Below are 57,671 nucleotides of genomic sequence, written 5' to 3' on the forward strand. Positions count from 1 at the left end.
CCGCTGCTGCTGTGTGTGTGTTTGTGTTGTGGAGGCCCACCCCCGCGGGGGGGGGGGGGGGCGTGTGGGGGGGGCCCCCCCCGGGGGGGGGCGCCCCCCCCCCCGGCCCCCCCCACCACCGGCGCATCCCCTTACGGTCGTGCCGCTGTCAGTCGACGCGCCGACGGAGGCCGTCCACAAGGGAGATCGGGGGTGCGCTCGTGCGGATCGGATTCCTCACCGATGCCGGTCGTCCATGCGCGGCCGGTGGATCCGGACTCTGGGGCGACCGCCTGGTGCGTGGCCTCGCCCCGCATGAGTTCGATCTCTTCGTGCTCGGCCGCTCGGCCGACCAGGAGGAGCGGGGCCCGGTCCCGCTCCCGGCGCATGTCCGCCGTGTGTGGACGGCCCCGCTCTGGACGGCCGACGAGGACCTGCTGGGCAGCCGCACCCCCGGCACGCTGCTCTCCCGGCTGACGGCGGGGCGGCGCGGACACGCGTACGGGAGGCGGGAACAGCAGTGCTTCACGGCGCACTTCACGGCGCTCGCCACCTCGATCTGCGCGGCGCGTGCACTGGCGGGCGAGGTGCGAGCCGCGCGCGCCGGGGCGGGGGCGCCGGGCGGAGTGCCGGACGCGCCGGGCGTGTGGGGCGTGGAGGGGGGCGCCAGGGGCGCGTTCGGCGGCGCGGATGCCCATGAGTGCGCACGTGAGTACGCCGGTGGCAGTGGACGGCGCGACGGCGGGCGCGCCGCCCCCGGTGCCGGTGACGACGGATTCGCCGAAGGGCTGTACGGACTCGCGGAGCTGGCCCGCGAACACGGTGGCCTGCCCGCGGCCCTCCGCTCCGAGACGGCCCTGCGCGTGCTCGAAGCCGCCTGCCGCGCCCCGGGCGGCGGGAGCCTCGCCCGGACCGTCACGGTCGTCGGCCTCCTCGACCTCGCCCGCGAGATCGAGGAGGTGCTCCGCCCCCTCTCGCTCGGCTGGTACGACGACCGGGGCCTCGGTGCGGTCGACCTCTGCCACGCCGCGTCCGGCGGTGCCACGGCACTTCCCGGGCTGCTGGCCAAGCGCTTCTTCGGGGTACCACTGCTGGTCACCGAACACGGAGAGCAGGGAGTGCGGCTGCGGGCGTACTACCTCGCCACGGCCGGCACGCCCCTGAGCGCGCCGGTGCGCGCCGTGCTCGCGGGCTTCCACCGACGGCTGGCCACCGAGGTGTACCGGCAGGCCGCGCTCATCACCCACGGCGACGCCCATGCCCGCCGCTGGCAGGAGCGGTGCGGCGCCGACCGCGAGAAGCTGCGTACCGTCCACCCCGGTCTGGACTCCGCCCGGTTCACGGCGCTCGGGGAGAGAGGGGACAGCGGACCCGACGACACGCTCGTCTGGATCGGTCGGGTCGGGCCCGCCAAGGACCTGATCACGCTGCTGCATGCCTTCGCGGAGGTGCGGAAGGCCATGCCGGCCGCCCGGCTGCGGATCATCGCCGAGCCGGGGCGAGCACCGGAGACGGGGGCCGGCCGGGAAGCGCCGGGTGCCGATGGGGGAGCGCCGGGCGCCGACCACCTCGCGCACTGTCGGGCGCTGGCCGCCCAGCTGTTCCCCGACGAAGCCGAGGATGCGCACACCCCGGGGGACAACCCGGTCTCCTTCGACGAGCTCGGCGGGGCCGAGGTGCCGGACCTCGTGGACGGCTACGCGGCGGGCGGGGTCGTCGTCCTGTCCAGCACCGCCGAGCACTTCCCCGACACCCTCGTCGAGGCGATGCTCTGCGGTCGGGCCACGGTGTCGACGGACGTGGGCGCGGTGGTCGAGGTCATCGGCGGTACGGGGCTGGTCGTGCCCCCGCGTAACCCCAAGGCGCTCGCCGACGCCTGCCTCGCGCTGCTGCGCGACCCCGCGCGCCGCGCACGGCTTGGTGCGGCGGCGCGTGCCCGAGCGCTCGAACTCTTCACCGTCGAACAGAGTCTCGCGGCGTTTCGGGGCATCTATCTGGAGCTGATCTCCCGCGTTCCGGTGCTCAGGGAGGACGAGGCGGTGGCCGCCGACGGCGGACCGCGCCCGTTCGCCACCCCGCCCGAGGCGCATGTTCCGGGCCCGTGGACGGCCCCGGGCGTCGTCCACGCCGAGCCCGCCGACCGTACACCCAGCTGGGCCCACGGGCCCCGGACCGTCTGCGTGGGAGCACGGGGGGCGGGTGACGGCGATGCGTGAACGAGCAATGGACCGGTGGGACCGGGGCGGGCCGGTGGGGGACGACGCAGTGCGCGACGATCACGGAGGAGAGGCGATGAGCCGCCCGATCGACCCGATCGAGGTGTCCGACGCACCCGTCACATCCGCCACGGGGTCCGCCGCCGGATCCGTCAGCGCGTCCGCCCCCGGATCCACGAACCCGTCCGCCGACGGTGGCCGGGAACCGCGCTCGTCGGCACCGGTCTTCGGGCCCGTGGCCGGGCCTGCGTCGGCGCCCGTGCCCGTGGCCGGTTCTGTGCCCGCGCCCGTGCCCGGTTCCGGTTCCGTGCTCGGATCCGCGGTCGAGCCCGTGTCCGGCTCTGTGCTCGGACCGTCCGCGCCCGGTTCCACGCGGGACGGTGCCGCCCCCTTACGAGCCGCCACCACGTCGCGGGCGAGGGGTCGGCACACCGCCGGCGCCGGGCCCGACGCCTCGCGCGCCCCGGAGATCGCCCACGCCCTCCCGACGCGCACGCGCGCCGGCGCGCGCCGTGGCCCGGCCGACCCCGTGAAGTCGCTGATGCACCGCCATCGCGCGCTGTGCCAGCGGGCCGTGGACCCGCTGGAGATCGCCGCGGGGCTCGAAGCCCACGGCATGACCGACCGCGTCGCCGCCCACTACCGGCACCGGGACGTCTTCTCGCTCGCCGAGGAACTCTTCGCCCGGGTGCCCGCGGTGACGGAGGAGCCCGTGACCGCGCACTGCGCGCCGGAGCGAGACAATGTGACGCGCGCCGCCCGGTCGTTCCCCGCGCTCGTGCCGGGCGCGGCCCGGTCGCTCCCCGCGCTTGTGCCGGGCGCCGTCTGCCTCGCCACCCTCGGCGTGCTGAGGGCGACCGAGGGGACACTCGACGGCCGGGCACGGCTCGCGATCGCCTTCGCCGGAACGCTCCTCGCGACCCTCGGCCTCGCTCTCGCCCTGCGGGGTGGCCCCTTGCGCGTGGCGGGCGGTTCCACGGTCGCCGCCCGTGCGTACGCGTGCTGGCTGCTCGGCTACGTCCTGTACGGCGAGGACCTGCTCCACCAGGTGCTCAGCGGCGGCCCCGAGGGGCCCTGGACACTCACCCCCGCACCTCTGGCGGGGCTGGCCCTCTGCGTCGCCCCCGCCGCCTGGTGTGCGCACCTCTTCTCCGTACGCGCGCACCGCGCGCTCGTCGGCAGCCGCACCCGGAAGCAGTTCGCGGCGGGCGTGCGCCCGCTGCTGTTCGGGGTCGTCGCGCTCCACCTCTGCGTGCTCGCCGTCGTGCTGCGTCTCGCGTACCTCGGGCTCGGCGACGGCGCGTTCGCCGGAGCGGCCGCGCTCGGGGTGCTGCTCCTGCTGGCCCGGCTGCTGGCCGTCCACGGTCTTCCCGGACCGGCCACCGCCGCCCTGGCCGCCGCCTGCGTCGTCGAGGCGCTGGCGCCCGCCCTGGTCATGGCCGGACGGCTGCCCGGTCTGCACGTCCTCGCCCGCCCCGTCGATGTCCTGGTCGCCACGGCCGGCACCGGAGCCGTACCCGCCCTCGCCTGTGGGGTGTCCGCGCTCGCCCTGCTGATCACGGCCGCCGTCGCCCTTCCCCGTGCCTCCGCCCACACAGCGGACCGGCCGAGTGGTGCCGCCCCTGCCGCGCGAGCCGCGGACCGGCCGGACGGCGCCGCCCGCACCGCCGCTCGCCCCGGCGGCGCGGCCCGGCTCACCGCGTAACCGAAGCTCCCGGCCCGCTCCCGCGGCGCCGGGTCACCGACCCACCCCCCACCTACGAATCACCGCATCACGCGCATGCCCCGCGGAGCCGACGCCGCGGGTCCTGCGGCCCACCCGTTCCACTTCCTGAAGGAGTAACCGGAGATGACCCCCCAATCCCCTGCACCGGCAGCCGGCCGTCGGCACCAAGGGGGTGCACGATGAGGGTGCTGTTGCTCGGAGCCAACGGATTCCTCGGCCGGTTCGTCGCCGACCGCCTGCTCGCCGACCCCGCCGTCCACCTCACGGCGCTCGGCCGCGGCGACGACGCCGACGTGCGGTTCGACCTCGCCACCGGCAGTCCCGGCGCGCTGACCCGCTTCCTGGACGCCGTCCACCCCGGTGTCGTCGTCAACTGTGCCGGGGCCACCCGCGGGGGAGCCCGCGACCTGATCCGGCACAACACCGTCGCCGTCGCCACCGTCTGCGAGGCGATGCGGCGCAGCAGCTGCTCGGCCCGGCTCGTCCAGCTCGGCTGCGCCTCGGAGTACGGGCCCTCGCAGCCGGGCTCGTCGACCGGGGAGGACGCTCTCCCACGCCCCGGCGGTCCGTACGGCGTCAGCAAGCTCGGCGCCACCGAACTCGTCCTCGGCTCCGGCCTCGACGCGGTCGTGCTGCGGGTCTTCTCCCCGGTCGGCCCCGGCACCCCGGCCGGTTCCCCGCTCGGCCGGCTCGCCGAGGCGATGCGCCGGGCTATGCAGTCCGGTGACGGCGAGCTGAAGCTCAGCGGCCTCGGTGTGCAGCGCGACTTCGTCGACGTGCGCGACGTCGCGCGCGCCGTGCACGCCGCGTCGCTCTCCGCCGCGCAGGGGGTCGTCAACATCGGTACCGGCCGTGCCGTGCGCCTCCGGGACGCCGCCGCCGTCCTCGCCCGGGTCGCCGGATACGCGGGCGCACTCCACGAACTCGACGCGCCCCCGCCCCGGCTGCCCATCGGTGCCCCGCGCACCTCGAACGAATCGCTCATCGAGCACCTCTCGGCGACCCCGTCCCCCTATCCGGACGGCTGCGGCGCCTGGCAGCAGGCCGATGTCCGCACCGCCAGGGACCGGCTCGGCTGGCGGCCCCGGATCAATCTGGAGGAGTCCCTCGCCGACATCTGGATGGAGGCGGCGTGCCGTATCTGACCTCGCCCGACACCACACGCCGGACCGGTGGTGCCGCTCAGCTCGGCTTCGGTGTCCCCGGGTATGCGCATCCGCTGCTCGCCCCGACCGAATGGGCCGAACTCACCCGCCCCGGCACCCCGCTGCACTGGGCGGTCCTCAACATCGACGGCGGACCGGGTGCCCGCCCCGACCCGCACTGTCTGGAGGCCGCGGGCCGCCTGCGCAACGCGCGGGAGCGGGCGCTGCACGGCGACGCGCCGCACGACTCCGTACGGGCGGCGGGCGGCCGGCTGCTCGGCCATCTCGACCTGGCCTTCGGCAGCCGCCCCTTCGGCGACCTGATGGCCGACGCACAGTCCTTCCTCGGTTGGTATCGCGTCGACGGCTTCTACCTCGGCCGGTGCCCTTCCGAACGGGGCGACCTCCCGGCCGTCCGCCGCCTCACCAGCACCCTCGCCACGCTCCTCGAACACGGCACGCACGGCGGGCACGGGGACGCGACGGGGCACGGCGGGGCCGGGACCGGCCCCGCCCGGCACGGCGGCGGTGCCGGGCCGCTGGTGCTGGGGGTGGGCACGCATCCGCACCCCGGGTATGCCGAGGCCGCCGACCAGTTGGTGACCTTCTCCGGGCCGTGGGCGGACTACCGCTGGTCCCAGGTGGCGGAGTGGACCGCCGACTATCCGCCGGAGCGGTTCGCGCACTTCGTCCACGGCGTCCCGCGCACCCACCTCGACGAGGCCATGCGCATCGCGCGCTGGCAGGGAGCGGGCACCATCTTTTTCACGGACCGAGACAGCCAACACGGACAAAACGATCCATATGCGACGCTGCCCAGTTACTGGGACGAAATCGTCTCGCGGATCGGACCGGGCGACTCGGAATGAGAACGGGCGTGGCAGTGTTACGAAAAGAACAACCGTACGCAATTGAAGTACGTAGAAACCGACCACCTGCATTGTTGAGGTTCCTGTGTCGCTGCCACCCCTGGTCGAGCCAGCTGCTGAGCTCACCGTCGACGAGGTCCGCAGGTACTCCCGCCATCTGATCATCCCGGATGTCGGGATGGACGGACAGAAGCGGCTGAAGAACGCGAAGGTGCTGTGTGTCGGCGCCGGCGGTCTCGGTTCCCCGGCTCTGATGTACATGGCCGCCGCCGGTGTCGGCACGCTCGGCATCGTGGAGTTCGACGAGGTCGACGAGTCGAACCTGCAGCGCCAGATCATCCACAGTCAGTCCGACATCGGTCGCCCCAAGGCCGAGTCCGCCAGGGACTCGGTCCTCGGCATCAACCCGTATGTGAACGTGGTCCTGCACGAGGGGCGGCTCGAGGCCGACAACGTGCTGGAGATCTTCGCGCAGTACGACCTGATCGTGGACGGCACGGACAACTTCGCCACCCGCTATCTGGTCAACGACGCGGCGGTGCTGCTGAACAAGCCGTACATCTGGGGCTCGATCTACCGGTTCGACGGCCAGGCGTCCATCTTCTGGTCCGAGCACGGCCCGTGCTACCGCTGCCTCTACCCGGAGCCGCCCCCGCCGGGCATGGTCCCCTCCTGCGCCGAGGGCGGTGTGCTCGGGGTGCTCTGCGCCTCGGTCGGCTCCATCCAGGTCACGGAGGCCATCAAGCTGATCGCCGGTATCGGCGACCCGCTGCTCGGCCGACTGATGATCTACGACGCCCTGGAGATGCAGTACCGCCAGGTCAAGGTCCGCAAGGACCCCGACTGCGCGGTCTGCGGCAAGAACCCCACCGTCACCGAGCTCATCGACTACGAGGCGTTCTGCGGCGTCGTGTCCGAGGAGGCCCAGGAGGCGGCGGCCGGTTCCACGATCACTCCCCGGCAGCTCAAGGAGTGGATCGACACGGACGAGAAGATCGACATCATCGACGTCCGTGAGCCCAACGAGTTCGAGATCGTCTCGATCCCGGGCGCCCGGCTGATCCCGAAGAACGAGTTCCTGATGGGCAACGCCCTCCAGGACCTCCCGCAGGACAAGCGCATCGTCCTGCACTGCAAGACGGGTGTCCGCAGCGCCGAGGTCCTCGCGGTCCTCAAATCGGCGGGCTTCTCCGACGCGGTGCACGTGGGCGGCGGCGTGATCGGCTGGGTCAACCAGATCGAGCCCGAGAAGCCGGTGTACTGAGCACGGAGCACGAACACCCCGGAGGGGCCGTCCGCATGTCGCGGATCGGCCCCTTCCGCGTACCCGGCGCCCACCCCGTATCCGGCCGTCGTGTCCCGTATCCGGCTGTCGCGTCATGAACAGGTCGTGCCGTCCTGCGGGACCTTGCCGTCCATCAGGTAGTCGCCGACGGCCTTCTGCACACAGGTGTTGTTGCTGTTGTACGCGCCGTGGCCCTGGCCCTCGTACGTCATCCGCACGCCGACGCCCTTGCCCAGAGCGTCGGCCATCGCCCTCGCCCCCGCGTACGGGGTGGCCGGGTCACCGGTGTTGCCGATGACGAGGATCGGCGGCGCACCCGGGGCGCTGACGTCCGGGGTCTTCCAGGCGCCCGCCACCGGCCAGCCGGTGCAGTTCAACAGGCCCCAGCCCAGGTAGTCGCCGAAGACGGGCGACGCGGCTCGGAAGGCCGGGAGCTTCGCCTTGATCTGGTCCGTGGTGAACCGCTGCTTGGAGTCGGCGCAGCTGATGGCGGTGTTGGCGGACATCGAGTTGTCGTAACGCCCGTCCTGGGAACGGCCGTTCAGCGAGTCGGCCAGGGCGAGGAGCAACCCGCCGTTCCCGCCGTCCGCCTCGTCCACGCCCTGTTCCAGCAGGGGCCAGGTGGCCTTGGAGTAGAGGGCCGCCGCGATGCCGGTGGTGGCCAGGGTCTGCGTCAGCTGCCGGGAGCCGAGGCCCTGGACGGGCTTCTTGTCCAGCCGGTCGAGCAGATCGCCGATCCCCCGCTCGATCTCCTTCGCGTTGGAACCGGGCAGCTTGCAGGCGTCCCCGCGGGCGGCGCAGTCCTTGGTGAAGTTGTCCAGCGCGAGCTGGAACCCCTTGGCCTGGCCGAGCGAGGCCTGCTCCGGGTCCAGGGTCGGGTTGACGACGGCGTCCAGCACCGCCCGGCCGACGTTCTCGGGGAACAGGTGGGCGTAGACACCGCCCAGTTCGGTGCCGTACGAGATGCCGAAGTAATGCAGCTTCTTGTCACCGAGGACCTGGCGCAGCAGGTCCATGTCGCGGGCGGCGTCGGTGGTGCCGAGGTAAGGGAGTTCCCTGCCCGAGTGCTTCTGGCAGGCTGCAGCGAACGACTTGGTGTGCTTGACGAGCGCGTTCACCTCGGCGGTGGTGTCCGGGGTGCCGTCGATCGCGTTGCGTGCGTCGAGCTGCTGGTCGGTCTCGCACGTCACCCCGGCACTCCGGCCGACCCCGCGGGGATCGAAGCTGACCAGGTCGTAGCGGGCGCGGAGCTTTTCGTAGGTGGTGCCGAAGGCGGGCAGGGTGGCGACGCCCGAGGCGCCGGGTCCGCCGAAGTTGAAGATGAGCGAGCCGATGCGCCGGCCCGGGGCCTTGGCCTTGGTCCTGGCCCGGATGAGCGCCAGGTCGATCGTCTCGGCACCCGGCTTCGCGTAGTCGAGCGGTACCTTCATGGAGGTGCACTCCCAGCGGGTGCCGTCGGGCAGCGGGTTCGGGGCCCTTCCGCCGCCCTGCGCCGTGGACGGTGCGCGGCAGGGCTTCCACGTCAGCTTCTGGGACGCGAGTCCGCCGGGGCTGCTGCTCGCCTCGGCGGCGTTCGCCGCGAGCGGGGTGCCGTTCCCGGGTTCGCCCGGGCCACTGCCGTCGCCGCCGGTCGAGCAGGCGGTGAGGGCGAGGGGCAGGAACACGGTGGCGGTGGCGGCGAGAGCGGCGGCACGCAGGGCGGGGGAGGTCCTCATGCCGCCCATCGTGCGGTGCGGACGCCACCCGTGCACGGGACACCGGTCCAAGCGGGTGGCGGGACTCTTCCCGGGGGCGACCACCGGAGAGCGGGGCCCGGGGAACCGCCGTGGGCCCGGGGCCGGATGCCGCCGGGGACCGGGGACCGGGGCCGGGGGTGCAGGGCCGTGAGGCTGGAGTCCGGGGCCGGGGCCGGGGGTGCAGGGCCGTGAGCCTGGGAGCCCGGTAGCGAGAGCCGGAGGAGCGCGGGACCGTGGTCCGTCAGTGCGCCGGAGCCCAGGGGTGGCCGGAGACCGGACGGCTCCGGCCACCCGTCAGAGCGCCTCTTTGCGGGTCAGGTGGTTGAAGCAGAGCCAGCCGGGAAGCACCGGCAGCCACAGCGTCAGCAACCGGTACAGCAGCACCGCGGGTGCCGCGACCTCCTTCGGCAGACCGACCGCGATCAGCCCCAGGGTCAGCGCGCCCTCGACCGCGCCCATGCCGCCGGGGGTGGGGGCGGCCGACCCCAGCGCGTTGCCGGCCAGGAAGACCACCGCGATGCTCGCGTAGCTGAGCGTCGGCACGTTCGGACCGCTGAACGCCCGGATCGACGCGTCCAGGCACATCACGAACGTACCGGTCAGCAGGAGCATCCCGCCGATGCCGGTCAGCAGCTTCTGCGGCCGCTGCACCACGTCGAGCATGCGCGGGACGACCCCGGCGAACAGCGACCGCAGCCGGGTCACGACGAACTTCCGCAGGAACGGAACCGCTGTCACCACCAGCACCAGCACGGCGACCGTCAGCAGACCGGCGATCACGGTCCTGGATGGCGTGAGCGACGACGGCGTCTTCTCCGTACCTGTCAGATAGCCGAAGGCGGCGAGCAGCAGGATGTGGCAGCCGAGACCGAACAGCTGCGAGGCGCCGACACTCGCCACCGCGAGCCCGGGGCGCACCCCGGCCCGTTGCAGGAACCGCGTGTTCAACGCCACACCGCCGACGGCGGCCGGGGCGACGAGCTTCACGAAGGACCCGGCGACCTGGGCCAGCACGGTCCTCGCGAACGGCACCCGCTCCGGAACGAAGCCCAGCAGGGCCATCGCCGCCGCGACGTAGCTCAGCGCCGAGAAGCCGACCGCCGCGGCCACCCAGCCCCATTCCGCCTGCTCGACCACCGCTCCGAAGTCGGCCTGGGTTACCTGCGAGATCAGGAAGTACGCGGCGATCGCGGCCGCGATGCAGCTGAAGAGGGTGCGCGGCTTGATGCGTTCCAGCCGGACCGGCTCGACCGGCGCCTGCGGCCGGATGAGCAGCACCTGCTGGCGCATCTGGGAGAGCAGATCCTCTTCGCGCGCGCCCTCCAGCGCCTCGTCCACGGCCCGCTTCTCGGCCTGCTTCTGCACGCGCAGCGACTTGCGCTCGGCCTTGCGCCCGGCCCTGGCGTCCGCCTTCTGGGCGGCGGTGAGGCCGGTCCCGGGTTCGGCCGTCTCGTCGACGGCCCCGACGGCGGTTCGGGCGTCCGCGCGAGCGGTCTCGTGGCCGGAGGCCGCACCGGCGGTCTGCTCCTCGCGCGCGCCCTGTTCCAAGGACCTGGCGTGCCTGGCCGCGTCCGACGCCTCCAGCACCGCCTCGCGCTCGCGCTGCGCGCGCTCCCGGGCGAGCCGCCGCAGCGTGGCCCGGGTGGAGCGGCTCAGTGCGAGCGGCTGGAGCAGCGGCAAGCAGTCCGCCACCGCGTCCGGCCCCAGCACCTCCAGCGCACCGGCGACGGCCCGTTCGGCACCCACCCGCAGCCCCAGGGTGGTCAGCAGCTGGGCGATGTCCATCCGCAGGACCAGATCACCGGCCGCGATCTCGCCGCCGCGCAGATCGGTGACGAACACCGTGCCGGAACGATCCACCAGGATGGCGTCGCCCGTGAGCCTGCGGTGCGCGATACGCCGCGACTGGAGCGCTCTCACCTGCCGCCAGGCGCCGCGCAGCAGCTCGTCGGTGATCTCCGAGTCCTCCAGGGCGTCCAGGGAGCGGCCGCCGATGTGCTCGTACACCAGCATCACGGCGTCGGGGCCCAGCTCGGAGGTGGCGATCAGCCGGGGAGCGTTGGCCCCGGCGGCGATCGCCGCGTACGCGAGCAGCGCCTCCTGCTCCAGTGCCTGACGCAGCGACTGGATCGAACGGTGCTGGGTGATGCCGCGCAGGGTGAGTCTGCGCCACACGCGGTAGTAGAACCCCTGGGCCTGCTGCTCGCGGTCGACGACCGTCACATCGAGCGGCGGGCCGTCCTCCAGGGTGACCACATAGCGGCGTCCCCGGTCGTTCTGGTCGCCGGAGTCGGGGGTGTCCTCGGCGCGCATCGCGGTGACGGGGCGGAAGCCGACCCGGCGCAGACCGGCCATCAGGTGCTGACCGGTCGGCCGTACGTTGGGCGAGCCGACCGCGTACAGCGTGCCGTACGCCACGGCCCAGCCGATCAGCACGGTGAGAATGATCGAGAACGGGGTGGTGTAGCCGCCCACCAGCATGGCGAACGCGTCGAGCAGCAGCACCACCCACAGCACGACGCGCCAGCGCGGCCGTCTCGCCATCCCGACCGCCGTCATATAGGCGATCACCGGAGCGAGATAGCCGTGCACGGGATCGGTGAGCGCGTCCCCGGGCTGCGGCTGGGTCAGGGCGTCCTTGATGGTGCCGGGGGCGGACTCGGCCACCCAGAGGTCGGCGGCGAGCGTGACGCCGTGCGCCAGTACGGCGGCGAGCACCCCGTCCGCGATCCGCAGCCCGTCGCGTTTGATCAGCCGCTCGATGGCGAAGACGACCGGAACGAGCAGGACGGCGATGCTGGAGACGAGCCCGGCGAGCTTGATCAGGACATCGGGCGCCTGGCCGGTGCCCTTGGTGATGTCCTGTTCGAGCCCGGCGGTGGTGCCGTGGGCGAACGCGGCGATGGCGAACAGGAGGGTGATCGCCAGCATGCCGCTGAGCAGCCGCATGAGGTCGGAGGGGCGGTGCACCCGGGCGGGGAGCAGCGGTTCGTCGCCCGAGACGCGCTCGGCCTGCTCCGCCACGGCGGTCGAGAGTGTCGAACCCGCCAGGTGCCCGGTGGAACCGGCGCTTCCGGTCGGCCCGCTCTCCCTGCTCTCCCCGGTGCTCCGACCCGGCCTGGTGGAGCGGGCCGGTTCGGTGTCCCCGGCCGCGCGGGTGCGACGGGACACCCGGGGACGCCGGGCCGGCTCCACGTGTTCGCTCGGCTCGATGTGCCCGGTCGGCCCGGCGGGCCCGTCCGACGCTTCCGGGTGCGGTTCGGCGTCAGGGGCGTCCGCCGCCTGCGGTGGCTGCACGCCCTGCTCCTTCATGGCCTCTGAGTGTTCTTCGTGTTCTCGTATCACCGGTCACCGCCCGCACGATGGTGGCACGGCCCGGCGACGGAGAAGGGCATCAGGGCGCACCGCGCGGACGCGCGAAGCGCAACATACGCTGCTTTGCCCGCGCACGCACGCCGTGTGAGCGGACGCACGTCGCTCGGGGCGGGCTGTCGGTGGTCTACGGCAGGATGGCTCGGATGAGCCAATACCGGACGGGTGCCGAGGGAACGGGCATGGAGAAAACCGGCGCCGGGGGAGCACGTGGCGATGGAGCGGGTGCCGGAGGAGCGCGTGGCGAGGGGGCGGGCGGTCCCCCGGCGGCCGACGCGATCCCGGAGTACGCGGAGCGGGTGCTCGATGTCGCCGACCTGATCCCGCCCGGTCGTGTCCTGACGTATGGAGACATCGCCGAGTGGCTGGGCGACGGCGGTCCACGCCAGGTCGGACGGGTCATGGCGCTGTACGGGGCGGCGGTGCCGTGGTGGCGCGTGGTGCGGGCCGACGGGGCGCTGCTGCCCGGACACGAACTGCGCGCACTGGACCACTACCGCGAGGAGAACACCCCGCTGCGCGAGGCCCCGCGCGGCGCGGAAGGCCATCTGCCGCGCCTCGACATGAAGCGGGCGCGGTGGGACGGCGTCATCGACGGTGCCGACGCGAACGGCGACGAGGGCGAAGGTGCTCACATCTGACAGCTTGGGCCATATGGGGGCGCAACGGGCGGCGCCGGGCCTGTGCGATCCGGCCGACGTCCGCCGGGAGATCCGTGCGGAGGCCCATCGTGATGCGGCGGACACGGGATGCGACGGGGCGCACGACGGCGCGCGTGATGTGCGACACGGTGCGGTGGCCGATGGCGCGCACGGCGGTGCCGATGCGTGGGGCGGCGTCGATCGCGGTGCGTGACGTGACGAGCCACGCACGGGACCGGCGCCGCGCCGCGCCCGCACTGGCGTAGCGTCGTCAGTTCGCGGCGCGAACCGCATCCCCATCACCCACCCATCACCCACCCGTACACCCACCAGGACCGGCGATCCACGTGAGCTCCTCCACCACCCGACACAGTCCGCACCGTCAGGCACGGCAGCGGACCACGGGCGCGTTCCGGCTGGTGCGCACCCCGCCGGGCTCCGTGGATCCCCCTCTTATGGACGCGGCGCAGCGCGCTGTGGTTGACCACCCCGGCGGACCGCTCCTGGTGCTCGCCGGCCCGGGGACCGGCAAGACGACCACGCTCGTGGAGGCGATCGCCGCCCGGGTGGCACGCGGTGGCGACCCCGCCCGCATCCTGGTCCTCACCTTCAGCCGCAAGGCCGCCGTGGAACTGCGCGACCGGATGGCGGTCCGGATGGGGGCCGTCCGCAGCCCGCAGGCCACCACGTTCCACTCCTTCTGCTACGCGCTGGTCCGCGCCCACCAGGACGCCGACCTCTTCGCCGAACCGACGCGGCTGCTGTCCGGCCCGGAGCAGGACGTCACCGTCCGCGAGCTGCTGGCCGGTCAGCTCGAACTGGAGAGGGACGGCTTCCCGCACATCCGCTGGCCCGACGAGCTGCGGGCCTGCCTGACCACGCGCGGTTTCGCCGACGAGGTGCGGGCGGTGCTCGCCCGCAGCCGTGAGCTGGGCCTGGGCCCGGACGCGCTGGCCGCCTTCGCCCGGCGTACCGGCCGGCCGGACTGGGGCGCGGCGGCCGGGTTCCTGGCCGAGTACCTGGACGTGCTGGATGCCCAGGGGGTGCTGGACTACGCGGAGCTGGTCCATCGGGCCGTGCTGCTCACGGAGCGCCCCGAAGTGGCGGCGCCGCTGTCGGAGCGGTACGACGCGGTCTTCGTCGACGAGTACCAGGACACGGACCCGTCGCAGGTACGGCTGCTGCACGCACTGGCCGGGAACCGGGGGAGCGGTCGGGGAACGCGGAACGGGCCGGGGGCCGGGAGCGGCCGGGGCGCGGGGAACGGGCCGGGGCCTGGAGACGGCCGAGGTGCCGGGGACGGCCGGGATCTGATTGCCTTCGGCGATCCCGACCAGTCCATCTACGCGTTCCGGGGCGCCGATGTGAACGGCATCCTCGACTTCCCGGAGACCTTCCGCCGGGCGGACGGCACACCGGCCCCCGTCGCCGTCCTCACCACCTCGCGCCGTTCCGGCGGGCGGCTGCTGGCTGCCACCCGGCTGCTCACCCGCCGCATGCCGATGCCCCGGCTGCCCTCGGAGCAGGTCCGTGCCCACCGGGAACTCGCCGCCGTCCACGAGGGCGGCAGCGTGGAGGCGTACGTCTATCCGACCGCCTCCGCCGAGCTGGACAACATCGCCGATCTGCTGCGCCGCGCGCATCTGGAGGACGGCGTTCCGTGGAGCGAGATGGCGGTGCTCGTACGAGCCGGGGGCCGCACGATCCCTTCGCTCCGCCGGGCCCTGACATCGGCCGGGGTCCCCCTGGAGGTGGACGGTGACGACCTCCCCCTGCGCCATGAGCCGGCGGTCGCGCCCCTTCTGACCGCCCTGCGCGCGGTCGCCACGGCCGCGGTGGGCCGGGGTGCGCCGGGCGCGGCTGCCGCGCGCGCGGATGTCCCGGACACGGGAGCGCCGGGCGTATCCGGCGTGGACGGGCCGGGCACGGCTGGAGCGGACGCGGAGTCTCCGGCGCCGGAGGGAGGGGCATCAGGGGCCGTAGAGACTGCCGAGGCCATAGAGATTGCAGAGACCGCACGGGCAACAAAAGAGACCGCAGGGGCAACAAAGACCACGGAGGCCGCAAAGGAAGCGGCGGCCGGGCAGAGGGCGCCCGCCGCCCCGGGCACCGGTTCCGGAACAGCGCCCTCTGAGCCGTCCTCCGAGCCGCTGTCCGCCGAAGCGCCGTTCCCGGGAGCGACGCCTTCCGAAGCACCGTCCCCCAAAGACACGTCCTCAGCGGCGCCCTTTGGAGGGTCATCCACCGGAGCGCCGTACTCCGGAGTGATGTCCTGGCTGGACACCGAGACCGCCCTGTCCCTGCTCACCTCCCCCCTCGGCTCCATGGACGCGGCCGATCTGCGCCGCCTCGGCCGGGCCCTGCGCGACGAGGAGAGGGACGCCGGGAACCGCGTACCGCCGCCCTCCGGCGATCTGTTGGCCCGCGCACTCGCCGAACCCGAACGCCTGGTCACACACGACCCGGCGTACGCCCGCGGGGCCCAGCGCCTGGGTGCGCTCCTGCGCAAGGCGCGCGAGCTGCTCGAAGGCGGTGGTACGGCGGAGGAAGCGTTGTGGGAGCTGTGGGCGGGCACCCCGTGGCCGGCGCGGCTGGAACGTGCCGCACTGCGCGGGGGAGCGGGCGGGCGCAACGCCGACCGCGACCTCGACGCCGTCTGCGCGCTCTTCGAGACCGCGGCCCGCGCCGAGGAACGCACCGGCGGTCGCGGCGCGCTCAACTTCCTGGAAGAGGTGGACGCCCAGGACATCGCCGCCGACACCCTCTCCCGGCGCGCGCTGCGCCCCGACGCCGTACGGCTGATGACCGCGCACCGCTCCAAGGGCCTGCAATGGCGCATGGTCGTCGTCGCGGGCGTGCAGGAGGGGCTCTGGCCGGACCTGCGACGCCGCGGCTCGCTGCTCGAAGCGGACCGGATCGGCCGCGACGGCCTGGCCGAACCGCTCGCCCCCGGCGCCCTGCTCGCCGAGGAACGCCGCCTCTTCTACGTCGCCGCGACCCGTGCCCGCGAACGCCTCGTCGTCACCGCGGTCAAGGCGCCTTCCGACGACGGGGACCAGCCCTCCCGCTTCCTCGCGGAACTCGGCGTCGAACCGCGCGACATCACCGGCCGCCCGCGCCGCCCGCTCTCCGTCGTCGCGCTCGTCGCCGAACTCCGCGCCGTCACCGTCGACCCGGACGCCTCCGAGGCCCTGCGCGAGGAAGCCGCCCGCCGGCTCGCCCGCCTCGCCGCGCTCGCCGACGACGAGGGCCGGCCGCTGGTGCCCGCCGCCCACCCGCACCGCTGGTGGGGGCTGGACGAGCCGACCCGTTCCGCCGTCCCGCTCCGTGACCGGGGCCGCCCCGTGGCCCTCTCCGGCAGCGCACTGGACCAGCTCGTCAACACGTGCTCACTCCAGTGGTTCCTCGGCCGCGAGGTCAAGGCGGACGCCCCGGCGACCGCCGCCCAGGGCTTCGGCAACGTCCTCCACGTACTCGCCGACGAGGTCGCCTCCGGCCGCACCTCCGCCGACCTGGCCGTCCTGATGGAACGGCTGGACTCGGTCTGGGACGGCCTCGCCTTCGACGCCCCCTGGAAGTCCCGGCAGGAGAAGGAACAGGCCCGGATCGCCCTCGAACGCTTCCTGCGCTGGCACGTCATGGACCGCAACGGGCGCACCCATGTCGCGAGCGAGCACGACTTCGACGTGACGCTGGAGGCGGGGGAGTACCAGGTGCGCATCCGCGGCTCCATGGACCGGGTCGAGCAGGACGCCACGGGCCGGGCGTACGTCGTCGACTTCAAGACCGGCAAGCAGTCGCCCACCAAGGACGAGGTCGCACACCACCCCCAGCTCGCCGTGTACCAGCTGGCCGTGCGGGAAGGGGCGGTCGACGAGGTCTTCGACGGCCGCCGCCCCGAACCGGGCGGCGCCGAACTCGTACAGCTGCGCCAGCCCGCCCCGAAGAAGGAGGGCGGCGAGGCCCTGCCCAAGGTGCAGGCCCAGGAGCCGCTTTCCGGCGCGCGGGTGTCCGAACTGCTGGCCACGGCCGCCGGCCGGGTCCTGGACGAACGCTTCACCCCCACGACGGGCCAGCACTGCACGCACTGCGCCTTCCGCGCCTCGTGCAGCGCCCGGCCGGAGGGCCGGCACGTCCTGGAGTGAGCCCGCGAGCCGCCGCCGTCGGCGCCCGCTGTCGGCGCGGGCGGTTAGCCTCGATCGGGTGTCCCCGCGAATCACCGATCCCGAGCAGCTGAAAGAACTCCTCGGGATCCCGTTCACCCCGGAGCAGACGGCCTGCATCACCGCGCCGCCCGCCCCGCAGGTGATCGTCGCGGGCGCCGGTTCCGGGAAGACCACGGTGATGGCCGCCCGCGTGGTGTGGCTGGTGGGCACGGGACAGGTCGCCCCCGAGCAGGTCCTCGGTCTCACCTTCACCAACAAGGCGGCGGGCGAACTGGCCGAACGCGTCCGCAAGGCACTGATCGCCGCCGGGGTCACCGATCCGGACGTCATCGACCCGGACGATCCGCCCGGCGAGCCGAGCATCTCCACGTACCACGCGTTCGCCGGCCGGCTTCTCACCGAGCACGGGCTGCGCATCGGGCTGGAACCCACCACACGCCTCCTCGCCGACGCCACCCGCTATCAGCTCGCCGCGCGCGTGCTGCGTGAGGCTCCCGGCCCGTATCCGGCCCTGACCAGGTCGTTCGCCACGTTGGTCAGCGATCTGCTGGCCCTCGACGCCGAACTGGCCGAGCACCTCGTGCGGCCCGAGGAGCTCATCGCGTACGACACCGACCTGCTCCACACACTCGAAACGGCCCGGCTCACCAACGCCGAGCTGCGCAAGATCCCCGAGACCGCGCGGGCCCGCCGCGAGCTGCTGGACCTGACCCGGCGCTACCGCGAGGCCAAGCGGAGCCGCGACCTCATCGACTTCGGCGACCAGATCGCGCTCTCCGCCGAACTGGCCCTCACCCGCCCCGAGGTCGGTGCGATCCTGCGCGACGAATTCCGGGTCGTGCTGCTCGACGAGTACCAGGACACCTCGGTCGCCCAGCGGCTCCTGCTCGCCGCCCTCTTCGGCCGCGGACCGGACGGGTCGGCAGGGGCCGGGGGGTCGGCAGGGACCGGGGCGACAGGGACCGGGGCGACAGGGGCCGGGGGGTCGGCAGGGACCGGGGCGACAGGGACCGGGGCGGCGGCGAGCACACCGGCAGAGGCACCCGGGCAGGCCCGCGGAGACGGGACGGTGGAAGGCCGCGGGTCCGGGACGGGGCAGGCCCGCGGGGACGGAACAGGACAGGACTTCGGAGGCGGGACGGGGGAGCGCCGAGCGGAGACGACGCGAACAAGCCGCGGGAAGGCGGCGGCGGAGGAGCCGTGGCTGGTGGCGACCGGCCACGCGGTCACCGCCGTGGGCGACCCCTGCCAGGCGATCTACGGCTGGCGAGGCGCCTCCGTCGCCAACCTCGACGACTTCCCGCACCACTTCCCGCACGCCGACGGCACTCCCGCCACCCGCTACTCCCTCAGCGAGAACCGCCGCAGCGGCGGCCGGCTCCTCCACCTCGCCAACGGCCTGGCCGCACCCCTGCGCGCCATGCACGAGGGTGTCGAGGCCCTGCGCCCCGCCCTGGGTGCCGAGCGCGACGGCACCGTACGCTGTGCCCTGTTCCGCACCCACGCCGAGGAGATCGACTGGATCGCCGACTCCATCGCCCACCTCGTGAGGACCGAGAAGGAGCCGGGCGAGATCGCCGTCCTGTGCCGCACCGCGGGCGACTTCCCGGAGATCCACGCCGCGCTGGTGGCCCGTGACGTCCCGGTCGAGGTCGTCGGCCTCTCCGGACTGCTCCACCTGCCCGAGGTCGCCGACCTCGTCGCGGTCTGTGAGGTCCTCCAGGACCCGGGGGCCAACGCCTCCCTGGTCCGGCTGCTCACCGGCCCGCGCTGGCGGATCGGCCCCCGGGACCTGGCCCTGCTCGGCCGCCGCGCCCGTCTCCTCGTGCACCGCGCGGGAGCGGGTGAGGAGGACGCCTCCGATCTCGACCGCCGCCTCGCCGAAGCCGTCGAGGGCACCGACCCGGCCGAGGTGATCTCGCTCGCCGACGCGCTCGACACCTTCCTCGAATCGGGGGGCGCGGCGGACGACGGGCTGCCGTTCTCCGCCGAGGCCCGCGTCCGTTTCGCCCGCCTGGCCGCCGAACTGCGTGACCTGCGCCGCTCCCTGGCCGACCCCCTCATGGACGTGCTGCACCGGGTCCTCGCCACCACCGGCCTGGAGGTCGAGCTCTCCGCCTCGCCGCACGCGCTGGCCGCCCGCCGTCGCGAGACCCTCGCCAACTTCCTCGATGTGGCCGCCCGCTTCGCCGCCGTCGACGGCGAGGCCACGCTCCTCGCCTTTCTGGGCTTCCTGCGCACCGCCGTCCAGTACGAGAAGGGCCTGGACAACGCGCTGCCCGGCGGCGAGAACACCGTCAAGGTCCTCACCGCGCACAAGTCCAAGGGCCTGGAGTGGGACGTCGTCGCGGTGCCGGGCCTGGTCGCCGGGCAGTTCCCGAGCGGCCAGTCGCGCGACGCCTGGACGTCCCAGCCCCAGGTCCTGCCGCACGCCCTGCGCGGGGACGCGGACACGCTCCCCGCCCTCGACTCCCCGGACGCCAAGGGGCTCAAGGGGTTCAAGCAGGCGATGAAGGAGCACCAGCACACCGAGGAACTGCGCCTGGGGTACGTGACCTTCACCAGGCCCCGCTCGCTGCTGCTCGGCTCCGGCCACTGGTGGGGCCCCGCCCAGAAGAAGCCGCGCGGCCCGTCCGCCTTCCTGCGGGCGCTGTACGAGCACTGCGCGGCCGGGTACGGCGAGATCGAGGCATGGGCCGATGATCCGGCCGAGGACGAGGAGAACCCGGCGCTGGCGGAGAGGCGGACCGACCGGGCATGGCCGCTGCCCCTCGACGCCACCGCACTGGCCCGCCGCCGGGCCGCCGCGCACACGGTCCTGGCCCATCTGGACGCCCTGACCGCGACGGAGGGGACCGAGGAGGAGCCGGACGAGCCGGACGCGTACGGGGGCCGGGCCCGGGCCCCGGGTCCGCACGACGGTCCCTACGGGAGCGACCTGCGCGACGCCCCGCGCGGGAGCGGTCCACGCGACACCTCGCACGAGGACGAGCCGTACGGCGACCCCTTCCCCAACGATGAGTCGTACCCGGACGAGGCCCACCCCGGTGAGCCCCACCCCGACGACGCGCGCCCGGACGGGGCCGACGACTGGGACGCCCTGTCGACGGAGCGCCCGTCGGCCCTGTCGGCCCCGGCCCCCGCCCCGCGCGCTCCCGCGCCCGAGGCCCCCACCGTCCCCACTGCCCCCGAGGTCCCCACCGTCCCCGTCCCGGCGGCCCGCGCCCCTGAACGCGCCCCCGAACACGCCGGGGAAGCCCATCCCGCCGCCGGGCCGCCCGGCTCCGCCGCCGGGCCGCACCGCCTCACTCCCGAGGAGGCCCGGGTGCTCGCCTCCTGGGACCGCGACCTCGACGCCCTCACCGGAGAACTGCGCCGCGCCCGCGCCACCGTGCGCGATGTCCTCGTACCCCCCGTGCTCTCCGCGACCCAGCTGCTGAGGCTCGCGGACGACCCCGACGGCTTCGCCCGGGAGCTGGCCCGCCCCATGCCGCGGCCGCCGCAGCCCGCGGCCCGCCGGGGCACCCGTTTCCACGCCTGGGTGGAGTCCCGTTTCGAGGAGCTCCCGTTGCCCCTGCTCGGTCCGGACGAGCTGCCCGGCGGCGACGAGAGCGACGCAGAGATCGCCGACGAACGGGACCTCGCCGCGCTCAAGGAGGCGTTCGAGCGCACCCCGTACGCCCGCCGCACCCCCTACAAGGTGGAGACGCCGTTCCAGATCACGCTCGCCGGCCGGGTGATCAGGGGCCGTATCGACGCCGTCTACCGCACCGAGGACGGCTACGAGATCGTCGACTGGAAGACCACCCGCACCCACACCGCAGACCCCCTCCAGCTCGCGGTCTACCGCCTGGCCTGGGCCGAACTGCACGATCTGCCCCTCACCGCCGTCACCGCCACGTTCCTGTACGTACGCAGCGGCGAGACCGTCCGTCCCGCCCGGCTCCCGGGCCGGGCGGAGCTGGAGCGGATCCTGCTGGACGAGCCACCTCCCGACGGCCGATAGGCTCAAGAGCATGAGCGACACCCCGGACAGCGCCGTCCGTACGTACACCGAGCAGCACCGCACAGCCTTCCTCGACGACCTCGCCGCCTGGCTGCGCATCCCGTCCGTGTCCGCCCAGCCGGAACACGACGGGGACGTACGGCGCAGCGCCGAGTGGTTGTCCGCCAAGCTGAAGGAGACCGGCTTCCCGGTCGCCGAGATCTGGGACACCCCCGGCGCTCCCGCGGTTTTCGCCGAGTGGCCGTCCGACGACCCGGACGCCCCGACCGTCCTGGTCTACGGGCACCACGACGTGCAGCCCGCCGCCCGCGAGGACGGCTGGGACACCGACCCGTTCGAGCCGGTGATCCGCGACGGCCGCCTGTACGGGCGGGGCGCCGCCGACGACAAGGGGCAGGTGTTCTTCCACACGCTCGGTGTCCGGGCCCATCTCGCCGCCACCGGCCGCACCGCTCCCGCCGTCCACCTCAAGCTGCTGATCGAGGGCGAGGAGGAGTCCGGCTCGCCGCACTTCCGCGCCCTGGTCGAGGAGCGGGCCGCCCGCCTCACCGCCGACGCCGTGATCGTCTCCGACACCGGCATGTGGGACGAGACGACGCCCACGGTCTGCACGGGCATGCGCGGCCTCGCCGAGTGCGAGATCGAGCTGCTCGGCCCCGAGCAGGACATCCACTCCGGTTCGTTCGGCGGCGCCGTCCCCAACCCCGCGACCGCCGTGGCCCGGCTCGTCGCCGCGCTGCACGACGCGGACGGCCGGATCACGGTCCCCGGCTTCTACGACGGAGTGACGGAACTCACCGAGGCCGAGCGCGCCCTTTTCGCCGAACTCCCCTTCGACGAGGCGAGCTGGCTGCGCACCGCCAAGTCCGGGGCGGTGTCCGGCGAGGCCGGCCACTCCACGCTGGAGCGCGTCTGGGCCCGCCCCACCGCCGAGGTCAACGGCATCGGCGGCGGCTACCAGGGCGCCGGCAGCAAGACGATCATCCCGTCCTCCGCGTTCGTGAAGCTCAGCTTCCGACTGGTCGCCGGTCAGGACCCCGACCACATCCAGCAGGTGGTCCGCGCCTGGGCCGAGGCCCGGATCCCGGCCGGCATCCGACACCGCATCACCTTCACCCCGGCCACCCGCCCCTGCCTCACGCCGCTGGACCACCCGGCCCTCCAGGCGGTCACCCGCGCCATGGGGCGTGCCTTCGGCCGGAAGATCCTCTTCACCCGCGAAGGAGGGTCGGGGCCCGCCGCCGATCTCCAGGACGTCCTCGGCGCCCCCGTCCTCTTCCTCGGCATCTCCATACCCTCGGACGGCTGGCACGCCCCCAACGAGAAGGTCGAACTGGACCTGCTCTTCAAGGGCGTGGAGACGGCCGCCCACCTCTGGGGCGAGCTGGCCGAGGCACTTCGTTGAGCTGGGCACCGAGTCCTCTGAACACCCGAACCGTCCCGGGGAGTGGGAAGCACCTGTGAGCACCTTCGACTACGCCGTCACGGACCGGCCCATCGGTCTCACGGCGCCCAGCGGCATCGACCGCGCGGCGCACCACCGCCTCGACGAGGCATGGCTGGCCGCCGCGTGGAGCCACCCGACCACGCGCGTGTTCGTCGTCTCCGGCGGACAGGTGCTGATCGACGACACCGCCGAAGGCGGTACGGAGATCGTCATGACGCCGGCCTTCGAGGCCCCGCCCACCGAGACCCACCGCTACTTCCTGGGCACCGACGCGGACGGTGTCAGCTACTTCGCGCTCCAGAAGGACTCGTTGCCCGGCCGGATGGACCAGCCGGCCCGCCCGGCGGGGCTGCGTGAGGCCGGGATGCTGCTCGGCCCCCGCGATGCCGCGCTGATGGTGCACGCGGTGGCCCTGGAGAACTGGCAGCGCCTGCACCGCTTCTGCTCGCGCTGCGGGGAACGCACGGTCATCGCGGCGGCCGGTCACATCCGCCGCTGTCCGGTCTGCGGTGCCGAGCACTACCCGCGCACCGACCCCGCGGTCATCATGCTGGTCACGGACGACCGGGACCGCGCCCTGCTGGGCCGTCAGGTGCACTGGCCCGAGGGCCGTTTCTCCACGCTCGCGGGCTTCGTCGAGCCGGGGGAGTCGATCGAGCAGTCCGTGGCCCGTGAGGTCTTCGAGGAAGCGGGCATCACCGTCGGCGAGGTCGAGTACGTGGCCAGCCAGCCCTGGCCGTTCCCGTCCAGTCTGATGCTCGGCTTCATGGCACGGGCGACCTCCGCCGAGATCGACGTGGACGGCGAGGAGATCGAGGAGGCCCGCTGGTTCTCTCGCGAGGAGCTGACCGAGGCCTTCGAATCGGGTGAGGTCCTGCCCCCGTACGGCATCTCGATCGCGTCCCACCTGATCGAGATGTGGTACGGAAAGCCGCTGCCCAAGCCGGGTGGCGTCGGCTGAGCACGCGTGACGGGCGCGAGGACGCCCCCCACCGCCGCCGGTGAGGGGCGTTCCTCCATGCTGCGGTCCACCTTCGTACCGCGGCCGCGCGGGCCGGGTCAGGCGGCGAGCGCCTGCTTCACCTGGGCCAGGGAGGGGTTCGTCATGACGGCCTCGGAGCCCGTCGCGCCGACCACCCGGACGGTGGGGACGGTCTGGTTGCCCCCGTTGGCCTTCTCGACGAACGCGGCGGACTCCGGGTCATGCTCGATGTTGATCTCGTTGTACGCGATGCCCTCGCGGTCCATCTGGCTCTTGAGCCTGCGGCAGTAGCCGCACCACGTGGTGCTGTACATCGTCACAGTGCCCGGCATCTCTTCCCGCTCCTCTGTTTTGTCCATCTTGTCCGTCTCAACGGTCCTGCACGGCCCGCTCGGTTGGGCAACGTACGCGGGCCGGCCGCCATTCCCGCCGCCGCCCGGCAGGGACGCATCTCACACCGGGTCACGACATGCCGCCGCATCGAAACGGCGGACGCGAGGGGCGAGGCTCTCGGCGCCACGCCCGTCCCTCGGCACCACGCCCGACCCTCGGCACAACGGCTGAGGCGAACGGGCCCCTGCCGCCGCGTCCCCGTCGAGTGCCATGCCTCCGGTCGAGGAGTGCCACGTTCCCTGTTAATACGACAGGCGGGATCCCCCTGTGGACAACCTCCGCACCGGCCCCGAGCGACCTGGCAGCATGGCGGGGTGACAGCAGCATCGCATTCCTCCCTCTTCCCACAGGTCCCGGAGTCGGCCGACGCCGTGCTCGACGGGCTGGACCCCGAGCAGCGCGAGGTCGCCACGACCCTGCACGGCCCGGTGTGTGTGCTGGCCGGAGCCGGTACGGGCAAGACGCGTGCGATCACCCACCGCATCGCCTACGGGGTGCGCGCGGGAATACTCCAGCCGACGAATGTGCTCGCCGTCACCTTCACCAACCGCGCCGCGGGCGAGATGCGCGGACGGCTGCGCCAGCTCGGCGCAGGCGGAGTGCAGGCGCGGACGTTCCACTCCGCCGCGCTGCGCCAGCTCCAGTACTTCTGGCCGAAGGCGGTCGGCGGAGAGCTGCCGCGGCTGCTGGAACGCAAGGTCCAACTGGTCGCGGAGGCGGCGGCCCGCTGCCGCATCCGGCTCGACCGCAACGAGCTGCGTGACGTCACGAGCGAGATCGAGTGGTCCAAGGTCACCCAGACCGTGCCCGCCGACTACCCGGCCGCGGCCGCCAGAGCCCATCGGGACGCCCCGCGCGATCCGGCCGAGATCTCCCAGATCTACGCCATGTACGAGCAGCTGAAGCGCGACCACGGTGTGATCGACTTCGAGGACGTGCTGCTGCTGACCGTCGCCATACTCCAGGACCGTCACGACATCGCCGAGCATGTCCGCCGTCAGTACCAGCACTTCGTGGTCGACGAGTACCAGGACGTCAGCCCCCTCCAGCAACGGCTGCTCGACCTCTGGCTCGGCGACCGGGACAGCCTGTGCGTCGTCGGCGACGCCGGCCAGACGATCTACTCCTTCACCGGAGCCAGCCCCGAACACCTGCTGAACTTCCGCAGCCGCCACCCCCGTGCGACCGTCGTCAAGCTGGTGCGGGACTACCGATCCACGCCCCAGGTCGTCCATCTGGCCAACGGACTGCTCGGCCAGGCCCGCGGTCGCGCCGCCGAGCACCGGCTGGAGCTGGTCTCGCAGCGCGACCCCGGCCCCGAGCCCGTCCGGACGGAGTACGCGGACGAACCCGCGGAGGCGGAGGGCACGGCCCGCCGCGTCCGCGAACTGATCGCCGCCGGCGTCCCGGCCGGCGAGATCGCCGTGCTCTACCGGGTCAACTCCCAGTCCGAGGTCTACGAGCAGGCCCTGGCCGACGCGGGCGTGTCCTACCAGCTGCGCGGGGCGGAGCGCTTCTTCGAACGCGCGGAGGTCCGCGAGGCCGGCACGGCCCTGCGCGGCGCCGCGCGCGCGGGAGGCAACGATCCCCTGCTGGACGACGCGGAGGACCTGCCGGCCCAGGTGCGAGCGGTGCTGTCCACCAAGGGCTGGACACCGCAGCCGCCCGCGGGCTCAGGGGCGGTGCGCGACCGCTGGGAGTCCCTCGCCGCGCTGGTCCGGCTCGCCGAGGACTTCGAACGCGCCAGGTCAGGGGCGACGCTCTCCGACCTGGTGGCGGAGCTCGACGAACGGGCCGCCGCCCAGCACGCCCCCACGGTCCAGGGGGTCACCCTCGCCTCGCTGCACTCCGCGAAGGGCCTGGAATGGGACGCCGTGTTCCTGGTCGGACTGACCGAGGGCATGCTGCCGATCGCCTACGCCAGGACCGACGAGCAGATCGAGGAGGAACGACGCCTTCTGTACGTCGGCATCACCCGGGCCCGTGTCCACCTCTCGCTTTCGTGGTCGCTCGCCCGTTCGCCGGGCGGACGCGCCGGCCGCCGCCCGAGCCGCTTCCTGACCGGACTGCGTGCCGGGACGGCGACCCGCGGCGTCCACGCCGAGGTGGTCGGGGGCGTCGGGGGCGAACGGCACCACGGCCCGACCGCCAGGCGCACCCGTCGCCGCCCCGCCCGGTGCCGGGTCTGCGGGAAGACCCTCACCGACGCGGGCGAGATGAAACTGATGCGGTGTGACGACTGCCCGTCCGACATGGACGAGGCACTGTACGAGCGGCTGCGCGACTGGCGAGCGGTCCGGGCCAAGGAGATTGGCCAGCCGCCCTATTGCGTGTTCACGGACAAGACCTTGATGGCGATCGCGGAAGCGGTGCCGGGCAGCGCGGGCGAACTGGCGGTGATCTCCGGTGTCGGCACGCGCAAACTGAACCGGTTCGGGACCGCGGTTCTCGCCATCTGCGCAGGTGGGATGGGGGAGGAAGCAGTCTCTGACGTCCCCGACGAGGCGTGAGCGAAACTCGTCGGAAAAATAGTTTGCGCCCGCACCAGTCATCACCATAGGTTCTTAACCACAGGGACAGCGGCTTCTCTGAAGCCCTGGCTCTGTGCTGTACTTATACGAATACGCAGGATCGGTCCGCCGGTCCCCCGAGACGCCGAGAGGAGGCGATTGAAGTGATCACCATGACCAAGACCAACAAAATGACCGATCTCTCGGTCGTCTCCGCCAGCTCGTTCGGCCTTGCCTGCCCCGCCGCCGCCTCGCTCCGTGGCACCGGTCTGTCCATCGTCAGCCCGCTGTCCTCCGCGAGCTTCCCGGTGCGGGAGCGCAATGAGCGACCGGCTCTGGCACCGGCAGCAGCAGTAGCGAAGGACAAGGCCCAGGCCTATGCCTTTGCGGCCGTCGGTGCGGGAGTGGAAGCCGACGCCAAGCAGCAGCAGACGACGCACCACACGATGTGGGCCTTCCGTGGGCCTGAACCCTGGAGAGAACCAGCCTGATTCAATGTCAGGCCGGCGCCTTCAGGGCCGCGGAACCCCACCCGGGATCCGCGGCCCTTTTGTTTGTCCACGCAGATGGACGGCCTGCCCGTCCACGCGGAGGACAGCGCGAAGGAGCCTCGGGACCAGCAGTACCCGGTACCAGCCGCCCCCCGGCCAACAGCCGGAACGACCAGACGAGGACACCACCCGCCGTGCAACTCGAAGCGCACGCCCCGTCCGTACCGCCTACCGACATGATCCCGCCGCCCGGTCTCACGGAGGACCCCGCCTTGACCCCCCTCACCGCGCTCACCGCGCTCGACGACGCCATCGAGAACCTCGGCGTACCCGTTCCCTGCCGCTCCTACGACCCGGAGGTCTTCTTCGCCGAGTCGCCGGCCGATGTCGAGTACGCCAAGTCCCTCTGCCGCACCTGCCCGCTCGTCGAGGCATGCCTCGCCGGTGCCAAGGAGCGCCGGGAGCCTTGGGGTGTCTGGGGCGGGGAGCTCTTCGTCCAGGGTGTCGTCGTCGCCCGCAAGCGGCCCAGGGGCCGCCCGCGCAAGAACCCGGTCGCGGCGTGACCGCCGGACTGGGGGGCATGGCCTCCAAACCCACGAAGCGCACCGGAACCATCGACCGTCCCCACACCCACGATCCCCGAAATCAGGCACCCATGTCCGTCCCCACCAATGAGCCCGCCGGCTCCGCAACACCGAACGCCACGCTCATCGGCGCGCACGGTTCGCGCCAGAACAGGACCCGCGAAATGCAACTCATCCCAGAAGCCCTGGCTCGTGCGCATATGCACGACCGCATGAGGGAGGCCGACATGCAACGCCAGGCCGTGCGCCTGGTGAACGCGCGTCGGATGCAGCGCAAGGCCGAGCGCGTTTCGATGCGCGCCCGCCGTGCGCTGGCCATGGCGGTCATGCACTGAGCCGTACGCGGGGCACAGTCGCCGCCGGGCAACCGCTCGGTCCGGCGGCGACTCACTCAGCCAGTAGGTCAGAACCCCTTCCGTGGGGCCGGTCCGTTCGGACCGGCCCCACGGTCGTTCGGTGCTTCGAAACACAACCGTCGCCCGGGTTGCACCGAGTGGTGCGGCGCACCACCGCGGCGGTCGAGTCCCCGTCGCGGGGTGGACGCGGAGACCCGTCCCCGTGACGAGCGGCCCGAGCGGCGGGAGACGGCGGCGGTCGCCTGTGCCCTGTGCGGTGTCAGCGCGGACGGCGTGATCGCACCGCCGACCTGGATCCGCTCCGTGGAGGACGGCGCCCGCCGGTACTTCTGCGATGAGTGCGCCCGCACGCACATCACGGCGATCGAGGGCCGCCTGGACTCCGCCTGGTGGTGACAGGACCGATGCGCTTGCCGGGCTCGGCCCCCCCCGCGTGCCCGCCGAGCGCACCGTCACCGCGTACCGGCAGAGCGCACCGTCATGGCCGGACTCATGCCGGCCGAAGCCGCCGCGGTGAGCCACTGTGGCGCGGGCTCGGCGCCCGGACTCAGTCCCCGGGCCCGAAGGCCGCCGCCTGTGCCCCGGCGACCGCGCCATCGGTCGGCTCCTCCTCTGCCAGGGGCTCCTGCTCGTGCTCCCACAGGAAACCCGGCAACCAGGACTCGAGTTCGTCGCGCAGTCGCACCGTCGCGCCCAACTGGCACAGCACCCCGATCGTGCTCAGGGTCACCCGGTGTATCAGCAGATAGGCGGGCGGCAGATTCAACTGCTTGCCCAACTGATAGGCGGGGGAGCGCGGATCACCGATCCGCGCGGCCTGATTGCGCATCCAGCTCCGGGTGAAAGTGAACTCCTCCACCTGCGCCGGTTCGATGATCGGGAGAAGGTAGTCCAGCACCGCGTCCGGGTCGAGATCGACCGACTCCTTGACGAAACCCTCCTCGGACAGCAGCTCGTACACCGCGCGCGCGTCACCCCCCAGCGCCAGCCGCAGGGAGTCCCCGATCGGCTGCGGCAGACCGCCCGGCAGCCGGTCCACCGTGCCGAAGTCCAGCACCCCGAGACGCCACTGCCCGCTCCCGCCGACCTCGTCCGCCTCGTCTGCCGGGGCCAGCAGCCGGAAGTTCCCCGGATGCGGGTCCGCGTGCAGCAGACCGGTACGCGCCGGACCCGAGAACAGGAAGCGCGCCAGCAACTGGCCGGCCCGGTCACGCTGCTCGGGCGTGCCCTCCGCGATCACATCGGCCAGCGGAACTCCGTCCATCCACTCCGTCACCAGCACCTGGTCGGACTGGTGCACCACATCGGGGATCACCACGTCCGGATCGGCCGCGAACTCCTCCGCATGGGCCTGCTGCGACCCTGCTTCCTGCTCGTAGTCCAACTCCTCCGAGACCCGGTCGCGCAACTCCGTGATGAGCGGTTTGATGTCGATGCCGGGAATCAGCGGACCGAGCAGCCGGGCGAATCGGGTGAGCTGGGTCAGATCCGAGAGCAGTGCCTCTCCGGCGCCCGGATACTGCACCTTCACCGCTACGTCCCGGCCGTCGTGCCACACTGCTCGGTGCACCTGGCCGATCGACGCGGCGGCCGACGGCTTGTCCTCGAACTCCAGGAACAGGTCCCGCCAGTCCTCCCCGAGCTGCTTCGCCAGTACCTCGTGCACCGTGCCGCTGGGCATGGGCGGCGCGGCGTCCTGCAGTTTGGTGAGCGCCGCACGGTACGGTCCGGCCACCTCCTCGGGGAGCGCGGACTCGAAGACGGACAGCGCCTGACCGAGCTTCATGGCACCGCCCTTCAACTCACCCAGCACCTTGAAGAGCTGATCAGCCGTCCGCTGCTGCACCTCCCGGGCGACCAGTTCCGCGGACTTCCCGCCGATCCGCTTGCCCAGGCCCCAGGTGGCGCGGCCGGCGAAGCCCAACGGCAGGGCCGCCAACTTGGCGGTACGCGTGACCGCTTTCCGGGGAAGATCAGACATGAGCCCCTCCATATCCCAGACTTCCGTGCCGCGTGCGGCGGTTACCCGGCCATTGTGTCGTGCGCCGTGCCGGCCCCGGAGGCCCGCTCCCTCACAGTGTGCCCAGCGGCTCCGCAGGGACAGTCGAGATGCGCCGTCATCCGCTCCGACCGCCAGTCCAACAGCGGCAGCGCGGTCTCCCAGCGGGTCCCCGTGCTCGCGGGCAGATCACCGTCCAGGAACGACAACGCGTGCGCGGCCGCCAGCCCGGCCACCGCTGTCGCCAGCCCCAGATCGCATGCCTGCACGGCGTTCCGCCGCCCGGAACGCCACTGCGACAGCATCCGGGGCCACTCCTCGTCCGCATCCGCGCGACTCAGCGCCAGACACCCCGCGCATGCCGTGCCCCCGGGCAGGACCAGGGGGCCGACCACCCCCGTGGCCTCCACCACTCCGGCATAGAGATGAGGGGTGCCGGAGGTGATCCACTGCTCCGCCGACCGAGGATCCGGGACGTACGCGCCGAAGCCGTCACGAGGAGCCATCACGATCAGCGAGAGTCCCGGTTCTCCGCTCTCCGGGGAACCGGCCGTCTCCGCGGCGCGGGGAGCCGAGCCCGCCGCGGACCGGCGGACCAACTGCCGGGCCGCGGTGTCCCTGCGCTCCCCGACCGCGGCCGACGGCAGCCCGGCGGGCGAGACGTCCCACGGCTCGGTGTGCCCGCCGTCCAGCACCTCCACCCGGCCCACTCCGGATCCGGACAGCACCGCCGCGATCGCGGCACCCACCCGGCCCGCACCTCGGACCTGGACCCGCATCGCCCGACGGGCCGCCAGCCGGCGCATCCCACCGCCCGGATCGGGATGGACGATCGACAGCGACGCCAGATCGGGGCGGTGCCTCTCCAGGGCGCCGGGCCGGTTTCTCAGCGCGTCGGCCTCGGGGCCGACGGACCGCACATCGTCGAGCAGTCCCGCATCGGTCAACCGACGGATCAGGACGTCGACTTGGTGATCGGAAAGGTCCAGCGCCCGTGCCTCCTCGCGGAGCAGCGGCAGGCCGCGCGTGCCGTCGAGCAGTTCCAGGAAACTGCTGGTCGCGATGTCCATCGGACCGAGCTTCACCGCATGGGCGGGCGTCACCCCGAACTGGACGGTCCCCCGGCCGCGCCAGGCGCGGCGCAGTGCGGGCTTCAACATCGGATACATGGCTTCCCCCGGTCCTCGTGCTGTGCGGTGTGCTCCGCGCTGTACGTTCTGGTTTCTCTGCGCTGCGTTCTTCGCGCCGCTCTCCGTTCCGTTCTCGGCGCGGTTACCGGCTGCCTTCCGGTGAGATCTCCGCCCGCGATCTCTGCTCGTGGACTCCGTCCGTGATCTCCGCTCGCGAACTCCGCTCAAGATCCCGACCCGTCATCCGGCTGTGATTCCGGGTCGTGATCCCGCACGAAAGCCATTGCGGGTCGGAGCCCGTGTACACGGGCATGCGCCGGGCCTTCGCCGGGACGCGTTGTTCAGAATGCAGGGCAGCGCCGAATAGCGCGGAAAGTTATCCACAGGTGTGGTGTATTTGTCGTTCAAATGGTGCAGGCTGCGGAGTGGATCAAGCGTGAACCGTCCGGAGGCGGCACCTGCTCCGCCGTGACCGGGTAACGTCGTGGCGTGCCCACCGACCCATCACCCGGAACCGCCGGAGAGTCCCCTGCGGGCAATGCCCGAACCCGTCGGCGCGGCGTGGCGGACCGTTCGCCCCGCGCCTCGGCGACGAGTGCGGTCGAGGTCCGCAGGAGCAACCGCCGCAGCAGGACGGTCTCCGCGTACCGCGAGGGGGACCGCACCATCGTGCTCATTCCGGCCCGGATGTCGAAGGCGGAGGAACAGCGGTGGGTGAGCGTGATGCTCGACAAGCTGGCCGCCCAGGAGAGCAGGAGCGTGCTCGGTGACGCCGAACTCGCCGAGCGTGCCGAGCGGTTGTCCGCCCAGTACTTCGAGGGCCGGGCCCGGCCCGCATCGGTGCGCTGGGTGACCAATCAGAACACCCGGTGGGGATCCTGCACCCCGGCGGAGGGCAGCATCCGGCTGTCGCACCGGTTGCAGGGCATGCCCGAGTACGTCGTCGACTACGTACTGGTGCACGAGCTGGCCCATCTGCTGGTGCCCGGTCATGGTCCGCGGTTCTGGCGGCTGCTGGAGGCGTATCCGCGCACCGAGCGTGCGCGCGGCTACCTGGAGGGCGTGGTGGCGGCGGACCGGCTGCCGCATCTGCCCGCCGCACGCGGTGAGTGACGTTCAGCGATTCTGTACCGGCTGTGTACCGGCTTGGCCCGGTGTCCGAGATTGCGGTTAGCCTGGCGCGACGTATTCACCTTCGGGACGGGGGACGGTCGTTACGCATGGTCAGGGAATTCCAGCGCGGTCACAAGGCCAGGATCGGCGATCTCACCCCGGGGACGGATCTGTACGTAGGTGTGCAGATCGGTGGCCCGGGACTGACCATCGACATCAGCTGCTTCGGCCTCGACGTCGACGAGCGGCTCTCCGACGACCGGTATTTCATCTTCTTCAATCAGCCCAAATCGCCCGAGGAGTCCATTCAGCTCCTTGGCTCGCAGGCCGGTGACACCGAGTCGTTCCGCGTCACCCTGGACCGCATTCCGGCACACGTCCAGAAGCTGTCGTTCACCGCGGCGATCGACGGCGCCGGCCAGATGTCCCAGGTGGGACCGGGGTACATCCGGATCGTCGCAGGTGGTGAAGAAGTCGCGCGGTACGCCTTCGACGGCTCGGAGTTCACCACCGAGCGCGCCGTGATGCTGGGCGACTTCTATCTGAAGGACGTCTGGCGGTTCGCCGCGGTCGGCCAGGGCTTCGACGGGGGACTCGAAGCGCTCCTGAAGAACTTCGGCGGCGAGGTGCTGGAGGAGGAACCCGCCGCCCAGCCTCCGACGGATCCACCGTCGTTCGCTCCGCCGTCGTTCGCCCCACCCGCGCAGGCGTCCGCTCCGGAGCCCGCTCCGTCGTTCGGAGTTCCCGCGGCTCCCCAGGCACCGCACGCTCCCCAGGCACCCAACGTTCCCCAGGCGCCGCACGCCCCCCAGGCACCGAACATTCCTCAGGCGCCCCACGCCCCCCAGCCCGCGCAGCCGGCCCCGTCCTTCGGTGCCCCGGCCGCCGCCACTCCGGCGCAGCAGATCCACAGCGCACCGACCATGGTGGCGCCGTTGGCTCCGGCAACACCGCCGGACGGCATCGTTCCGCCGCCCGCCCCCGCACCGCCTCTCTACGGACAGCCGCCGCAGCAGCCGCAGTTCGGGCAGATCCCCGGCCAGCCCGCGCCGGCGGCTCCCCCCGGCCAGCCGTACCCGGCGCCGTACGGCCAGCAGCCCCCCGCCCCCTTCGGGCAGCAGCCACCGGCCCCGTACGGCCAGCCCCCCGGGGTGCCGTACGGCGCACCGCAGTCCGGCGGCGGCCTTCAGGCGGCCGTCAACCTCTACAAGGAGGTGGCGACCGGTCAGCGGTGGACGGCGCAGAACCACCAACTGGTCCGGGTGGACCTCGGACAGGACAATGCGCCCGTCCTGGCCCGTCAGGGCAGCATGGTCATGTACCAGGGCAAGGTCGACTTCAGCTACAAGGGCGCGGGATTCGCGGGCCGGATCGTGGGCAACGCCACGGGCCAGGAGATGCAGCTGATGCGCTGCACCGGCCGCGGGCAGGTCTTCCTCGCGGAGAACAGCGCCCATCTGCACCCCATCGAGCTGCAGGGCGACAGCATCTGCGTCTCGGCCGAGCGCGTCCTCGCCTTCGACGAATCCCTCCACTACGAGGTGCGGCGCATCGAGGGGCACGGGATCCCCGGCGGGGCGCTGTTCACCATGCTCTTCCAGGGGACCGGCACCGTGGTGGTGATGACGCACGGCACCCCGGTGGTCCTGCCCGTCACGCCGACGACCTTCGCCGACAGCGACGCGATCGTCGCCTGGTCCGCCGCCTCCCAGGTGATCGTCTCCAGCCAGGTGCGGCTGCGCTACAACGCCTACCCCGGGCACAGCGGGGAGTCGGTGAACCTCCAGTTCCGGGGCGCACCGGGCAACTTCATCGTCGTCCAGCCGTACGAGGTCTGAGGAAGCCGAAGCATGAACCAGCAGCTCGCGGGGTATGCCCCCGCACCGGTCACCGCCCGTATGGAGAACCACGGCAGCGCCATGCTGAAGGTCGCGATGGCCACGGGCCAGGACCTTTTCGCCCGGGTGGGCTCGATGGTCGCGTACGAGGGGTTCATCCAGTACGAGCCGAACCCGCCCGCCGTACGCCAGATCGCGCGCGACTGGATCACTGGCGAAGGCGCCCCGCTCATGAAGTGCAGCGGGGACGGACTGCTCTACCTCGCCGACTACGGCGCGGACGTCGTCGTCGTCCACCTCGACAACGAGGCGCTGTCGGTCAACGGCACCAACGTCCTCGCGTTCGACGCGCAGCTCCAGTGGGGTGTCGAGCGGGTCAAGGGCCTCGCCAAGTTCGCCGGGCAGGGCCTGTGGAACGTGTCCATCTCCGGTTCCGGCTGGGTCGCCCTGACCTCGCGCGGGACCCCCGTCGTCGTCAACTGCGGCGGTGGCGAGGACGAGACGTACGTCGATCCCGACGCGCTCATCGCCTGGTCCCCGAACCTCAAGGTGAAGGGGAAGCGCAGCTTCAAGGCGGGATCCCTGATCGGTCGCGGCAGTGGCGAGGCCTTTCAGATGGCCTTCTCCGGCCAGGGCATCGTCGTCGTACAGCCGAGCGAGGACAGCACCGACCGCCTGCGGGCCCGGGGCTGAGGGGAGCGAGAGGACACCATGCAGAGCCCGCTTTTCCAGTACACCGAACGGCAGTCGGCGGACCGCTACACCCTGCAGAACTCGCAGATGCTCCGCGTGACGCTCAACGGCCACGACGACGTCCTCGCCCGCAAGGGGAGCATGGTCGCGTACCAGGGGCTGATCGAGTTCGACGGGGAGTACCAGTCGACGGGGCAGCAGTACTCCCGCTCGCACACCGGTGAGGGCCTCGACCTCATGCGCTGCTCCGGCCAGGGAACCGTGTTCCTCGCCAACCTCGCGCAGTATGTGCATGTGGTGGACGTCGACCGCGACGGCCTGACCGTGGACAGTTCCTATGTCCTCGCGCTGGACTCGGGGCTGCACCACGAGGTCGTCGCCGTGGACAGTCAGTACGGCATCTCCGGCTCGGGGAAATACCAGCTCAACATCACCGGCAGCGGCAAGGTCGCGCTGATGACCTCGGGCCAGCCGCTGATGATGCAGGTCACGCCCGACAAGTACGTCAGCGCCGACGCCGACGCGATCGTCGCGTGGTCCAGCTCCCTGCGGGTGCAGATGCAGGCCCAGACGCACTCCTCGGGCGTCTGGCGTCGCCGCGGCAACACCGGCGAGGGCTGGGAGCTCAGCTTCCTCGGCCAGGGTTACGCGCTGGTCCAGCCCAGCGAGGTGCTGCCGCCGCAGAGTGCGCAGATCGGCCAGGGGATCCGCGCGCAGTACGGAATGGGCCAGCAGGGCGCCCACGGTCAGAACCGGAACAACGCCTGGAACTGAGCCGCCGGGCTCCGGTACGAAGGGGGCGGTCCTCGGCGGTGCCGCCCCCTTCCGCGCGGATCGCGGCAGGGCCTGGGCGCGGCGCTGACCACGCCCAGGCCCTGCCGCGAGAGGCACTGGGCCGTGTCTTCACGCCGATGGCGTTCGGCCGGAGGCCGGGCTGTGCGGCGTCCGGCGCGTGCGATCGCACGGCGGAGGACCGCCCTCGTACCGGACGTACGAGGACGAGTCCGACAATGCGGCGAGCGTGCGGGGCAGGCGTCGCACGGCAGGCGCCCGTGTGAGGACGGCCTGGAGGCGGCCTAGTGCCGCGGCACTAGAGGCGCTGCTCCAGCGCGGCGCGCACACGTGTCAGCAGCCGTACGACCGAGTCGTCCGCCACCGACGGGACCTCGTCGTACGTGAACCAGCGCAGATCCAGCGACTCGTCGCTGATCTGTTCCGTCGCGTCCAACGGCGCCAGTGCCGCGTACTGCACGTCCAGGTGCCAGTGGCAGGGCGCGGGGATGCGATGGCGGTCCAGCGCCACCGGCCCGCCCGGAAGCAGCGTCAGCCCGCTGATCCCGGACTCCTCGGTGGCCTCGCGCAGCGCCGCCGCGGCCAGTGTGCCGTCCTGCGGTTCGCAGTGGCCGCCCATCTGGAGCCACATCCGCAGCTTGCGGTGGAGCGTGAGCAGGACGCGGCCGCGCGCCGGGTCGACGACCAGCGCGCTCGCCGTCAGATGCCCGGCGCCGCACGCCTTCCACACACCGTCCGGATGCTGGGCCAGGTGGTCCAGGTAGACGTGTCGTAGCCCTTCCTGGGCCGGGTCCTGTGCGTTCTCGTACTCCTTGAGCACGAGTACGGCGTCGTCGTGGAGGCTCACCGGTCGGTGTCGCCCTTGCCGTCGCTCCCGCGGCCGTCGGTTCCTTCGGAACCCGCCTCGTCCGTGTCGGTCCCGGGCTTCCCCGGCTCCTGCGCGGCCTCGCCGAGCATCTTGTCCAGTTCGGAGAAGTCCATCTGCTCGTGGTGGACGAAACCGTCCGGATCGTCCAGGTCCCGCGCCGTCGGCAGCATGTCGGGGTGCTCCCAGAGCGCGTCGCGTCCGTCCATGCCACGGGCGTCGGTGAGCGAGGCCCACAGACGCGAGGCGTCGCGCAGCCGCCGCGGACGCAGCTGGAGGCCGATGAGCGTGGCGAACGTCTGCTCGGCCGGACCACCGGAGGCGCGGCGGCGGCGCATGGTCTCGCGCAGCGCGTCCGCGGACGTCAGACGGGACCTGGCGGCCTCGTGTACCACCGCGTCCACCCAGCCCTCGACCAGTGCCAGCGCCGTCTCCAGCCTGGCCAGGGCGGCCTTCTGCTCCGGAGTGTCCTCCGGCTGGAACATGCCCTGCTGAAGGGCGTCCCGCAGCTGTTCGGGCTGTGACGGGTCGAACTGGCCGACCACGTCCTCCAGCTTGCCGGTGTCGACCTTGATGCCGCGCGCGTACCCCTCGACGGCACCGAACAGATGCGAGCGCAGCCACGGGACGTGGGCGAAGAGCCGCTGATGGGCGGCCTCGCGCAGGGCGAGGTACAGCCGGACCTCATCCTGCGGGACGCCCAGGTCCTTGCCGAACCGCTCGATGTTCAGCGGAAGGAGCGCGGCTTTGCCCGCCGGGCCCAGCGGCAGTCCGATGTCGGTCGACCCGACCACCTCGCCCGCCAGCACACCGACGGCCTGCCCGATCTGCTGGCCGAACATCGCCCCGCCCATCGACCGCATCATGCCGATCAGCGGGCCCGCCATCGCCTGCATCTCCTCGGGCAGCACATCGCCCATGGCCGCACCCACGCGCTCGGCCACCGGGTCGACCAGCTTCTGCCAGGCCGGAAGGGACGCCTCGACCCACTCCGCACGGCTCCACGCCACCGTCGAGACCGAACCGGAGGGCAGCGATGTCACCCCGTCCAGCCACAGGTCGGCCAGGCGCAGGGCCTCGTCGACCGCGGACCGCTCGGACGGGCCGACGCTGGCGTCCTTGGAACCGTCGGGCGTGCCCTGCGAGACCGTCTGGCGGGCGATCTGCTTGGCCATGTCCCAGTTCACGGGACCGCCCTCATAGCTCAGCATCTGGCCGAGCTGCTGGAAGGCAGCGCCCAGATCGTTGGGGTTCAGCGTGCCGAACATCGCCGCGAACGGGTTCTCCCCGCCCGCGCCGAGCCCGAAGCCGAACGGGCTCGCCGGCCCGCCCGAACCCTCCCCACCTCCGGTGGGGTCCTTCTTCTTGCCCTCGTCGCCGTTCTCCGGCTCCTCCGGCGGAAGGCCGAATCCGAATGGGGTGTCACTCACGGGTTTCCTCGGCTCTTAGGGCCGCCGGCGCGAACCGACGGCGACTGCCCGACATCACCATCCAGCGTAGACACCAAAAGTCCGTGCGGGGCCTCTGTGCTCCCCGGTCCCCGGCCTGCGGCAGGATGGACGCCACCTGGTACGTACGCGTCATTCGGGTACGTACTGAAGACAACCGCTGGAGACGCCCGGTGAGTTCCCCAGATCCTCAGGTTCGCGCAGCGCGAAACCCGTCCGCCCCCACGACCGAGAGCAAACCCGCACGATGCCGTTCCGGGAGCCGTGGCCCCGTCGTCGCGGTCACCGGTGCCGCGCGCGGCGTCGGTGAGCTGCTCGTCGCCCGCCTTGCGGCGTCCGAGGAGATCAAGCAGGTCATCGCGATCGACGAGCGCCGCGGAGAGGTCTTTGAGGCGACCTGGCACCTCCTCGATGTGCGGGACCCGGTCATCGCGGAGAAGCTGCGCGGCGCGGACGTCGTGGTGCACCTCGCGCTCGACCTCGACCTGGAGACGGACCCCGCCGCCCGCACCGCCTACAACGTGCGCGGTACCCAGACGGTGCTCACGGCCGCCGCGGCCGCGGGGGTCCACCGGGTCGTGCTGTGCACCTCGGCGATGGTCTACGGGGCGCTGCCCGACAACGACATCCCGCTCGCCGAGGACGCCGAGCTGCGCGCCACGGCCGAGGCCACCGGCGTCGGCGACCTCCTGGAGATCGAACGGCTCGGCCGCCGCGCGCCCCGCGCCCATCCCGGACTCAACGTGACCGTGGTCCGGCCCACCGTCCTGGTCGGAGGCACGGACACCGCGCTGACCCGCTACTTCGAGTCGCCACGCCTCCTGGTCGTCGCCGGATCCCGTCCCGCCTGGCAGTTCTGCCATGTCGAGGACCTGGTCACGGCCCTGGAGTACGCCGCGCTGGAGAAGATCGACGGCGAGTTCGCGGTCGGCTGCGACGGCTGGCTGGAGCAGGAGGAGGTCGAGGAGCTCAGCGGCATCCGCCGGATGGAGCTGCCCTCCGCCGTCGCCCTCGGCGCCGCCGCCCGGCTGCACCGGATCGGTCTCACCCCGTCCCCGGCGGGGGACCTGGCGTACACGATGCACCCCTGGGTGGTCAGCGTGAGCCGGCTGCACGACGCGGGCTGGCGGCCGCGCTGGACCAATGAGGAGGTGCTGGCCGCGCTCCTCGAAGAGGCGACGGGGCGGCACACCGTCGCCGGACGACGTCTCGGCCGCAAGGACGCGACCGCGGCGGGCGCCGCCGGTGCGACCGTGGCGCTGCTCGGCACCGCCGCCCTGGTCCGCAGGGCCCGCAAGGCCCGACGCCGCATCTGACGCCGGCCCCGGCCGCGCGGCGGTGCGTCACCGGCTCCGGGCCCCGGCTTCGCCACCGGCCTCGGGTCCAGGCTCCGGGACCGGCTTCGGGCCCAGGCTCCGCGGCCGGGTGTCCACCGGGGGAGGCACACTCCCTCTCCGCGGGTGCGGTACGGCACCATGGGCCCCATGGTTCCCATGTACGACCACCCCGGCGAATGGGCGGCGACCGACCCCGTCCGGTTGCTGGCGATCCGCGACACGCCGCTGTCGGTCGACGAGGTCTTCCGGGCCGTCGGGGACGACGCCGCGGGAGGCACCGCGCTCTTCGTCGGCACGGTGCGTGACCACGACGGAGGGCAGGGGGTCAGCGCGCTCGGATACTCCTGCCATCCGTCGGCGCAGGACGAGCTACGCCGGGTGGCGGAGAAGGTCGCGGCGGAATTCCCGGTGCGGGCGCTCGCCGCCGTCCACCGTGTGGGTGACCTCCATGTGGGCGATCTCGCGGTGGTCGTCGCCGTCTCCTGTCCGCACCGAGCGGAGGCGTTCGCGGCCTGCCGCACGCTCATCGACGACCTCAAGCGCGAGGTTCCGATCTGGAAGCACCAGCGGTTCTCGGACGGCACCGAGGAATGGGTCGGAGCCTGCTGAACGCAAGCCGATCGAGTGGTTGTCCACCCCGATTTGCGTAATCGTCTTCCTGCCGTGAGCGTTGGTCATGCAAACGGTTAATCTGCTGATCGGTCAGTTGCGGTCGCTCATGGGCAGGGAGGTCGTAATGGCAGCGCTTGCCTGGCTTTTGATTCCGCTTTTCGCCGCGCTCGGTGCGGCGATATGGGGAAGCTGGGTCGCCCGTAATCACACATCCGGCGATGTCTCGGAACTGGCCGGATATGCGCGGTTCCGTGAGGCGATGGAGAAAACGCATTCCGGTTCCGACGTCGTCTGAGTCGTCCGAGCTCTTGTCCACCTACGCAGTCGCCCGTCGCGCGGGTCGCCGCGCCGCCGACTGCTCTTCGGGGCCGTACCGCACCGGGCTTCCGGCCCAGCGCGGAACGGCCCCGACGGTGCACTGACAGGCTGTTCCCGTACTGTCGTTCCATGCCACGCCGCACCGCGACGATGCTCGCCGCCACTCTGATCCTCATCGCGCTGCTCTGCGCGGGCCTGCTGATCAAGGTGCCGTACTCCGAGATGTCTCCGGGGCCGACCGTGAACACCCTCGGCAAGGTCAAGGGCGAGCCGGTCCTCCAGATCTCCGGGCGTCGGACGTACCCGACGTCGGGCCACCTGAACATGACCACCGTCAGGGTCACCGGCGCCGACTACCGCATGAACCTCGTCGGGGCCGTGTACGGCTGGCTGTCCCGGGACAGCGTGGTGGTGCCGCACGACACCCTCTACCCCGACGGCAAGACGGAGCAGCAGTCCACGCAGGAGAACGCCGAGGAGTTCAGCCAGTCACAGCAGAGCGCCAAGGTCGCCGCTCTGAACGAACTGGGCATCCCGGTGACATCGCGGGTCGTGGTCTCCGTGGTCGTCAAGGACAGCCCCGCCCAGGGCAGGCTGCACGCCGGGGACGTGATCAAGCAGGTCGACGGTACGGACGTCAAGCGGCCCGAGGACGTCGCGAAGCTCGTCACCCGGCACAAACCCGGCGAGGACGTCACCTTCACGATCGTCCCGGCGAAGACGGCGCAGGCGGCCGAGAAAGCGGGCAAGGAGCCGGAGGACGGCCGGAAGGTCGTCATCACCACCGCGAAGGCCCCGGGGGACAAGCGCGCGATCGTCGGCATCCAGGCCGGCACGGGCCACACGTTCCCGTTCCGGATCGACATCGAGCTCGCCGATGTCGGCGGGCCCAGTGCCGGCCTGATGTTCTCGCTCGGCCTCATCGACAAGCTGACGCCGACCGATCTGACCGGCGGCAGGTTCATCGCGGGCACCGGCACCATCGACGACCGGGGCACGGTGGGCCCGATCGGCGGCATCACGATGAAACTGGTCGGCGCGCGCGACGCGGGCGCGCGCTACTTCCTGACCCCGGCCGAGAACTGCAAGGCCGCCGCTTCCGACATCCCGAGCGGGCTCACGCTGGTCAAGGTGAAGACGCTCCGCGACGCGAGGAAGTCGCTGGACAAGATCCGCACGGGGGACACGGCCGGTCTGCCGAGCTGCTCGGCGGGCTGACCACGCCCCGGGTGCGTCCGGCCGCGCCCCCGACCGGGCACGACGGGCCCACGGAAGTCGGGTGACCCCGGACCGGGCGGCCATGCCCTGGCGCGACCGCGTCCGCTGTCCGAGCACGGGTCACCCGACAGCCGCTCAGTCCTCGAAGGTCGCGGCCAGCGCCTCGGCCAGCCCGGGTACCAGGCCGGCGCCCGTGCGCACCTCGCTCGGCGCGTCCTTCTCGCGCAGGCGCACGGCGCACTCGTGCGATCCGTCCCGGAGGGCGGCCACGGTCATCCGCACCTCCTGGCGCTCCGGGTGCTTCGCGACCCACGCGGCCAGCTGGGCCTCGTCGAGCCCCTCGGGCACGGACGCCTCGGCGGACGGCGGCAGCATCAGCCGCTCCACCGTCAGCGCACAGCCGGCCACGGCGTCGGGCCAGGCGATCGTGGCGAGGAAGTCGTCCAGGGCGGTGCCCGCCGGGAGCTCCTCCTGCTCGATGGGGGTGAGAGAGGAGGCGGGGGCGTCGGAGTCCAGGCCGAGCTGGGCGGCGAGACCGGGCTCCTGGGCCCGCAGCCGATCGGTGTCGACGAGGGCGAAGAGCCGGGCGGGCTGGTCCCAGCCGAGGCCGGAGACGTATGCGTCGATCTCCAGCACGGCGACGGTGAGGGGGCTCGCGGCCATCGGGGGGCCGGATGGGGAAACGTTGGACATGAGCAATATCCTGCCTCCTTCCGCCCCGAGGTCGGGAACTAGGTAAAGCCTCAGTAAGTTGCATAGGTGGGACCTACGATCGCTGGGCCCCTTCCTACGACCCGCGAACTACGAGGTGCGCACGTTGGCTTTCCAGATGCCGGACCGCGGCGGAGGCCCGACCGGGCCACGGATCAGAGTGGGCCGCCCGTCCCGGCGCGCACGTACCCTGCTCACGACATTGGGCGTCCTGGCGGTTCTCGCCATGGCGTTCGTCATGTTCGCCGGGTTCTGGACGGATTGGCTCTGGTACAGGTCGGTCTCGTACTCGTCCGTCTTCACCACCACTCTGTGGACCAAGATCGGGCTGTTCCTCGTCTTCGGACTGCTGATGGCGGTCGTCGTCGGTCTGAACATCTGGCTCGCGCACCGGCTCCGGCCGCCGCTGAGCGCGATGTCGCTGGAGCAGCAGAGCCTGGACCGCTACCGGATGAGCCTCGCCCCCTTCAAGAAGTGGGCTCTGCTCGCGATCGCCGTGCTCGTCGGACTGATCGCCGGAGCGTCCGCCTCCGCGCAGTGGCGCACCTGGCTCATGTATGTGAACGGCGTGGCCTTCGGACAGAAGGACCCGCAGTTCCACCTGGACGTCTCCTTCTACGCCTTCGATCTGCCCTGGTACCGCTTCCTGCTGGGCTTCGGCTTCGCGGCCACGGTGCTCTCGCTGATCGCCGCCGTGCTGACCCACTACCTGTACGGCGGGCTCCGCATCACCAGCCCCGGCGCGCGGGCGACCGGTGCGGCCACCGGGCACCTGTCGGTGCTGCTCGGCGTCTTCGTCTCGCTGAAGGCCGTGGCGTACTGGCTCGACCGGTACGGACTGGCCGTGAAGTCCAGCGACTTCAAGGCCACGGACAACTGGACGGGTCTCAGGTACGTCGACGCCAACGCCTACCTTCCGGCGAAGACCATCCTGTTCTGCATCGCCGCGATCTGCGCCCTGCTCTTCTTCGCGACGCTCTGGCGCCGCACCTGGCAGCTTCCGGTGATCGGCTTCGGCCTGATGGTGCTCTCGGCGATCCTGATCGGCGGGCTGTACCCGGCGATCGTGCAGAAGTTCCAGGTCCAGCCGAACGAGCAGGCCAAGGAAGCCCCGTTCATCCGGAAGAACATCGAGGCGACGCGTGACGCCTACGACATCGACCGGGCGCAGGTCCAGGACTACTCGGGCAAGAACACGACGGACGACGGCGCCGTGCTGCGCGCGGGCGCGGACTCCGCGGCCAGCTACCGGGTGATGGACCCCAACGTCGTCTCCCCGGCCTTCCAGCAGCTCCAGCAGAAGAGGAACTACTACCAGTTCCCCAAGACGCTGGACGTGGACCGCTACAAGGGCCAGGACACGGTCATCGGTCTGCGCGAGCTGAACATCGACGGCATCCCGAAGCGCAACTGGATCAACGACCACTTCACCTACACCCACGGTTACGGCGCCATCGCGGCCCGGGGCACGACGACGGGCAAGAACCCGAAGGGTTCGCCGGACTTCATCGAGTCGGGCCTGCCGACCTCGGGCGATGACCTGGGCTCGTACGAGCAGCGGATCTACTACGGCGAGAAGACCGAGCAGTACTCCATCGTCGGCGGGCCCCAGAAGGAGCTCGACTACGAGGAGGACGGTGAGAAGACCACCAGCTACCAGGGCGGCAGTGGGGTCAGCCTCTCCAACACCTTCAACCGCGCCGCGTACGCGGTGGCCTTCAGCGAGCCGCAGATCCTCTACTCCGGAGCCATCGGCGACGGCTCGCGGATCCTCTACAACCGCACGCCCAAGGAGCGCGTCGAGGCGGTCGCCCCGTGGCTGACCATCGACGGCGACGCCTACCCGGCCGTGGTAAATGGGCGCATCCAGTGGATCGTCGACGCGTACACCACCACCAACGGCTACCCGTACGCCTCCCGGACGACGCTCGGCGACACCACGGCCGACTCGCTGACCACCAACCAGCGCGCGGTCGTCGCCCAGCAGAACCAGGTCAACTACATCCGCAACTCGGTGAAGGCCACCGTCGACGCGTACGACGGCACGGTGAGGCTCTACGAGTGGGACACCAAGGACCCGGTCCTGAAGACCTGGCGCAAGGCGTTCCCCGGAACGGTGAAGTCCAGGACGGACATCCCGCAGGAGCTCATGGACCACCTGCGCTACCCGCAGGACCTGTTCAAGGTGCAGCGCGAGCTGCTCACCCGCTACCACGTCACGGATCCCGCGCAGTTCTACAGCGGCAGTGACGCGTGGCAGGTCCCGGACGACCCGACCAAGAAGGACTCCGGGGCCGTTCCGCCGTACTACCTGAGCATGAAGATGCCGGGTCAGTCGGGCCAGAAGTTCTCGCTGACCACCACGTTCACGCCGAAGGGACGTCCCGACCTCGGGGCCTTCATGGCGGTGGACGCGGACGCGGCCAGCAAGGACTACGGCACGATCAGGCTGTTGCGGGTCACCACCACGGTGAAGGGCCCCGGCCAGGTGCAGAGTGAGCTCAACGGCAACGACGACGTCGCCGAGTTCGTGAGGAACCTCAAGGGCACCGACTCCGACATCGAGTACGGCAACCTGCTGACCGTTCCGCTTGAGGGAGGGTTCCTCTACATCGAGCCGGTGTACACCCGCGGTGGCACGCAGAACTACCCGCTGCTGCGCAAGGTCGCCGCCTCGTACGGGTCGAAGACCGTCTTCAAGAACAGCCTCGGGGAGGCGCTCAACGAGGTCTTCGGGGTGACGGGCGAGACCCCGCCGGCCGAGGAGGCCACGCGTCCGCCGAGCGAGAACACCGAGCCGCCGGCCACCGGTGAGGCGGCGCTGAAGAAGGCGATCGCCGACGCGCAGAAGGCCTACACGGAGGGCGAGGAGGCCCTGAAGAAGCAGGACTGGACCGCCTACGGGAAGGCCCAGACCGAGCTCCAGAGGGCGCTGGAGCGCGCGGCGGCGGCCCAGCCCAAGGCGGGCGGCGCCAGCGAGGCGAACCCTTCGGGCGGCTCCGGCGACCAGGGGGCGAAGTCCGGCGCAGGCAGCGGCTGACCGCGGGGCCCGGCGTCGGCAGTGGTTGACGGCGGCGGGCCCGGCTGGGTGACCGACTAGGGCCCGCCCCGCGTCGTGGTACGGTTTCTTCACAACGACGCGGGGTGGAGCAGCTCGGTAGCTCGCTGGGCTCATAACCCAGAGGTCGCAGGTTCAAATCCTGTCCCCGCTACTGGAAGGCGAAGGCCCGGATCCTTTCGAGGATCCGGGCCTTCGCCATGCCGTGTGACCTTCTCGCACCCTGGTGGCCTTCTCGGATGGTGTGCGCCAAGAGCGGTTCCCGAGAGGCGAGTTGGGCCCGAACGTGTTTGACTTGTCTCTCTGTGGGCATGTCGACAAAACGCTGAAGTGATCTCACTGGCCGCCTATACCAGTGTGCACGGGGTGCGGGTGGTGCGACGATGATATTTATGGGGGACAGGGCAACTCTGTTGGAGACAGGGCGGTTTGTACGACACCGCGTTCATCGGGCGGATAGCGTGATGAACACGGCATTTGGTGTCGCCGCCGCGGAGGACAGCGAAACCACCGAGACCACTGGGACTGCCGAGACTGCGGGGTGCGCCGCGACGGACGAGAGCACGCAGACGGAGAGCGCGGCGGGTGCGGAGAGCACGGAAGGTCCGGCCGCCGCGGAGTACTCCGGGGCCCACCGGACCCCGGAGCGCCTTGAGGGGACCGGGACCCGGGGGAGTTCCGAGGACGCCGGGTCTCCGGAGCACCTTGAGGACACCGGGGCCGGAGAGGCCCTCGGGGACGCGGGAGCCGGGAAGAGCCCCAAAGCCACCGCGCCAGGACAGGGCCGTGAGGCCGCCGGAGCGCAGGATGCCGAGGACGTCCTCGGAGTCCCGGTGGACCAGGACCCGGCGGAGAGCCCGGGGAGCGACGAGGACGAGGCACGCCACCGCCGCGCCGCCGACGCCGGTGACACCACGTCGATGAGCATCCTCGGCGCCCTGCTGCTGCGCCGCGGCGACCTGGACGGGGCCGAGTCCTATCTGCGGGCCGCCACGGCCGACGGCGACCGGGCCGCCGCGAACAACCTGGGCGTTCTCCTCCACCAGCGCGGGTACACCGACGAGGCCGCGGGCTGGTGGCGCGTCGCGGCCGTCGCGGGGTCCGCCGCCGCGGCGCACTCCCTCGGCCGCCACTACCGCGAGCGCGGGGACGAGCCCGGCGCCGAGTACTGGCTGCGGCAGTCCGCCGAGCAGGGCCACGCGCTGGGCGCGTACGCCCTCGCCGACCTCCTGGAGCACCGGGGCGACGTGGGGGCCGAGCGCTGGCTGCGCGCCGCCGCCGAGCAGGGGCACCGGGAGGCCGCGTACCGCCTCGCGCGGATGCTGGACCCCGACCTCGAAGACGACCCGTACGACCGGTTCGGCCGCCAGGGCCCGCGCCACACGACTCCGGGGCGTCCGAGCGCGGGCGGTTCCGCGCCACGCAGGGGCGGCGCGCCGGCGGGGCACGCGGCAGGCCGGGCGGGCGAGGCGGAGCAGTGGTACCGGCAGGCCGCCGCGCGCGGCCACCTGCGCGCCGCCCTGCGTCTCGGCGCCATCCTGGAGCAGCGGGGCGAGCCCAAGGAGGCGGGCCGCTGGTACCTGATCTCGGCGAAGGCCGGTGAGCCGCGCGCCGCCTGCGCCCTCGGCTTCCTGCTGCGCGACGCGGGGGACGTGGAGAGCGCCGCCGTGTGGTGGCTGCGCGCCGCCCAGGACGGCGACGGGAACGCGGCCAACGCCCTGGGGGCCCTTCACGCCGCCCGCGGAGAGCAGCAGACCGCCGAGCGCTGGTACCGCGCCGCCATGACCGCGGGCGACGTCAACGGCGCCTACAACCTGGGGCTGCTCTGCGCGGCCCAGGACCGTACGGCGCAGGCCGAGCAGTGGTACCGCCGCGCCGCGTACGCGGGCCACCGCGAGGCCGCCAACGCGCTGGCCGTACTCCTGCTCCAGGCGGGCGACGCGACCGGCGCCGAACCCTGGTTCTCCAAGGCGGCCGAGGCGGGCAGCGTCGACGCGGCCTTCAACCTCGGCATCCTGTACTCCGGCCGCGGCGAGGAGCGTGCGGCACTGGTCTGGTACGAGCGCGCCGCGGCGGCCGGTCACACGGAGGCCGCGCTCCAGGTCGGCATGGCCCTGCTGCACCGGGGCGAGGAGCAGGAGGCCGAACGCCATCTGCGCTGCGCCGCGGGCGGCGGCAGTGCGGAGGCCGCCTTCCGGCTGGCCGGGGTGCTGGACTCGCGGCGGCCGCCCGGCCCGCCCGCGCTCGGCGAGCCGATGCCGGTGAAGACCGAGTGCGAGGAGTGGTACGAGCGGGCCGCCGAGCAGGGGCACCGCCGCGCCCAGGTGCGGGTCGGGATGCTCGCGGCGGCGCGCGGCGACGTGGACAGCGCGGCCCACTGGTACCGCGAGGCCGCCGAGGCGGGCAGCCGCAACGGCGCCTTCAACCTCGGACTGCTGCTCGCCCGTGAGGGCAGCGAGCGGGAGGCGGCGCTGTGGTGGACCCGGGCGGCGAACGACGGGCACGGGCGGGCGGCCCTGCGTCTCGCCCTGCTGGCCGCGCGCCGCGGCGAACTCACGGAGGGGCAGCGCTGGTGCGCGCGGGCGGTCGAACTGGGGCCCGCCGAGGTCGCCGAGCGGGCCGCCCGGCTGCAGGAGGCGCTGCACCAGGAACTCACCGCGTGAGGCGGGCGGCCCCGGGACCGGAGCCGGGGCCGCGGCGGGGTGTGCGCGGGCCGCTGCACGCCGTATCCGATTTGCAGCGGTCCCGAGCGGTGACGTACTGTTGTACCCACAACGACGCGGGGTGGAGCAGCTCGGTAGCTCGCTGGGCTCATAACCCAGAGGTCGCAGGTTCAAATCCTGTCCCCGCTACTGAACGCGTGAGGCCGGATCCTTCCAAGGATCCGGCCTCACGCGTTTTCGTCCTTCCCGGCCACGGCTCCGGCGCTGTGCCGGACCGTCGGTCGGCGTGCGTCCGGTGCCGACCGTGATGCGCCCGTGCCCGGTGACGGTTCCCGCGCATCGCGCGGAGGGCCCCGGCGCACACGCTCTCGCGTGCGCCGGGGCCCTCCGGCAAGGCAGGGGAACGGCGGCGTCAGACCCCGGCCGCGCAGCCCGGACAGATGCCGCGGTACGTCACCTCGACATCGGACACCGTGAAGCCGAAGCGCTCGTCGTTCGGCAGGTCCGCCAGCGGGTCGCCCGACGGGTGCACGTCGCGGATGGTGCCGCAGTCCGCACAGACCAGGTGGTGGTGGGGGCGATGCGCGTTCGGGTCGTAGCGCTTGGCGCGGCGGTCGGTGGAGACCTCGATGACCTCGCCGAGCGCCACCATCTCACCCAGGGTGTTGTAGACGGTGGCGCGGGAGATCTCGGGCAGCCTGGCGACGGCCCGCGCGTGGACCTCGTCGGCCGTCAGGTGCACATGGTCTCCGTCGAGGACCTCGGCCACGACGCGCCGCTGGGCGGTCATGCGCCAGCCGCGTCCGCGAAGTCGTTCCAGCAGGTCGCTCATAAGCACAAGCCTAACAGTGGGGGGACCAGGTCCCGAACGAGTGTGACTTTGGATGTTCCCTTGACTTGGACTAAGTCCATTGTAGGATCGACCTCGGCATACGCCAAGGGACAGGCTGTGCACCACATGACGAATGTGCAGGAACGACGCAGGAGGCGCACGTGACGCAGGGACCGCTCACCACGGAGGCCGGAGCGCCGGTCGCCGACAACCAGAACAGCCAGACCGCGGGTGTCGGTGGTCCGGTACTGGTCCAGGACCAGTCGCTGCTGGAGAAGCTCGCGCACTTCAACCGTGAGCGCATTCCGGAGCGCGTCGTGCACGCGCGCGGCGCCGGCGCCTATGGCACGTTCACGGTGACCCGCGACGTCTCGCAGTGGACGCGGGCGAAGTTCCTCTCCGAGGTCGGCAAGCAGACGGAGGTGTTCCTGCGCTTCTCGACCGTGGCGGGCAACCTCGGCGCGGCCGACGCGGTGCGCGACCCCCGCGGCTTCGCGCTGAAGTTCTACACCGAGGACGGCAACTACGACCTCGTCGGCAACAACACCCCGGTGTTCTTCGTCAAGGACGCCATCAAGTTCCCCGATTTCATCCACACCCAGAAGCGCGACCCGTACACCGGCTCGCAGGAGGCGGACAACGTCTGGGACTTCTGGGGCCTGTCGCCCGAGTCGACGCACCAGGTGACCTGGCTCTTCGGCGACCGCGGCATCCCGGCCTCGTACCGTCACATGAACGGTTACGGCTCGCACACGTTCCAGTGGAGCAACGAGGCGGGCGAGGTCTTCTGGGTCAAGTACCACTTCAAGACCGACCAGGGCATCAAGAGCCTCACCCAGGCCGAGGCGAACGAGCTCGCCGGTGAGGACCCCGACAGCCACCAGCGCGACCTGCGCGAGGCGATCGAACGCGGCGACTTCCCGTCCTGGACGGTGCAGGTCCAGATCATGCCGGCGGCCGAGGCGGCCGCGTACCGCTTCAACCCGTTCGACCTCACCAAGGTCTGGCCGCACGCGGACTACCCGCCGATCGAGATCGGGAAGCTGGAGCTCAACCGCAACCCGGAGAACATCTTCGCCGAGGTCGAGCAGTCGATCTTCAGCCCCGCGCACTTCGTGCCCGGCATCGGCCCGTCCCCCGACAAGATGCTCCAGGGGCGCCTCTTCGCCTACGGCGACGCGCACCGCTACCGCGTCGGCATCAACGCCGACCACCTGCCGGTGAACCGCCCGCACGCCGCCGAGGCGCGTACGTACAGCCGCGACGGCTTCCTGTACGACGGCCGTCACAAGGGTGCGAAGAACTACGAGCCGAACAGCTTCGGCGGGCCGGTCCAGACCGACCGGCCGCTGTGGGAGTCCACGCCGGTCACGGGCGAGATCGGCACGCACGTGGCGCCGAGCCACGCCGAGGACGATGACTTCGTGCAGGCCGGGAACCTCTACCGGCTTCTCTCGGAGGAGGAGAAGGGCAGGCTGGTCGACAACCTCGCCGGGTTCATCTCCAAGGTGTCGCGCGACGACATCGCCGAGCGCGCGATCAACAACTTCCGTCAGGCGGACGGTGACTTCGGCAAGCGTCTGGAGGCCGCGGTCCAGGCCCTGCGCGGCTGATCCGGACGTCTGCCGTCGACGGTGGGCCGGTCTCCTCCTCGGAGGGGCCGGCCCGCCGGTCTTCGGAGAAAGGCCGCTTTGCCGGTTCCCGGCCCTCCGGTCGTCCTGGGGGCTGTCCGGCGGGCCCTCGCGGGTCCGTGAAGGTCCGCTGGGCGGCCCCCAGGGTTTCAGCCGGCGAGTTTCACGCGCTGGCGGCGTCTGGTGGGCGTCCAGCAGCGCAGGATGTCGCGGACCGACACGATGCCCACGGGGCCGCGGTCGTCGAGCACGATCAGATGACGGAACCCGCCATGCGTCATGGCCTCCGCGGCCTCCTCGAGGGTCCAGGTGGGGGCCGCGAAGACCACGTCCGTGGTGGTGTGGGCGGCGGCGGTCTCGACGTCGGGATTCCGTCCCGAGCCGACCGCGTCGAGGATGTCGCGCTCGGTGAGGATGCCGAGACCGCTGTGGTCCTGGTCGAGGACGACGGCGGCCCCGACGCGGCGGACCGACATCAGCCGGGCGGCCTGGCGGAGCGTATGGGTGGGGCCGATGGTGAGGACCAGTGTGCTCATTGCGTCACGGACGAGCATGAGGGAAGCCACCTCCTTCGTGAAGCGGCCGCACAAGCCGATTCACAAGTTCACAAACTGGGCGGGTTCTCAGACTCGCATCGATGCGGGAACGCAACAAGAGGGGGACGGGGCCGTCCGAGGGGCGCGCGGTGGTGCGCGACGCCCCTCGGGGGGCGCGGCCGGGAAACGGGCGCCCCTCGGGGGCGCGCCCCGGGTCAGGGGCGCGGGGCGCCGGAGCTCAGGGGCGTCGGCCGAGGTAACCGAGCAACGTGTCGTGGAGCAGCCCGTTCGAGGCCGCCGCGTTGCCGCCCCCGGGACCGGGCACCCCGTCGAGGCTGGTGAACACACCGCCCGCCTCCTGGACGACGATCGCGATCGCGGCCATGTCCCAGAGCGAGAGCTCCGGCTCCGCGCAGATGTCGACCGCCCCCTCGGCGACCATCATGTACGGCCAGAAGTCCCCGTAGCCGCGGGTGCGCCAGCAAGCCCTGGTCAGTTCCAGGAAGCCGTCGAGCCGGCCCCGCTCCTCCCAGCCGTCCAGCGAGGAGTACGCGAACGAGGCGTCCGCGATCCGCTCCACCTTCGACACCTGGAGCCGGGTGGCGGAGGTCAGACTGCGCCCGGTGTACGCCCCGGCGCCCTTCGCCGCCCACCAGCGCCGGTTCAGCGCCGGCGCGGAGACCACACCGACCACCGGCTGGAAGTCGCCCTCGTCGTCGGCCTCCATCAGGGAGATCAGCGTCGCCCACACCGGCACGCCGCGCACATAGTTCTTGGTGCCGTCGATCGGGTCGACGACCCAGCGCCGCGGACCGCTGCCCTCGACCCCGAACTCCTCGCCCAGGATCGCGTCGCGCGGGCGCGCCCTCTGGAGGTGACCGCGGACCACCTCCTCGGCGGCCTTGTCGGCCTCGCTCACCGGCGTCATGTCCGGCTTGGTCTCGACCTTGAGATCCAGGGCCTTGAACCGGTCCATGGTCGCGGCGTCGGCGGCGTCCGCCAGCACATGGGCGAGGCGCAGGTCATCGTGGTAATCGGGCATGTCGTCACAGTATCGACCGGGGAGTGCACGGGGCCACACGATCTCGCGCCCGCCCGCATCCTGGACGGTTCCGGGGCGCGCCGCCGGCGCGGGGGCCGCACGTGGTCAGTGGGCCGAGCCCGAGAGTTGGAGCCCGATGACCCCGATGATCACCAGGGAGATCGAGACCAGCTTGAGGGTGGAGACCACGTCGTTCAGGAAGATCATGCCGTAGATCGCGGTGCCCGCCGCGCCGATGCCGGTCCACACCGCGTACGCGGGGCCCACGTCGAGCTTCTTGAGCGACAGCGTCAGCAGTCCGAAGCTGCCCAGGGCGAAGGCGGCGAACGCGATGGTCGGCCAGAGCCGGGTGAAACCGTGCGACAGCTTCAGGCAGACGGCGAAGCCGGTCTCCAGAAGTCCGGCGACCACGACCAGCAGCCACGCCATCGTCAGGGCCCTCCCACGTCGGTGACCGCCTTGCCGCATTGGATGTGATTATGCACTTACCGGTCTCGGCAGATCGCAAACGTACCCGAGCGATCTCGAACCAGCGGGCCGCCGGGCCGGTCGCGCACATACCCGGCCGATCGCACGAGCGTGGAGCCGACCGGGTACGCACCGTGCCGATCGCGTACGCATCCGGCCGAACACCGAGGTGTCCCGATCAGTCGCCCTCGCGCCGCTCCCGGGTGGACATCAGCCGCCGCAGCGAGTCCAGCCGCGCCGGGTCCGCGTGCCCCTCCGCCACCCAGGCGTCCAGGGCGCATTCCGGCTCGTTGCCGTCGTGGGTGCAGCCTCGGGGACAGCCCTCGGTGCCCGGCTCCAGGTCCGGGAACGCGTGGATCACCCGGGAGGGGTCGATGTGGTTGAGCCCGAAGGAACGCACACCGGGAGTGTCGATCACCCAGCCCCGGTCGTCGGACAGCGGCAGCGCCAACGCCGAGGTGGTGGTGTGCCGGCCGCGGCCGGTGACCGCGTTGACGATCCCCGTCGTACGCCGCCGGTCCGCCGCCACCAGCGCGTTGACCAGCGTCGTCTTTCCGACGCCGGAGTGGCCGACGAAGGCCGTGACCCGGCCGGTCAACTGCTCGCGCACCCGCTCGGCGGCGTCGCCGTTCTCCAGTTCCTCGCGGCTGGTGACGATGAACGGGACCCCCAGCGGCGTGTACGCCTCCAGCAGTGTGTCCGGGGAGGCCAGATCCGACTTGGTGAGGACGAGGAGCGGCGACAGCCCGCCGTCGTACGCGGCGACCAGGCAGCGGTCGATCAGGCGCGGCCGGGGCTCCGGATCGGCCAGCGCCGTGACGACCGCCAACTGGTCTGCGTTGGCCACCACCACCCGCTCGTAGGGGTCGTCGTCGTCCGCCGTGCGACGCAGCACCGAGCGGCGCTCACCGATGCGGACGATACGGGCCAGCGTGTCCTTGTCACCGGACAGATCGCCGACGAGGGAGACCCGGTCACCCACCACGGCCGCCTTCCGGCCCAGCTCGCGGGCCTTCATCGCCACGACCGTACGGTCGTCGACGAGGCAGGTGAGGCGGCCCCGGTCGACGGTGAGGACCATGCCCTCCTCGGCGTCCTCGTGCTTGGGCCGGATGTTGGTCCGGGGCCGGTTGCCCTTGCGGTTGGGGCGGATCCGGACGTCGTCCTCGTCGGCGTTCTTGCCGTAGCGGCGCATTTCTCAGACCCCGAGCATTCCGGTCCACATCTGCGGGAAGTCCGGCAGGGTCTTGGCGGTCGTCGCCACGTTCTCGATCTCCACTCCGGGGACGGCGAGGCCGATGACCGCGCCCGCCGTGGCCATCCGGTGGTCGTCGTAGGTGTGGAAGACGCCGCCGCGCAGCGGGCGCGGGCGGATGTGGAGCCCGTCGGCGGTCTCGGTGACGTCGCCGCCGAGTTCGTTGATCTCCTTGGTGAGCGCGGCCAGCCGGTCCGTCTCGTGCAGGCGCAGATGGGCGACGCCGCTCAGCGTGGACGGGCCGTCGGCCAGGGCGGCGACCGCCGCGATGCCCGGGGTCAGCTCACCGACCTCGCCGAGGTCGACGTCGATGCCGTGGATGCGGCCCGAGCCGGTGAACGTGAGGCCGCGCTCGGTCAGCTCGCAGCTCCCGCCCATCGCGGTGAAGATCTCGCGCAGCGCGTCGCCCGGCTGGGTGGTGTGCTCGGGCCAGTCGGGGATGGTGACCCGGCCGCCGGTGATCAGCGCGGCGGCGAGGAACGGCTGCGCGTTGGAGAGGTCGGGCTCGATGGTCAGATCGCGGCCGAGCAGCGCGGAGTGGGAGACCCGCCAGACGTTCGGCTCGCCGCCCGTCTCCGGCTCGTCGACCTGGGCGCCGACGGCGCGCAGCATGTCGACCGTCATCCGGATGTGCGGCATGGAGGGCAGCCGGGCACCGGTGTGCCGCACCTCCACGCCCTGGTTGAAGCGCGGCGCCGACAGCAGCAGCGCCGAGACGAACTGCGAGGACGAGGAGGCGTCGATCTCCACCGCCCCGCCGTCCAGGGCGCCGCCGCCGTGCACGGTCATCGGCAGCGAGCCGCGCCCTTCGTCGTCGATCCGGGCGCCGAGCACGCGCAGCGCGTCGATCACGCCGTTCAGCGGACGCTCGTACGAGCGGGGGTCGCCGTCGAAGCGGATCGGGCCGTCGGCCAGGGCGGCCACCGGCGGCAGGAAGCGCATGACCGTACCGGCGTTGCCCACGTCGACGGTGACGGGGCCGTGCAGCCCGGCCGGGATCACCCGCCACGCCTCGCCGGACGCCTCCGGGCCACCGGCGACGGCGGAACTGGACGACACGGTCTCCTCGATGCCGACGCCCAGGGCGCGCAGCGCCTCGGCCATCAGCAGGGTGTCGCGGGATCGCAGCGGGCGGCGCAGCCAGCCCGGCTCGGCGGCGAGGGCAGCGAGCACGAGCGCGCGATTGGTGACCGATTTCGAACCGGGCACGGTGACGGTTGCGTCGACGGATCCGCTCGCATGCGGGGCGGGCCAGAGTGCGGGGTGCACGGGGGTTTCGGTCATGAACCTCACTTTAGTGGTTCGCCGCAGACCCGAATCTCGATGAAATGGTCCAAAACCGGTGCGCAAGCAAACCTTGGTGGGCGCCAACCGGGCGTCAACCGGGCACGATCGCTTCGTTCCGGGCACCTCCGGGCGTCAACCGGACGCCCGACGCAGACGGGCCGGGCATCACCCCTTCGTGCGGGTGCCACCGGACACCGGAAGGCCCGCCGCCCGTCCGCGCCGCCCCGGCCGCCGTACCGGCCCCGCCTCCGGCCCCTCAGAGGCCGAGCAGCCGACGGCCTCCGCCGATGAGCGAGCAGAGCGACACCGCGTGGAACAGGAACAGCCAGAGGGCGGCCGGCACGTTCGTCAGCCGCGACAACTGGTCCGCGTCCGAGTCGGGCGCACCGCCGTACCGTCGTTTCGACTGGAGCTCGAAGGCCGGGCGCACCCCGCCGAGCAGCAGGAACCAGACCGTGCCGTACGCGAACAGCGACTGCACGGAGGGTGAGGCCAGCCAGGAGACCAGCAGGAACGCCGCCCCCGTGGAGATCACGGCCAGGGCCCCGTACACATTGCGGATCATCACCAGCATCGCCGCGAGCAGCGCGGTGGCCAGCCAGAGCAGCAGCGTGATCCGGCCGTCGGCCAGCAGCCAGGCCCCGCCGAGCCCCAGCAGCGGTGGGGCGGTGTACCCGGCCGCGGCGGTCAGCGTCATCCCGATCCCGGTCGGCTTGCCGCGGCTCACCGTCAGCCCGCTGGTGTCCGAATGCAGCCGTATCCCGGACAGCTGCCGCCCGGTGAGCAGCGCCACCAGCCCGTGCCCGCCCTCGTGCGCGATCGTGATCGCGTTGCGGCTCAGCCGCCAGAGCGGGTTCGGTACGACGGCGATCAGCGCGAGCGTCCCGGCCACCACCACGAGCCACTGCTCGGGCACGGGCTGGGTGCCGAGGACGCGGTCCCACAGGTTCCCCGGATCGGTGCTGTCCATGGTGGGGCGGCTCCTCCTGGTAGCGGCTTGCGGTATCGGCGTCCTGTCACCGGGACGGTCGTGGCAGTCTGGCACTCATGTGCGGACGGTATGCGGCGAGTCGGCGACCCGAGGACCTGGCCGGGATCTTCCACGTCGAGAAGTGGGAACCGAAGGAGACCCTGGCACCCGACTGGAACGTGGCGCCGACCAAGGAGGTCCACGTCGTATTGGAGCGTCCTCTCAAAGACGCCGCTGACCGGCGTCCGGTTCGCCAGTTGCGGGCCCTGAAATGGGGGCTCGTGCCGTCGTGGGCGAAGTCGCCCGAGGGTGCCGCCCGCATGATCAACGCCCGGGCGGAGACCGTCCACGAGAAGCCGTCCTTCCGCGGTCCCTTCGCCTCCCGGCGCTGCATCCTGCCCGCCGACGGCTACTACGAGTGGGTCACCGGCACGGAGGAGCGGCAGTTGGAGGAGAAGGGGAGGAAGAAGCGGCCGCGCAAGCAGCCCTACTTCGTGACGCCCGCCGACGGGGCGGTGTTCGCGATGGCCGGGCTGTACGAGTTCTGGCGCGACCGGACCCTGCCGGACGATCACCCGATGGCGTGGTGGGCGACCTGCACCGTGATCACGACGGATGCGGAGACCACCCCGCTCGCCGTCGCCCCCGCCGAGGGCCCGGCCACGCTCGCCGAGATCCACCCCCGGATGCCGCTGATGCTGACCCCGGACCGGTGGGACGCCTGGCTCGACCCGTCCCGCACGGACGTCGAGGAGCTAAGGGCGCTGCTGGCGCCGCCGCCGGGCGGGCTGATGCGCGCCTATCCGGTGGCCACGGCCGTCAGCAACGTCCGCAACAACGGCCCGGAACTGCTGGCGGAGCTGGCCGGGCCGGAGCTGGGCACGCTCTTCTGACCACCGGCCCCGAAGGCCCCGACCGGAGGTTCCGGCCGCCTGCTCCCGGGCCGCCGGTTCCCGGTCTCCGGCGGCTCCGGGCCGTCGAGGGCCCGCTGCCCGCTGCCCCCGGGCCCCGATCCGGTCGGCACGGGCCGGGGCGGGGCGGGGCACGGCGCCGCCGGACCGGGCAGGATGGGGACCGTGAGCGCCACGGAGACGGACCGCAGGACCGAGACGGTCGACACGGATGCCGGGACGGCCAGGATCACCTGGCTCCCGGCGGAGAGGCCCCGGCTGGTCCTCGCCGTCGGCCATGGGGCGGGCGGCGGCATCGAAAGCCGCGATCTGCGGGCCCTGGGCGCCGCGCTCCCCGCGCACGGGGTGACCGTCGCCCTCGTGGAGCAGCCGTGGCGGGTCGCCGGGAAGAAGGTCGCGCCCGCCCCGAAGACCCTGGACACCGGATGGCGGGGGGTGTGGCCGGCGCTCACCGCCCCCGGACGGCCCGTCGTCGCGGGCGGGCGCAGCGCCGGGGCCCGGGTCGCCTGCCGGACGGCGAAGGAACTCGGCGCCCGTGCCGTCCTCGCGCTCAGCTTCCCCCTGCACCCCCCGGGAAAGCCGGAGAAGTCCCGCGCGGACGAGCTCCTCGGCGCCGGCGTGCCCACGCTCGTCGTGCAGGGCGGCAACGACCCGTTCGGGCGGCCCGCCGAGTTCCCGGCGGGGGAGTACCGGCTCACCGAGGTGCCCTACGGCGACCACGGCTTCGCCGTACCGAAGAAGTCCGGGCCGACGGAGGAAGAGGCGATGGACATCCTGACCGGCGCCGTGACCGCCTGGCTGGCCGCTCTCGCATGACGTGCGCCCGCCGCCCCCGCACCGCACGAGGCGCCGTTCCATGGACGCGCGTCCCGCCGGGTCCGGGCAGCGCCGTGAGCGATCCGACATGACGTGCCTCACCGTCGGCCGCGGACCTCGGCCTGTCGTACTCCGCTCCCGCGTATGACGTATATCGCAATGCGGACTTCCCGGGCGGGTGCGGCGGTCGTGGCCCGGGGCGTTCGCCCCCGCTCCGGCAGGGC

The 57,671-nt window shown here is 72.2% G+C and carries 43 protein-coding genes and 2 tRNA genes; 30 read left to right on the plus strand and 15 right to left on the minus strand.

Features of this window, described 5'->3' with window-relative positions:
* Positions 1-206 precede the first annotated feature (206 nt).
* The 5 genes from ACIHCL_RS21945 to moeZ all read left to right on the plus strand — a co-directional run bounded on the left by ACIHCL_RS21945 (position 207) and on the right by moeZ (position 7,199).
* Positions 207-2,195, plus strand: a complete 1,989-nt coding sequence (locus ACIHCL_RS21945; RefSeq protein WP_399864208.1) for a glycosyltransferase — start codon at positions 207-209, stop codon at positions 2,193-2,195.
* Between the two features lie 76 nt (positions 2,196-2,271).
* Positions 2,272-3,900: a hypothetical protein gene (locus tag ACIHCL_RS21950; RefSeq protein ID WP_399864108.1), complete on the plus strand. Its 1,629-nt coding sequence runs from the start codon at positions 2,272-2,274 to the stop codon at positions 3,898-3,900.
* 200 nt (positions 3,901-4,100) lie between these two features.
* Positions 4,101-5,066 (plus strand): NAD-dependent epimerase/dehydratase family protein, encoded by a 966-nt coding sequence (locus ACIHCL_RS21955; RefSeq protein WP_399864109.1) that lies wholly within the window; start codon positions 4,101-4,103, stop codon positions 5,064-5,066.
* Entirely contained in the window at positions 5,054-5,935 is an 882-nt protein-coding gene (locus ACIHCL_RS21960; RefSeq protein ID WP_399864111.1) for a spherulation-specific family 4 protein, read from the plus strand. The genes ACIHCL_RS21955 and ACIHCL_RS21960 overlap by 13 nt, the downstream gene beginning before the upstream one ends.
* Before the next feature lie 85 nt (positions 5,936-6,020).
* Complete coding sequence (moeZ, locus tag ACIHCL_RS21965; RefSeq protein ID WP_399864112.1) at positions 6,021-7,199, plus strand: adenylyltransferase/sulfurtransferase MoeZ; 1,179 nt, start codon at positions 6,021-6,023, stop codon at positions 7,197-7,199.
* 113 nt (positions 7,200-7,312) lie between these two features.
* On the opposite strand, the gene ACIHCL_RS21970 is transcribed toward moeZ, so the two are convergent.
* Positions 7,313-8,935 carry an alpha/beta hydrolase gene (locus ACIHCL_RS21970; protein ID WP_399864114.1) on the minus strand — a complete coding sequence of 541 codons (1,623 nt, stop codon included), beginning with the start codon at positions 8,933-8,935 and terminating at the stop codon, positions 7,313-7,315.
* Between the two features lie 315 nt (positions 8,936-9,250).
* Complete coding sequence (locus ACIHCL_RS21975) at positions 9,251-12,268, minus strand: lysylphosphatidylglycerol synthase domain-containing protein (protein WP_399864115.1); 3,018 nt, start codon at positions 12,266-12,268, stop codon at positions 9,251-9,253.
* Positions 12,269-12,474: 206 nt separating this feature from the next.
* Here ACIHCL_RS21975 and ACIHCL_RS21980 point away from each other — a divergent pair, with 206 nt between their 5' ends.
* The 5 genes from ACIHCL_RS21980 to nudC all read left to right on the plus strand — a co-directional run bounded on the left by ACIHCL_RS21980 (position 12,475) and on the right by nudC (position 23,549).
* Entirely contained in the window at positions 12,475-12,969 is a 495-nt protein-coding gene (locus ACIHCL_RS21980; RefSeq protein ID WP_399864117.1) for an MGMT family protein, read from the plus strand.
* Positions 12,970-13,316: 347 nt separating this feature from the next.
* Positions 13,317-17,114, plus strand: coding sequence for a UvrD-helicase domain-containing protein (locus ACIHCL_RS21985; protein ID WP_399864118.1), 3,798 nt, complete (start codon positions 13,317-13,319; stop codon positions 17,112-17,114).
* Positions 17,115-17,172: 58 nt separating this feature from the next.
* Positions 17,173-21,141 carry a UvrD-helicase domain-containing protein gene (locus ACIHCL_RS21990; protein ID WP_399864119.1) on the plus strand — a complete coding sequence of 1,323 codons (3,969 nt, stop codon included), beginning with the start codon at positions 17,173-17,175 and terminating at the stop codon, positions 21,139-21,141.
* A gap of 10 nt (positions 21,142-21,151) precedes the next feature.
* Complete coding sequence (locus ACIHCL_RS21995; protein ID WP_399864120.1) at positions 21,152-22,546, plus strand: dipeptidase; 1,395 nt, start codon at positions 21,152-21,154, stop codon at positions 22,544-22,546.
* A 55-nt stretch (positions 22,547-22,601) separates the two neighbouring features.
* Positions 22,602-23,549, plus strand: a complete 948-nt coding sequence (nudC, locus tag ACIHCL_RS22000) for an NAD(+) diphosphatase (protein ID WP_399864122.1) — start codon at positions 22,602-22,604, stop codon at positions 23,547-23,549.
* 98 nt (positions 23,550-23,647) lie between these two features.
* Here nudC and ACIHCL_RS22005 read toward each other — a convergent pair whose 3' ends face one another.
* Positions 23,648-23,902 carry a mycoredoxin gene (locus ACIHCL_RS22005; RefSeq protein ID WP_399864123.1) on the minus strand — a complete coding sequence of 85 codons (255 nt, stop codon included), beginning with the start codon at positions 23,900-23,902 and terminating at the stop codon, positions 23,648-23,650.
* A gap of 375 nt (positions 23,903-24,277) precedes the next feature.
* On the opposite strand from ACIHCL_RS22005, the gene ACIHCL_RS22010 reads away from it, so the two are divergent.
* The 5 genes from ACIHCL_RS22010 (at position 24,278) to ACIHCL_RS22030 (ending at position 28,300) form a co-directional block, all read left to right on the plus strand.
* The gene (locus ACIHCL_RS22010) at positions 24,278-26,473 is read left to right on the plus strand and encodes an ATP-dependent DNA helicase UvrD2 (protein WP_399864124.1); all 2,196 of its coding nucleotides are present in this window, start codon (positions 24,278-24,280) and stop codon (positions 26,471-26,473) included.
* 173 nt (positions 26,474-26,646) lie between these two features.
* The gene (locus ACIHCL_RS22015; protein ID WP_399864209.1) at positions 26,647-26,964 is read left to right on the plus strand and encodes a hypothetical protein; all 318 of its coding nucleotides are present in this window, start codon (positions 26,647-26,649) and stop codon (positions 26,962-26,964) included.
* 194 nt (positions 26,965-27,158) lie between these two features.
* Positions 27,159-27,527, plus strand: coding sequence for a WhiB family transcriptional regulator (locus ACIHCL_RS22020; protein WP_399864125.1), 369 nt, complete (start codon positions 27,159-27,161; stop codon positions 27,525-27,527).
* Complete coding sequence (locus ACIHCL_RS22025; protein WP_399864126.1) at positions 27,524-27,883, plus strand: hypothetical protein; 360 nt, start codon at positions 27,524-27,526, stop codon at positions 27,881-27,883. Before ACIHCL_RS22020 ends, ACIHCL_RS22025 begins: the two co-directional genes overlap by 4 nt.
* A 201-nt stretch (positions 27,884-28,084) precedes the next feature.
* The gene (locus tag ACIHCL_RS22030; RefSeq protein WP_399864127.1) at positions 28,085-28,300 is read left to right on the plus strand and encodes a hypothetical protein; all 216 of its coding nucleotides are present in this window, start codon (positions 28,085-28,087) and stop codon (positions 28,298-28,300) included.
* A 151-nt stretch (positions 28,301-28,451) separates the two neighbouring features.
* Here the strand turns inward: ACIHCL_RS22030 and ACIHCL_RS22035 are convergent, their stop codons facing one another.
* Positions 28,452-29,885, minus strand: coding sequence for an ABC1 kinase family protein (locus ACIHCL_RS22035; protein ID WP_399864128.1), 1,434 nt, complete (start codon positions 29,883-29,885; stop codon positions 28,452-28,454).
* Between the two features lie 41 nt (positions 29,886-29,926).
* Positions 29,927-31,072 carry a ThiF family adenylyltransferase gene (locus tag ACIHCL_RS22040; RefSeq protein ID WP_399864129.1) on the minus strand — a complete coding sequence of 382 codons (1,146 nt, stop codon included), beginning with the start codon at positions 31,070-31,072 and terminating at the stop codon, positions 29,927-29,929.
* A 450-nt stretch (positions 31,073-31,522) separates the two neighbouring features.
* Here ACIHCL_RS22040 and ACIHCL_RS22045 point away from each other — a divergent pair, with 450 nt between their 5' ends.
* The 4 genes from ACIHCL_RS22045 (at position 31,523) to ACIHCL_RS22060 (ending at position 35,451) form a co-directional block, all read left to right on the plus strand.
* Positions 31,523-32,146 carry a M48 family metallopeptidase gene (locus ACIHCL_RS22045; RefSeq protein ID WP_399864130.1) on the plus strand — a complete coding sequence of 208 codons (624 nt, stop codon included), beginning with the start codon at positions 31,523-31,525 and terminating at the stop codon, positions 32,144-32,146.
* A 107-nt stretch (positions 32,147-32,253) separates the two neighbouring features.
* On the plus strand, positions 32,254-33,984 hold the full coding sequence (locus tag ACIHCL_RS22050; RefSeq protein ID WP_399864131.1) for a TerD family protein: 1,731 nt from the start codon (positions 32,254-32,256) through the stop codon (positions 33,982-33,984).
* Positions 33,985-33,996: 12 nt separating this feature from the next.
* On the plus strand, positions 33,997-34,677 hold the full coding sequence (locus tag ACIHCL_RS22055) for an AIM24 family protein (protein ID WP_399864133.1): 681 nt from the start codon (positions 33,997-33,999) through the stop codon (positions 34,675-34,677).
* Between the two features lie 18 nt (positions 34,678-34,695).
* The gene (locus tag ACIHCL_RS22060; protein WP_399864134.1) at positions 34,696-35,451 is read left to right on the plus strand and encodes an AIM24 family protein; all 756 of its coding nucleotides are present in this window, start codon (positions 34,696-34,698) and stop codon (positions 35,449-35,451) included.
* A 316-nt stretch (positions 35,452-35,767) separates the two neighbouring features.
* Here the strand turns inward: ACIHCL_RS22060 and ACIHCL_RS22065 are convergent, their stop codons facing one another.
* Both ACIHCL_RS22065 and ACIHCL_RS22070 read right to left on the minus strand, forming a co-directional pair.
* Positions 35,768-36,316 (minus strand): NUDIX domain-containing protein, encoded by a 549-nt coding sequence (locus ACIHCL_RS22065; RefSeq protein ID WP_399864136.1) that lies wholly within the window; start codon positions 36,314-36,316, stop codon positions 35,768-35,770.
* Positions 36,313-37,764, minus strand: coding sequence for a zinc-dependent metalloprotease (locus ACIHCL_RS22070; protein ID WP_399864137.1), 1,452 nt, complete (start codon positions 37,762-37,764; stop codon positions 36,313-36,315). Before ACIHCL_RS22070 ends, ACIHCL_RS22065 begins: the two co-directional genes overlap by 4 nt.
* 191 nt (positions 37,765-37,955) lie before the next feature.
* Between ACIHCL_RS22070 and ACIHCL_RS22075 the strand changes: the two genes are divergently transcribed.
* From ACIHCL_RS22075 to ACIHCL_RS22090, 4 genes are all read left to right on the plus strand, one after another.
* Complete coding sequence (locus ACIHCL_RS22075; protein WP_399864138.1) at positions 37,956-39,098, plus strand: SDR family oxidoreductase; 1,143 nt, start codon at positions 37,956-37,958, stop codon at positions 39,096-39,098.
* 168 nt (positions 39,099-39,266) lie between these two features.
* Positions 39,267-39,728: a molybdenum cofactor biosynthesis protein MoaE gene (locus tag ACIHCL_RS22080; protein ID WP_399864139.1), complete on the plus strand. Its 462-nt coding sequence runs from the start codon at positions 39,267-39,269 to the stop codon at positions 39,726-39,728.
* Positions 39,729-39,855: 127 nt separating this feature from the next.
* Positions 39,856-40,026 carry a hypothetical protein gene (locus ACIHCL_RS22085; RefSeq protein WP_399864140.1) on the plus strand — a complete coding sequence of 57 codons (171 nt, stop codon included), beginning with the start codon at positions 39,856-39,858 and terminating at the stop codon, positions 40,024-40,026.
* A gap of 152 nt (positions 40,027-40,178) precedes the next feature.
* Complete coding sequence (locus ACIHCL_RS22090) at positions 40,179-41,267, plus strand: PDZ domain-containing protein (RefSeq protein WP_399864141.1); 1,089 nt, start codon at positions 40,179-40,181, stop codon at positions 41,265-41,267.
* A gap of 135 nt (positions 41,268-41,402) precedes the next feature.
* On the opposite strand, the gene ACIHCL_RS22095 is transcribed toward ACIHCL_RS22090, so the two are convergent.
* On the minus strand, positions 41,403-41,960 hold the full coding sequence (locus ACIHCL_RS22095; protein ID WP_399864142.1) for a PPA1309 family protein: 558 nt from the start codon (positions 41,958-41,960) through the stop codon (positions 41,403-41,405).
* Between the two features lie 136 nt (positions 41,961-42,096).
* Between ACIHCL_RS22095 and ACIHCL_RS22100 the strand changes: the two genes are divergently transcribed.
* The 4 genes from ACIHCL_RS22100 to ACIHCL_RS22115 all read left to right on the plus strand — a co-directional run bounded on the left by ACIHCL_RS22100 (position 42,097) and on the right by ACIHCL_RS22115 (position 47,888).
* A complete protein-coding gene (locus ACIHCL_RS22100; protein ID WP_399864211.1) occupies positions 42,097-45,018 on the plus strand; it encodes a UPF0182 family protein in 2,922 nt (973 codons plus the stop codon).
* 98 nt (positions 45,019-45,116) lie between these two features.
* Positions 45,117-45,190: transfer RNA gene (locus tag ACIHCL_RS22105), tRNA-Met, on the plus strand.
* Between the two features lie 229 nt (positions 45,191-45,419).
* Entirely contained in the window at positions 45,420-47,699 is a 2,280-nt protein-coding gene (locus ACIHCL_RS22110) for a tetratricopeptide repeat protein (RefSeq protein ID WP_399864143.1), read from the plus strand.
* A 115-nt stretch (positions 47,700-47,814) separates the two neighbouring features.
* Positions 47,815-47,888: transfer RNA gene (locus ACIHCL_RS22115), tRNA-Met, on the plus strand.
* Between the two features lie 223 nt (positions 47,889-48,111).
* Here ACIHCL_RS22115 and ACIHCL_RS22120 read toward each other — a convergent pair.
* On the minus strand, positions 48,112-48,531 hold the full coding sequence (locus ACIHCL_RS22120; protein WP_399864144.1) for a Fur family transcriptional regulator: 420 nt from the start codon (positions 48,529-48,531) through the stop codon (positions 48,112-48,114).
* Between the two features lie 161 nt (positions 48,532-48,692).
* On the opposite strand from ACIHCL_RS22120, the gene ACIHCL_RS22125 reads away from it, so the two are divergent.
* Positions 48,693-50,144: a catalase gene (locus tag ACIHCL_RS22125; RefSeq protein ID WP_399864145.1), complete on the plus strand. Its 1,452-nt coding sequence runs from the start codon at positions 48,693-48,695 to the stop codon at positions 50,142-50,144.
* 167 nt (positions 50,145-50,311) lie between these two features.
* On the opposite strand, the gene ACIHCL_RS22130 is transcribed toward ACIHCL_RS22125, so the two are convergent.
* The 6 genes from ACIHCL_RS22130 to ACIHCL_RS22155 form a co-directional block, all read right to left on the minus strand.
* Positions 50,312-50,716 carry a cyclic nucleotide-binding/CBS domain-containing protein gene (locus ACIHCL_RS22130; protein ID WP_399864146.1) on the minus strand — a complete coding sequence of 135 codons (405 nt, stop codon included), beginning with the start codon at positions 50,714-50,716 and terminating at the stop codon, positions 50,312-50,314.
* 220 nt (positions 50,717-50,936) lie between these two features.
* On the minus strand, positions 50,937-51,740 hold the full coding sequence (hisN, locus tag ACIHCL_RS22135) for a histidinol-phosphatase (protein WP_399864147.1): 804 nt from the start codon (positions 51,738-51,740) through the stop codon (positions 50,937-50,939).
* A gap of 105 nt (positions 51,741-51,845) precedes the next feature.
* Positions 51,846-52,169, minus strand: coding sequence for a DMT family transporter (locus tag ACIHCL_RS22140; RefSeq protein ID WP_399864148.1), 324 nt, complete (start codon positions 52,167-52,169; stop codon positions 51,846-51,848).
* A 217-nt stretch (positions 52,170-52,386) separates the two neighbouring features.
* A complete protein-coding gene (gene rsgA / locus ACIHCL_RS22145) occupies positions 52,387-53,403 on the minus strand; it encodes a ribosome small subunit-dependent GTPase A (RefSeq protein ID WP_399864150.1) in 1,017 nt (338 codons plus the stop codon).
* Positions 53,404-53,406: 3 nt separating this feature from the next.
* Positions 53,407-54,747: a 3-phosphoshikimate 1-carboxyvinyltransferase gene (gene aroA / locus ACIHCL_RS22150; RefSeq protein ID WP_399864151.1), complete on the minus strand. Its 1,341-nt coding sequence runs from the start codon at positions 54,745-54,747 to the stop codon at positions 53,407-53,409.
* Positions 54,748-55,006: 259 nt separating this feature from the next.
* Complete coding sequence (locus ACIHCL_RS22155; RefSeq protein ID WP_399864153.1) at positions 55,007-55,720, minus strand: M50 family metallopeptidase; 714 nt, start codon at positions 55,718-55,720, stop codon at positions 55,007-55,009.
* Positions 55,721-55,797: 77 nt separating this feature from the next.
* On the opposite strand from ACIHCL_RS22155, the gene ACIHCL_RS22160 reads away from it, so the two are divergent.
* Positions 55,798-56,613: an SOS response-associated peptidase gene (locus ACIHCL_RS22160; RefSeq protein ID WP_399864155.1), complete on the plus strand. Its 816-nt coding sequence runs from the start codon at positions 55,798-55,800 to the stop codon at positions 56,611-56,613.
* Positions 56,614-56,796: 183 nt separating this feature from the next.
* Entirely contained in the window at positions 56,797-57,447 is a 651-nt protein-coding gene (locus tag ACIHCL_RS22165) for an alpha/beta family hydrolase (protein ID WP_399864156.1), read from the plus strand.
* Positions 57,448-57,671 lie beyond the last annotated feature (224 nt).

It is taken from the genome of Streptomyces sp. NPDC052042, assembly GCF_044548345.1.
Taxonomy (GTDB): Bacteria; Actinomycetota; Actinomycetes; order Streptomycetales; family Streptomycetaceae; genus Streptomyces.

Bases quoted from the DNA above. Each gene is read 5' to 3' on its own strand.
- ACIHCL_RS22085 (WP_399864140.1), top strand. From the start codon at position 39,856: ATGGCAGCGCTTGCCTGGCTTTTGATTCCGCTTTTCGCCGCGCTCGGT.
- ACIHCL_RS22100 (WP_399864211.1), top strand. From the start codon at position 42,097: ATGCCGGACCGCGGCGGAGGCCCGACCGGGCCACGGATCAGAGTGGGC.
- ACIHCL_RS21995 (WP_399864120.1), top strand. From the start codon at position 21,152: ATGAGCGACACCCCGGACAGCGCCGTCCGTACGTACACCGAGCAGCAC.
- ACIHCL_RS22160 (WP_399864155.1), top strand. From the start codon at position 55,798: ATGTGCGGACGGTATGCGGCGAGTCGGCGACCCGAGGACCTGGCCGGG.
- ACIHCL_RS22005 (WP_399864123.1), bottom strand. From the start codon at position 23,902: ATGCCGGGCACTGTGACGATGTACAGCACCACGTGGTGCGGCTACTGC.
- ACIHCL_RS22095 (WP_399864142.1), bottom strand. From the start codon at position 41,960: ATGTCCAACGTTTCCCCATCCGGCCCCCCGATGGCCGCGAGCCCCCTC.
- ACIHCL_RS22155 (WP_399864153.1), bottom strand. From the start codon at position 55,720: ATGGACAGCACCGATCCGGGGAACCTGTGGGACCGCGTCCTCGGCACC.
- ACIHCL_RS22060 (WP_399864134.1), top strand. From the start codon at position 34,696: ATGCAGAGCCCGCTTTTCCAGTACACCGAACGGCAGTCGGCGGACCGC.
- aroA (WP_399864151.1), bottom strand. From the start codon at position 54,747: ATGACCGAAACCCCCGTGCACCCCGCACTCTGGCCCGCCCCGCATGCG.
- ACIHCL_RS21970 (WP_399864114.1), bottom strand. From the start codon at position 8,935: ATGAGGACCTCCCCCGCCCTGCGTGCCGCCGCTCTCGCCGCCACCGCC.
- ACIHCL_RS22080 (WP_399864139.1), top strand. From the start codon at position 39,267: ATGGTTCCCATGTACGACCACCCCGGCGAATGGGCGGCGACCGACCCC.
- ACIHCL_RS21980 (WP_399864117.1), top strand. From the start codon at position 12,475: ATGAGCCAATACCGGACGGGTGCCGAGGGAACGGGCATGGAGAAAACC.
- ACIHCL_RS22055 (WP_399864133.1), top strand. From the start codon at position 33,997: ATGAACCAGCAGCTCGCGGGGTATGCCCCCGCACCGGTCACCGCCCGT.
- ACIHCL_RS22050 (WP_399864131.1), top strand. From the start codon at position 32,254: ATGGTCAGGGAATTCCAGCGCGGTCACAAGGCCAGGATCGGCGATCTC.
- ACIHCL_RS22035 (WP_399864128.1), bottom strand. From the start codon at position 29,885: ATGTCTGATCTTCCCCGGAAAGCGGTCACGCGTACCGCCAAGTTGGCG.
- ACIHCL_RS22015 (WP_399864209.1), top strand. From the start codon at position 26,647: ATGACCAAGACCAACAAAATGACCGATCTCTCGGTCGTCTCCGCCAGC.
- ACIHCL_RS22130 (WP_399864146.1), bottom strand. From the start codon at position 50,716: ATGCTCGTCCGTGACGCAATGAGCACACTGGTCCTCACCATCGGCCCC.
- ACIHCL_RS22140 (WP_399864148.1), bottom strand. From the start codon at position 52,169: ATGGCGTGGCTGCTGGTCGTGGTCGCCGGACTTCTGGAGACCGGCTTC.
- ACIHCL_RS22120 (WP_399864144.1), bottom strand. From the start codon at position 48,531: ATGAGCGACCTGCTGGAACGACTTCGCGGACGCGGCTGGCGCATGACC.
- hisN (WP_399864147.1), bottom strand. From the start codon at position 51,740: ATGCCCGATTACCACGATGACCTGCGCCTCGCCCATGTGCTGGCGGAC.
- ACIHCL_RS22040 (WP_399864129.1), bottom strand. From the start codon at position 31,072: ATGTATCCGATGTTGAAGCCCGCACTGCGCCGCGCCTGGCGCGGCCGG.
- rsgA (WP_399864150.1), bottom strand. From the start codon at position 53,403: ATGCGCCGCTACGGCAAGAACGCCGACGAGGACGACGTCCGGATCCGC.
- ACIHCL_RS21950 (WP_399864108.1), top strand. From the start codon at position 2,272: ATGAGCCGCCCGATCGACCCGATCGAGGTGTCCGACGCACCCGTCACA.
- ACIHCL_RS21955 (WP_399864109.1), top strand. From the start codon at position 4,101: ATGAGGGTGCTGTTGCTCGGAGCCAACGGATTCCTCGGCCGGTTCGTC.
- ACIHCL_RS22090 (WP_399864141.1), top strand. From the start codon at position 40,179: ATGCCACGCCGCACCGCGACGATGCTCGCCGCCACTCTGATCCTCATC.
- ACIHCL_RS21975 (WP_399864115.1), bottom strand. From the start codon at position 12,268: ATGAAGGAGCAGGGCGTGCAGCCACCGCAGGCGGCGGACGCCCCTGAC.
- ACIHCL_RS22110 (WP_399864143.1), top strand. From the start codon at position 45,420: ATGATATTTATGGGGGACAGGGCAACTCTGTTGGAGACAGGGCGGTTT.